The organism is Modestobacter sp. VKM Ac-2979 (assembly GCF_026967995.1).
Classification (GTDB): Bacteria; Actinomycetota; Actinomycetes; order Mycobacteriales; family Geodermatophilaceae; genus Modestobacter.
The window spans coordinates 1-55,680 of the sequence record NZ_JAPVBO010000010.1; the positions used below are offsets into that span (position 1 = coordinate 1).

A 55,680-nucleotide genomic window follows, 5' to 3' on the forward strand; every position below is an offset into this window, starting at 1 on the left:
CGGAAGATGTCGTACTCGGTGCCGTCGACGTCGAGCGTCGCCCGGGCTCCGAAGCTGTTCTTGCTGGCTGCCACTCTTGCGCCTCACCCTCGCTGGTCCTGCGCGCGTCCTGCGCCTCGATGTGCCACCCCCGATCATCCCAGCCCCCGGCCGGTTGTGTGGAGCAAGGCCACCCTTCCTCACCCTCGGTGAGCATCCTCACGACGGACGGCGCTCGGGCCCGGGTGCCGTTCCCGACCCCACGTGCCCGGCCAGTCACCGCAGTCACGGGGGACGCGCGCCCGCGGCGTGCCGTGCGCCGGCGGCCGCCACACGTGCGCTGGGTCACCTAGCGTGCCGCGCCATGAGCCTCGCGGAGACCACGGGAACGACGACGTCCCCGGTCGGGCAGCCGGACCTCCCGGCGGCCCGCCACCGCGGTGCGCGCGCGCTGGGGACCGGCGGGCTGCTGGCCGCCTTCGTCGCCACCTGTCTCGTCACCGGCCTGCCGACCGATCGCCTGGTGCTGCTGGGCTGGGTGCTGGCAGTGCTGGCGGTGCAGTCCCTGGGCCGGGGATGGCCGGTGCTGCTGCGGCTGTTCGCCGACTGGCTGCCGCTGGCCGGGGTCCTGCTGCTCTACGACCTCAGCCGCGGGTTCGCCGACGGGCTGGGCGTGCCGGTGGCCGTCGGTGAGCTCGCGGCCGCCGACCGCCGGCTCGCCGGTGGCGTGCTGCCCACCGTCTGGCTGCAGGAGCACTGGGGCGGCGAGGCGTGGGCGGTGTTCGCGTCGCTGGTCTACAGCAGCCACTTCGTGGTGACGCCGGTGGTGCTCGGGGTCCTCTGGCTGCGCGACCGGAGCCGCTGGACGGCGTACGCCCGGTTGGTCGTGGGGCTGTCGGCGGCCGGGCTGGTCACCTACGTGCTGTACCCCGCCGCCCCGCCGTGGCTGGCCGCGAAGGACGGCGTCATCGAGCACGTGGACCGGCTGAGCAACTCCGGCTGGGCCGTGCTGGGGCTGCAGAAGGCCGGTGCACTGCTGTCGGCCGGGCAGGGGCAGGTGAACCAGGTGGCGGCGGTGCCCTCGCTGCACACCGCCTTCGCCGTCCTGACCGCGCTGGTGCTGCTGCCGGTCGCGCACCGGGTCTGGCAGCGGGTGGCGCTGGTCGGCTACGCGGTGGCGATGCCGGTCGTGCTGGTGTGGTCCGGGGAGCACTACGTGGTGGACACGCTGCTCGGGGCGGTCTACGCCGGGGCGGTGTGGCTGCTGGTGCCGCGGCTGGTCGCGGCGGCGACCCGCGCGGTGCGGCGCCCGGCGCTGCCGCCCGTGGTCGCCGGGCCGCTGCGGTCGGAGGTCGGGGAGCCGCTGCCGGAGGCGGTGGCTGCCTAGCCTGGGGAGGTGACCCCTCCCGCCTGGCTTGCCGAGGCACGCCGGATCTGCGTGCTCACCGGGGCCGGCATCTCCACCGACAGCGGCATCCCCGACTACCGCGGCCCCAACGGCGTCTGGACCCGCGACCCGGACGCGGAGAAGCTGGTGACCCTCTCGTACTACGTCGCCGACCCGGAGATCCGCCGCCGGGCCTGGTTGATGCGCCGGGACACCGCCCCCGATGCGCGCCCCAACGCCGGCCACGCCGCGCTGGTCGAGCTGGAGCGGCAGGGCCGGCTGCGGGCGCTGCTCACCCAGAACGTCGACGGGCTGCACACCGCCGCCGGCAGCAGCGCGGTGCTGGAGCTGCACGGCACGGTCCGCGAGGTCGAGTGCCTGGCCTGTGGTGCGCGCACCCCGATGGCAGCGGCGCTGGCCCGGGTGGACGCCGGCGAGGCCGACCCTGCCTGCGTCGACTGCGGCGGCGTCCTCAAGTCGGCGACGATCAGCTTCGGCCAGGCGCTGGACGCCGACGTGCTCGACGCCGCCGCGCAGGCCGCCGCCGACTGCGACGTCCTCCTGGCCGTCGGCACCTCCCTGGGTGTGCACCCGGCGGCCGGGCTGGTCGAGGTGGCCGCCGCCGGTGCCCGGGTGGTCATCGTCAACGCCGAGCCGACCCCCTACGACGGGCTCGCCGACCTGGTCGTGCGGGAGCCGATCAGCGAGGCGCTGCCCCGGTTGCTGGCCGCCGCGGACTGAGCGGCTCGTGGTCGCGCGCCGTGGCCGTTAGCGTGACGGCGACCACGTTCGGACTCGGCCGGCACCGCAGCCGGCCTCGGCCCCGGGGAGCCCGGCATGCGCGTGCCCTTGACCACCCGTGACTTCCTCGACCGGGCGGAGCTGGTCTACGGCGACCGGATCGGCGTCGTCGACGAGCCGACCCAGCCGGCGGCCTCCCTCGGGGAGCTGAGCTACCGGGACGTGGCCCGACGGGCCCGCGCGGTCGCCGCCGGGCTGGACGCGCTGGGCATCGGCGAGGGGGAGCGGGTGGCGGTGGTCAGCCACAACTCGGCCCGGCTGCTCGAGCTGCTCTACGCCGTCCCCGCGTTCGGCCGGGTGCTCGTGCCGGTCAACTTCCGGCTGGCGCCGGCGGACTTCGCCTACATCGTCGAGCACTGCGGCGCGCGCGTGCTGCTGGCCGACCCGGAGGTGGAGTCGCAGCTGTCCGGCATCGACGTCCCGCACCGCTTCCTGTTGGGCGAGGAGTACGAGTCCGGGCTGCTCCGGCACGACGCGGAGCCGCGGCCGTGGTCCGCGCCGGACGAGGACGCCACCGCCACGATCAACTACACCAGCGGGACGACGGCGCGGCCCAAGGGCGTGCAGATGACCCACCGCAACCTCTGGGTCAACGCCACCACGTTCGGCCTGCACATGCAGGTCAGCGACCGTGACGTCTACCTGCACACGCTGCCGATGTTCCACTGCAACGGCTGGGGGCTGCCCTACACGGCGGCCGGCGTGGGGGCCACGCAGATCGCGTTGCGCAAGGTCGACGGCGCCGAGATCCTCCGCCGGGTCGAGCAGCACGGCGTCACGCTGATGGCCGGTGCACCCGCCGTCTGGAACGCCGTGCTCGATGCGGCCGCCGACTGGGACGGCGAGGTGCCCGGGCGGGACCGGGTGCGGATCATCGTCGCCGGGGCGCCGCCGCCCTCGCGCACGATCGCCCGGGTGGAGGAGGAGCTGGGCTGGGAGTTCAACCAGATCTACGGGCTCACCGAGACCGCGCCGCTGCTGACGATCAACCGGCCCCGGGCCGAGTACGACGAGATGGACGTGCAGACCCGGGCGAAGGCGCTGTCCCGGGCCGGGTCGCCGGCGCTGGGCACCCGGATCAGCACCAGCGAGTCCGGTGAGGTGCTGGCGCAGGGCAACACCGTGCTGGCCGGCTACTGGGAGAACCCGGAGGCCTCCGCCGACGCCCTCGACGGCGGCTGGTTCCACACCGGGGACGGCGGCACCGTCGACGACGCCGGCTTCCTCGCCATCTCCGACCGGAAGAAGGACGTGATCATCTCCGGCGGGGAGAACGTCTCCTCCATCGAGGTGGAGGACGCCGTCTTCAGCCACCCCGCCGTCGCCGAGGTCGCGGTGATCGGCGTGCCCGACGACCGGTGGGGGGAGATGGTGACCGCGCTGGTCGTGCTGGCCGAGGGCGCCACCGCCTCTGAGGCGGACATCATCGCGCACTGCCGGACGACGCTGGCCGGCTACAAGGCCCCCAAGCGGGTGGAGTTCCGCGACGGCATCCCGCGCACCGCCACCGGCAAGATCCAGAAGTTCAAGCTGCGCGAGTCCTTCTGGGCCGACTCCGAGCGCCAGGTCAACTGAGGAAGGAGCCCCTCCCAGGGCCCCACCCTTCGCGAGCTCAGGGCGGGGCCCTGGGAGGGGGCCTGACCCGGCTCCTATGAGTGGCCGGGCCGGTGCTCACCGTGCGTGCTGATCCACCTCACCCCGACGGGGGAGGTCCCTCCGACGGCGCTCAGCCGTTCACCCGATCCGGTCGATGACCCCGCGAGAGCACACCCCGAGGGGTGTGCCGGGACTGGTCGAGACCGGCGTCGTCGAACACCCTGGCGCCGGGCAACGGAGGAGTCGGGTTCGTGCACGCACAGTTCGGTACGCAGGTCAGCACAGGACGACGAGCAGGTGCCCGCTGGGTGCAGCGTGCGCTCGCCGCCGGCACCGTCGTCGCCGCGTGTCTGGTGGTCGCCCCCGGGACGGCCGCGGCGGCACCGAGCGACAGCGAGATCTCCGCCGCCCAGCAGGCCCGCGAGGAGGCCGCCGCCCGGGTCGGGGCGATCACCGGTCAGCTCGCCGGGGCGCAGGCCGCGGTCGACGAGGCCCGCATCGGGTCGCAGATCGCGCTGCAGGACTACGAGGAGCGCCAGGGCGCCTACGACGAGGCGCGCGCCGCCGCCGACGCGGCGCAGGCCGCTGCCGGCCAGGCCGCCGCCGACGTCGCGGTGGGCAAGGGCGAGGTCGCCGCCTTCGCCCGGGACAGCTACAAGCAGGGCAGCACCAACCCCGGTGCCCGGGCGCTGATGACCGCCGGTGGACCGGGGGAGCTGATCGAGCGCGCTGCGCTGCTCGGCGCCGTGGGGGAGCACCGGGTCGACGTCGTCGCCGAGCTCACCGTGCTGCAGGAGCAGGCGACCGTCGCCGAGCAGGCCGCCCAGCAGGCGGTCGGCGAGGCCGAGACGCTGAAGACCGAGGCCGCCGGGCTGCTGGCCGCCGCGCAGGTGCAGGAGGTCGCCGCCCGCGACCAGGCTGCTGCCCTGGCCACCCAGCAGGTCGAGGTGGAGCAGGAGCTCGTGCAGGCGCAGCAGACGCTGTTCGGCCTGGAGGGTGCGCGGCAGGCGGCCGAGGAGCGCGCGGCCGCCCAGCGGGCCGCGGCCCCGGCTCCGGCTCCCTCGCCGTCCCCGTCCGCCCCGTCGTCCTCCTCGGGGAGCGGCCGCTCGGCGCCCGCGCCGGCTCCGGCTCCGGCTCCGGCGCCCGCGCCCGCGCCGGCTCCGGCTCCGGCTCCGGCTCCGGTCCCGGTGGCACCCAGGCCCGCCCCGGCGCCGGCCCCGGTGCCGAACAACGCCGGTGCCCCGTCCGGGTCGGCCGTGCAGACCGCCATCGCGGCGGCGAAGACCCAGCAGGGCCTGCCCTATTCGTGGGGTGGTGGCGGCAGCCGCGGTCCCAGCTACGGCATCCCGCCGGACACCCACATCTGGGGCTTCGACTGCTCGGGGCTGACCGAGTACGCCTACGCCCAGGCCGGCATCGCCATCGGTGGCACCAGCCGGGCGCAGTGGGCCCGCTTCAGCGACCGGACGGTGGGCCGCAACGACCTGCAGGCCGGCGACCTGGTGTTCTGGGGGAGCGGCAGCAACTACAGCTCGATCTACCACGTGGCCCTGTACATCGGCGGCAACAAGGTCATCCAGGCTCCGCAGAGCGGGGATGTGGTGCGGATCAGCACCATGTGGTTCGGCAGCGACTACTTCGGTGCGGTGCGCCCCACTGCCTGAGGCCGGCCCGGCACGCGTGTGAGGCGTCGGGCAGCCACGGGGGGAGCTGCCCGACGCGAGCGTCAGGCTAGCAGTCCAGCCGGTCTCCGGGCAGGGGACGACGACGCCCCGAACGGGTGTCGTCGTCCCCCGCACGACGCAGCCGCGGTCGCCCGCACAGGCAGGTGTAGGACACTCGACGCGTGACCGCCGCAGGCAGCTCGCCCGCCCCCGAACAGCCCACGCCGCCCTCGGTCGACGCCGCCCGCCTGGAGCGTGCGCTGTTCGAGATCAAGCGGGTCATCGTCGGCCAGGACCGGCTGGTCGAGCGGATGCTCGTGGGGCTGCTGGCCCGGGGGCACGTGCTCCTCGAGGGCGTCCCCGGCGTCGCGAAGACCCTCGCCGTGGAGACCCTGGCGACCGTCGTCGGCGGCAAGTTCTCCCGGCTGCAGTTCACCCCGGACCTGGTGCCGGCCGACATCATCGGCACCCGGATCTACAAGTCCGGCCAGGACACCTTCGCCACCGAGCTCGGGCCGGTGTTCGCCAACTTCCTGCTCGCCGACGAGATCAACCGTGCGCCGGCCAAGGTGCAGTCGGCGCTGCTGGAGGTCATGGCCGAGCGGCAGGTGTCCATCGGCGGGGTCACCCACCCGCTGCCCGACCCCTTCCTGGTGCTCGCCACCCAGAACCCGATCGAGAACGAGGGCGTCTACCCGCTCCCGGAGGCCCAGCGCGACCGCTTCCTGCTCAAGGTGCTCGTCGACTACCCGAGCCCGGAGGAGGAGCGCGAGATCATCTACCGGATGGGGTCGACCCCGCCGCAGGCCCAGCCGGTGCTGGGGCCCGAGGACGTGCGCCGGCTGCAGCGCACCGCCTCGGAGGTGTTCGTGCACCACGCGCTGGTCGACTACGTCGTCCGGCTGGTGGTGGCGACCCGGGCGCCGCACGAGCACGGGATGCCCGACGTCGCCAGCTGGGTCTCCTACGGCGCCAGCCCGCGCGCCTCGCTGGGCCTGATCGCCTCCAGCCGGGCGCTGGCGCTGATCCGCGGCCGCGACTACGTGCTGCCCCAGGACGTGCTCGACGTGACGGGTGACGTGCTGCGGCACCGCCTGGTGCTCTCCTACGACGCGCTGGCCGACGGCGTGCCGGCCGACCACATCGTCAAGCGGGTGGTGCAGAGCGTGCCGCTGCCGCAGGTCACCCCGCGGCAGCGCGCCGCCGGCTACGGGCCCGGTAACCCCGGTGGCCCGTCGGTGCCCGGCTTCGGCGGTCCGTCGTTCGGCCCGCCGCAGGGCAGCCCGAACGGTGCCCCGCAGGGCAGCTCGAACGGTGCCCCGCAGGGTGGCGGTCGTCCCGACGGCGGCTTCGGGCCGCAGTCGGTGTGACCGGTCCGGACGACACCGGCCGGGCGGTGGGGAACGGCGCGCCGCCGCACTTCGGCCCCGGCAGCAACTCGGCGGTGTTGCTGCGCCGCCTGGAGCTGACCGTCCGCCATCGGCTGGACGGGCTGCTGCAGGGCGACCACCTCGGGCTGGTGCCCGGCTCGGGCAGCGAGGCCGGTGACTCGCGGACCTACCACCCCGGGGACGACGTCCGGCGGATGGACTGGCCGGTGACCGCGCGCACCCAGGTGCCGCACGTCCGGGAGACCATCGCCGACCGCGAGCTGGAGACGTGGGTCGTCCTCGACCTGTCGGCGAGCCTGGACTTCGGCACCGCCGAGTGCGAGAAGCGGGACCTGGCGATCGCCGGGCTCGCGGCGGTGAGCCACCTGACCGTGCACGGCGGCAACCGGCTGGGCGCCGTCGTAACCACCGGTGAGCGGGTTGACCGGTACCCGGCCAGCCCCGGGCGGCTGGCCGCCGACCGGCTGCTGCGGTCCGTCGTCGCCACCCCGCGGGCCGGCGCCGGCCGGCGCGGCGACCTGGCCGAGGCGCTGGAGTCGTTGCGCCGCCCGCCGCGGCGCCGCGGACTGGTGGTGGTGATCTCGGACTTCCTCGGATCGGATGCGCAGGGCACCGCCGACTGGGAGCGCCCGCTGCGGGGGCTGTCGGCCCGGCACGACCTGCTGGCCATCGAGGTGGTCGACCCGCGGGAGCTGGAGCTGGCCGACGTGGGGCTGCTGACCGTCGTCGACCCGGAGACCGGCCAGACGCTCGAGGTGCCCACCGGCAACGCAGAGGTCCGCCGCCGCTTCGCCGAGGGCGCCGCCGCGCAGCGCCGTGAGATCGCCGCCGCCCTGCGCCGGGCCGGTGCCGGGCACCTGAGACTGCAGACCGACCGCGACTGGCTGGCCGACGTCGTCCGCTACGTCGCCGACCGCCGGCGCGCCGGCAGCGGAGGGGCCTCCCGATGACCTTCCAGTCCCCGTCGTGGCTGACCGCGCTGCTGGCGGTGGTGGCCCTCGTCGGCCTCTACGTGGTGCTGCAGCGCCGCCGGGCCAAGTACGCCGCCCGGTTCACGAACGTGGCGCTGCTCGGTTCGCTGGTGCCCAAGCGGGCGGGCTGGCGCCGGCACGTCGCGTTCGGGCTCGTCGCCCTGGGGCTCGCGGTGCTGGTCACCTCGCTGGCACAGCCGAGCACCGAGGTGCGGGTGCCCCGGGAACGCGCCACGGTGATCATGGCCGTCGACGTCTCGCTGTCGATGCGCGCGACCGACGTCGAACCCGACCGCTTCCAGGCCATGCAGCTGGCGGCCGAGGAGTTCGTCGAGGTGCTGCCGGAGCGGATCAACCTGGGCCTGGTCGCCTTCGCTGGGACGGCGGCCACCCTCGTCACGCCGACCACGGACCGGGACGAGGTGCTCACCGCGATCGACAACCTCGAGCTGGCCGAGGCGACCGCGATCGGGGACGCGATCTTCACCTCGCTCACCGCCATCACCAACTACCAGGCGACGCTGGCCTCGGAGGGCATGGAGGCGCCGCCGGCCCGGATCGTGCTGCTGTCCGACGGGTACAGCACCGTGGGCCGGGAAGCGACCCAGGCGATCGACGCGGCCAACGCCGCCTCGGTGCCGGTCTCCACGATCGCGTTCGGCACCGACTACGGCACGCTGGACATCAACGGGGAGCGGGTGCCGGTGCCGGTCGACCGGGCCACGCTGGAGCAGATCGCCGAGGAGACCGACGGCAGCTACAGCGAGGCGGCCAGCGCCGAGGAGCTGTCGGAGGTGTTCGAGGACCTGGGCAGCCAGATCGGCTACACCACCGAGCCGCAGGACATCAGCCCGTGGTTCGTCCGCGGCGGCCTCTTGTTCGCGTTCCTCGGCGTCGTCGCGTCCCTGCTCTGGACCAACCGGCTGCTGTAGCCCCTCCCCGGGTGCGCCGGGGAGGGGCAGGTGCTCAGCGGGTCGGGTCGAGGACGAGCTTGCCGGTGGTGCGGCGGGCGAGCAGGTCCTGGTGGGCCTCGCGGACGGCGGTCAGCGGGTAGCGACCGCCGGCGACCGGCTTCAGGCTGCCGTCGGCGACCATCGACAGCAGGTCGGTCATCGCGGCGTCCATCATCTCCGGCCGGGTCATGCAGTGCGCCAGCCAGAAGCCGATGACCGCCCGGCTGGTGCCCATCAGCGCGGGCACGGCGACCGTGGCGGGGGCCTCGCGCCCGGCCATGCCGTAGGCGACCAGCCGGCCGAACGGGGCCAGCGCCGACAGCGACCCGTCGAAGACGTTGCCGCCGGTCATCTCCAGGACGATGTCGACCCGCTTGCCGCCGTTGGCCTCGCGGAGCGCGGCGGTGAAGGCCTTCGGGTCGTCGTTCGCCAGCGCCGGGTCGACCGTGGCGTCGGCACCGAGCGACTCGGCGAGCTCCCGCTTCTCCGGGCTGGAGGCGGTGGCGATGACCCGGCCGGCGCCCCAGCGCTTGGCCAGCTGGATCGCCAGCGTGCCGACCCCGCCGGCGCCGGCGATGACGACGACGGACTCGCCCTCGGCCAGGTGGGCGGAGGTGCGCAGCAGGTGCCAGGCGGTCGCGCCCTGCAGGACGACGGCGAGCGCCTGCTCGTCGGTCACCCCGTCGGGCACCGGCCAGGTCAGCCGCGGGTGCGCGGCGACCTGCTGCGCGTAGCCACCGCCGGGCAGCAGCCCCACCACGCGCTGGCCGCCACCGGCCGGGGTGCCGACGAACTCGGCGCCCGGGATCAGCGGTAGCTCCTGCTTGGCGAGGTAGCTGTCCTCCGTCTGGTGGGTGTCGGCGAAGTTGACGCCGGCGGCGGAGACGTCGTAGAGCTTCTGGCCGGGGACGGCCTCCGGCTCCGGGATGTCGACGATGTCCAGGACCTCGGGCCCACCGAAGCGGGTAATCTGCACGGCTCGCATGCAGTGAGGCTAGGGCAGCCGTGCGGGTCCACCGTCAACAGCTGAGGCGGCCGCGCCGACGACCGCGTTGTGTCGGTCTGATCGCTGGGCGGCTGCGGCCAAGCGTCTGGTTCAGACGCCCACGGCGCCCAGCTTCCTGGACCGGCAGCGGGCGGCCGACCGGCAGCGTGGCAGAGATGGCTTCGAGCGCTGACCAGCTCGGCCTCGCCGTGACACTCGCGGAGGTGGCTGGGTCCAGCTGACGTCCCTCGATCCCGAGCGCGCCCCCGTATCTTGACGTCAACCGACCCGCATCCCGACAGGAGCTCCGCCGATGAAGCCGCCTCTACCCGCCGCTGAGATCCGCGCGCTTGCGAAGGAAATGGGCCTCCCAGTCGGTTCACGCGGCGCCATCCCGGCCAAAGTGGTACAGGTCGTCTACCAGGCGCAGAAAAACATCGCACTACGCCGGCGCGCACGCGCCGCCGGTCGTGTGGTGCTGTTCCTTGCGCCTGACATCGTCCGAGCCGCGGCCAATCGCGGGGCTCGCCCGAGGCAGTAATCACGGGGGCCTGGCTAGGGGACCGCCGGCGAACGGCACCAGGCTGACGGCGCCCTTCACGCCCGCTCCCGATAGCTCGCGGCCCGTCGACTTTCCTAGAGGCGCATCCATGTGAGGACCGTAGGCCGAGCGGCTAGGTTCGCTCCAGGGCGCACTCGTCGAGTGCCGGGCCGTCCAGGGACTCCCGGCGCGGGGCGACCAGGTCCGCCAGCCCGCAGGAAGTCGTGGCAGCGCGATGATGCTACTCATGACCACTCCGATCGATCTTCGCCAACTGGCGGCCACCTACGGTGCCGTCGACCGGGTTACCTGGCGTCAAATTCAGGAGTACTCGTAGGAGTTCTGGGACGTGCTAGCGGCACTTACGCCAGATCAGCGACGTGAGTTTCGTACCAAGCTCCTGGACGGCCGATTCCCTCCAACGCTGCTGGCTTCAGCTGCTTATGAGGGCCAGGACGACACCGACGTAGCGGCCCTGTCTTTATGGACCCGCTACCAGCCGACGTCGTCATCCGAACTCGCTGCCTGGGTAGCAATCATGGTCGCGGTGCTGACGCACCTCGACAACGAAGCAAATCCTGCTCCGGCTCCGCCGCCGCTGACCGTCATCGTGATCGAGCTACCCGTGGAGAACCGGCCTACGGAGGAGCTGCCACCGGCTGGACCGCCGACGTCGTCGGCTGAGTGAGGCCGCAGCCTTCGCGGTGCACCTCTGCGGCGGGCGCTCGTGCTGACCTGAGTCTCCGACCTCGAGCCCGCGCTGTGGTGCGGGGGGCTACCTCAGGAAGTCCGTCCTTCGTGCTCTGCGAGCGCCCGTTCGAGCACGTCGAAGAACGGATGACTCCTCCATGCGCTTCGATCCCCGATGATGTAGAGCCGGTGTCGTGCACGGCTGACGGCGACGTTCACCAGGTTGGGAGCGGAACTGGCCCACCGTTTGGCGCCGGGGCGCAGGGGATCGCCACCGAGGACGAAGAAGACGACGTCGGCCTCCTTGCCCTGCGCGGTATGGACCGTGCCGGCGACCAGGCCGCGGTGATCCTCTTGTAGGCCTTCTAGCGCGGTGGCGACCGCGCGGAAGGGCGAGACCGCGATGACGTCCGCCATCTGGACACCCTTGTGCGCGAGGTGGGCCAGAGCGGTTCTCAGCCGCCGGATCTCCGCGCGCTGGAGGTGGTTGCCCTCATCGGCGGCGCGGACGTCGAGCCATTGACTGCGGGGAAGCGTGGGCCTCGGGTCCGGCCGGTTCCGGACCCCGTCGATCATCAGGCCCTCGTAGGCGATGCTGTTGCAGATGCCGAACATCGGCGCATCGCAGCGTCGGTGCACCCGCAGTGGCGCACTGACCCAGAGCGGGTCAGCGCCGTTCTTCAACGTCGTCCCGTAGCGGCCCACCCGGTCGGCGAGCCGCTGCACCGACGTCATGGAAGGAATCCACTCGTCGTCGACGGAGAAGGCGGCCGCGATGTCCTGCTGGGCGCGGCGCGGCACCGTGACAACCGGGGTCAGCTGCATGGGATCACCGACGGCGAGAACCCTCTTCGCGCGCCATATCGCTCCGACTGCCGCCTGCGGGGTCGCCTGCCCCGCCTCGTCGATGAGCAGCCAGCCCAGCGCACCCGGTCCGAGCCCGTGCAGCATGCGGCCCACCGAGGCGAAGGTCGTCGAGACGAGAGGCACGACTAGGAAGAGCAGCTGCCACGCTGCGCGCCGGGCCTCCGGTGCGAGAGTCCTTGGTGCGGCTCCGCTCACGACGTCCAGCGACGCCTGCAGGTCCCTGCGGATGTTCGGCACGTTGGCCCAAAAGGCCTCGTGCAATCGCAGGGCGGCGAGGAAAGCCTTGGACCGGGCCTCGTCGAGGCTGCGGTCGAGCCAGGCGGTGTGCAGCTCGCGCCACTCGTCGTCCTGGAGCCACTCGGCCGTGGGGTATGCCGACCCCACGGTTGCTGCGTCCTCCCGGACCGCGCGATCGAGCGCGTCGAGGTCCGACCGCAGCCGGCTCCGCGTGCGGAGACCCGTGTCCCGCTCGCCGGTGATCCTGGCGGCGGAGGCGGCGAGATCGTCGAGAATGCGACGTGCTGGCGCCGCGGCTGACTCGGCCTCGGCCAGGTCCGCCTCAAGGCTGACCAGCATCCGCCGCCATTCTCGCGTCGTCCCACGGCTGAACAGCTTCTCCAGCCATCCCGGCTCGTTCTCTTTGTGCCGCACGTAGCGCACCGAGCGCTCCCCGACGACCGACTCGAGGCGTCGAAGGGTCTCCCCGGCAAAGTCCACTTGGTCCGCGGTCGAACGCAGTTCCGCATCCAGCTGGGAGATGCGGTCATCGGTCGCAGCCAGGTCGAGGCGAGTCTGCCTCGAGCGGTCGAACCGGTCCTGCGCCTCGCTCCGCTGCTTGAGCAGCACACCGACGTCTCGGCGTGCCTTGGCGAAGGCCTCCCTCCGCTCGCGCCAGGAGGGCCGGTCAGCCGGCGTGGACTCCCAGTTCTTGAGCCGCTGCTGAAAGCCGAGGACCACGTCCCCTGGGGGCTGGGAGGACGAAGTCTGGGGGCCCTTGCCGAACCAGAACGCGGAGAAAAAGCTGCCTCTGTTCGCGCTTTTGCCCAGGCGTGCGGCCAGCAGCCCCCACGCGGCGACGGGAGGCAGCTTCTTCTGCTCCTTGGTGCGTTGCCGGTCGGCGATCTCCGACGCTAAATCGGCGAAGTAGTCGGCGACGCCGTCCGGATCGTGGATTTCCTGCCGCCGCGGCAGCTCGTCGGAGACGTTCTGCACCGCCGCGTTGTTTGAGGAGGCGAGGAGCATTTCGAACCCTGTCACCTCGTCTCTCAGCGCGCGGATCCGTCTGCTGTGGTCGCCGACCTTCCACTCGTGGGTCGTGGCGGTGAAGGCCTCGGCGGGTGCGCCGAAGGCGGCGAGGGCCTCCGCGCGCCGTACCACGTTGCCCGCGAGGACGTCGCGGAGCATCGTCGTCTTCCCGGTGCCGGGCGGTCCGTTGACGCCCATCACGGTGGCAGTGCTGCCCAGGGAGGCGAACGCCTCGTTGACCGCAAACTGCTGGCTGGTGGCGAGGTGCATGTCGGGGCGTGACAGCCACCGGCCGACGGGCAGCCGTTCGACGCGGGTACCCGCGATGACCTCCTCGGGTCGCTGGCGGATGTCCACCCGGTCAGACTCCGGCACGCCGCCGGCGGGGGTCAGGTACTGGCGGAGGGCGGGGGCCCACTCGGAGGTGGCGACCGTGTAGAGATCGTCGAGCAGGAAGCTGTTGAGGAAGTCCGGCAGCTGCTCCGGAGCGGCCGCATCGCGGAGCACCGCCCTGCTCGCGATCCGCACCCGGGCGGTGGCGACCCCCTCGAGACCGGCGACCCCCGCCACCTTCGTGGCGAGCTCGACCAGGTCGGTCAGCAGGCCGGCGTCGATGCGCGGCCGGTCGGGCGCTTCCGTGGCCGGATCCGTGGCCGGCTGCGAGCCGGTGGCGCCCTCCACCCTCTGGCGCGTCGGTGCGAGTCGCTCGGTGAACTCCGCGGCCAGCCGATCCTGGGCCTCGTCGAAGCCTGTGGACCAGCGCGGGTCCGCGACGCCCGGGTCGACGGTGCGGCCGAGCCCCCACAACGCCGAGGACAGGACGGCGCTGTCCTCGACCATCCGGCCGTCGGCGTCCACCAGGAGCATGGCGCAGGCGCTCGTCCCGCCGGGGCGCTCGTCGTGGGCGTCCTCGTCGTGTGGGAAGACCCGGTGCAGGTGCTCGTAGACGGCCTCGAGGTCGTACACCCCGAGATAGATGACGTGCTGCCAGTCCCTGGCCTTGTCCTTGGCCTTGTCTCCGGTCTTGTCCCTGATGGGCTGCGGTGGGGCCATCACGTCCCACGGCAGCGGACGGCCGGGGCTCCAGTCGACCACGGGGCGATCGGCATGCCCGGGATCCGGATTCTTCACCTGTTGCGGACTGAAAAGCTCGAGCAACCGCCAGAACTCGACGACGTCGACCTGCCGGGCTTCCGGTCGTCGAGTTCCATTTCCCCCCGATGCGGTCATGCGGCCACGCTATGGACGTCGTGGGCTTTCCGCCCCGTGAAGCTCGGTGGCTGGACCCGGCGCCACTTTCCACGGGGCGAAGGACGCCACGTCGGGAGTGGCCCCGCGTGCCCTCATCCCCTCATTTTTTCGGCGACGGAGTCTGCATCCGGCTCGCTGCAACCGCTGTCAGGCGTTTTGATGCGGATCCACACTGTCCCGGTTGTGACCACACCGCTGCGCGGCGCCTCCGCCGGCGGTTGGCGGAGGCGCCTGGTTCAGGGACGGTGTAAGCAGTTGTGCGACAGCCGGTGGTGGGTGTCGGCGAAGTTCACGCCGGCGGCGGAGACGTCGTAGAGCTTCTGCCCCGGACCGGCTTCCGGCTCGGGGATGTCGACGACGTCGAGGACCTCGGGACCGCCGAAGCGGGTGATCTGCACAGCACGCATGGGGGTGAGGCAATGACCTGCTCACGCCCGAACGTCATTCCGGCCAGTCCCGCCGGTCGCCGGCGACGCCGGCCGCCGGGTGCTCGGCCGCGGCGTGGTGGTGAGCCGCCGGCCCCAGAAGTGGAAGTGGTCGTGCCACGGCGTGTCTCCGGACCGCTCGAGCCAGAGGGTGACCGCGCGCAGGGATGTTGCGGCCCGGTGGACGACGGCGAGCTCGTCGTAGCGGGCGGACAGGGGGTGCCCGCAGCCCCACCGCTGGTGGTGGGCTTCCCATCGCTCGCGCGGGCGGCTGCCGGGCCGCCAGTCAGTCGCCCGCGAGCCGCTGCAGCCGGGTGGTCAGCGCGGTCCGCCGGTCGGCGTTCCCGTGCAGTTCCACGTACCGCTGCCCGAAGCCGGCCAGCAGTGTGTCGTCCAGCCGACGCACGGCACCCGGGGGATAGCGGTAGTCCATCCGGGCCGGGATGCCGCTGTCGTCGGTGCTGCGCAGCACCTCGCCCAGCTCCACCAGGCTGGTCACGCCCAGTTCCAGCAGCAGGCCGGAGATCCAGGTGTAGTGGTCCGGGCGCGACCAGCCGGCGTCGGCGTACTGCCCGGCCAGGAACGCAGCCAGCTCGCGGGGCGCGATCCGAGGGTCGTCGGGGTCGGTGTCGTCGGCCTCGTCGGCGGGAACTGGTGCCCGAAGGCGCTCGCGGATCGCGGTGAACTCCTGGTCGGCCAGCTCCAGCAACCCGGCGGCCAGGGTGAACCGGCGGTCGAACTCGGAGGCGTGCTCGGCCGGCACCGTGCCCTTGTAGCGGATGTCGTGCTCGAACTCAGCCCAAGCGTGCTGCAGCACCGTGCGCACCTGCACCTGCACCACGCGCCCGACCAGTTCCGGCAGCTCGGGCGCCCGGCCCGGGTCCACGCCGATCAGCAGGTGCCGGCTGGAGTAACCGAACCGGCCCTCCTGCGCGGTCCGCCGACCCATGTCGCGGTCGTCGATCACCCGCACCTGCGCGGCCAGCAGCTCGGCGACCGCCTCCACGTCGCTCTGCACGTAGGTGATCACCCGCACGCCGATCTGGTCGGTGATCTCCCGCGCCGGATCCGGGTAGGCGAGCACGCCGTCGACCGTGCGGGCCGCCTTCTCCGCGAACGAGGCGATGGTCTTGGTCCGCCCGGTCACCGACAGGTAGTTGATCCCCGCGTCGTCGAGCACCCCGGTGACGAGTGCGAGCGCCTGCGCCCCGGCGACCAGGGTCTCGGGCCGGCCGTCGGCGTACGCCTGGATGGCCTGCTGCACCGGGTCGGCCGCGGGTGCGGCGACCCGGGGGCCGGGCTGCAGGTCCGGCGGCAGGGTCGGGGTCACGATGGCGCCGCCGGCCGCGTCGCCGTAGGTGGTCACCTCGTCCGGGCGCCGGACGGCGATCCATCCCACGTAGGCGCACACCACGGCGTCGACCTGGTCCTCCGCCACCCGCAGCTCGCTCTTGCGGGTGGCGGCCTGCACCTGCTGGCGCAGCCCGGCGAACGGTGCGCCGAGGTCGAGCTCGACCACCGCGCCCAGCAGGTCGATGAGCAACAGCAGTTCCGCGCGCATCTGCTCGAGCACCCGGCCCGGCTTGTTCTTGTACTTCAGCGTACGGCCCAGTCGGAACAGCGCCACCGTCGCCGCGTGCGGGTAGACCTCGATCCCACGGCGGTCGCGGCCCGAGCGGGGATCGAGGTCCAGCCGCAGGCGCCGGCCGATCCGCCCGGCCCGGGTGTCACCATCGGTGAACTCGGGTTTCCCGGTGTTCGTCGGGTGCGTCCCGGCCTGGAACCTCGCGAAGTCGGCGTTCAGCGCCCGCTCGGCGGCCCGGTTGCCGGTGGCGTTGGTGACCACCAACGGGGCGTCGATCGCCACGATGCACGGGCCGACGGTGAACGGTGCCAGCGCGGTCTCGATCTGCTCGTCGGTGCGCACCGCGCAGACGTGCACCAGCCGGCCGGCGTCGTCGAGCACGGCGAGGCCGGTGGGCTGCTTGAGCCCCCAGGCGAGGTCGATCCCGATGTGCTGCACGGCGTCAGCTTGCCCTGTAGCGCGCCTCGTCGGGGCTCGTCCCGCGGGATCTGCCTGGCGTGTGCGTGTGACGATCTGCCCGAGGTCGCTCGGATGAGCGCCGTTCCACTGGCCGAACTGTTTGCCGGGTGGACGATCGCGAGGACACGGAGCAGCTGCGCGGAACCCGTCGCTCCCGCCGGAGGCCCGCCTGCTGGCCGCCACCTGCTTGGTCGACGAGCGCTCGCGGGGCGTGATCAGGCCGATGATCGCGAGGGAGCCGATGACCGCATCGCCGACCTGCACGTCGTCGCAGCGTCGCGGATGCGCACCTGCCCCGTACCGGCCCCGGGTGCTCGGAACAGCGGGCCATGCGGTCGCCGCCCGATGCCCCGTGGCGCCGGATCATGTCTCGGTAAGCGGGCAGGGGCCGCCAGGGCCCGGAACGCAGAGCTGCAGGTCGCCGGCTCACCAAGTGCCCACCCGGTTGCCCACCTGCACTCGAGGGCTGGCATCCCGTCCCCGGCAAGCGCTACGCGGAAGCCGCCGTCCTTGAGATGGTCCTCGATCTTCCACGCGCACCCTCGCCCGCGTCCCGCGCGACGATCGCTCAACGACATGCTCCCGGCCGGTCAGCCCATGGGGACTCGTTGCACGAGCAAGACGAGGATCGGGCCGCCCAGCGCATCCGCCGCTGGGCGAGCGGGTTAACCGACGCGAAACACCAGAGGCTGAACGGCGAAACGACCCGCTCCTAGCTTCAGCCCGACCCCATGCCGGGACGGCACCCCCACCCCGCCGAGGGTGTGGCTGAGATACGGAGCACCTCATGACCTTCCGCCACCGCACCGTGCGCACCGGAGCACTGCTGACCGCCGCCGCGCTCGTTCTCACCGCATGCGGGTCCGACGACGGCGAGTCCGCAGCCGCCAGCGGCGGGGAGGGTGACCTCGGCGACCTCACGCTCCAGTTGTCGTGGATCAAGAACGCCGAGTTCGCCGGTGAGTTCTTCGCCGACAGCCAGGGCTACTACCAGGACGCCGGGTTCGGCTCGGTGACGATGGACCCCGGTCCGGGCGCCATCGAGACGCTCGTCGCCACCGAGGACGCCGACTTCGGCCTCAGCAACGCCGTCTCCGCCGCCCAGGTCATCGCCGAGGAGGACGCGCCGCTCAAGATCGTGGGCACCAAGTTCCAGAAGAACCCGTTCACGATCCTCTCGCGCGCGGACGGTGGGAACATCGCGACACCGCAGGACCTGGTCGGCAAGACGATCGGCGTGCAGGCCGGCGGCAACGAGACCCTCTTCGACGCACTGCTCGAGGTGAACGGCATCGACCCGGCCGACGTGCAGAAGGTCCCCGTCGAGTACGACCCGGCACCGCTCGTCGACGGCGAGGTCGACGGCTTCCTGGCCTACCTGACCAACGAGTCCATCACCGTCCAGTCGCTCGGCATCGAGGTGACCAACCTGCCCTTCGCCGACAACGGGCTGCCCTTCGTCGCCGAGTCGGTCATCACCACCGACCGCATGATCGCGGAGGAGCCGGAGAAGGTGAAGGCGTTCCTCGAGGCGGAGATCCTCGGCTGGCAGGACGCGCTCGCCGACCCCGCCGAGGGCGCGCGGATGGCGGTCGAGGAGTACGGCAGTGACCTGCAGCTGGACATGGAGAAGGAGCTCGAGCAGTCGGCGGTGCAGGCCGGCCTGATCGTCACACCCGACGTCGAGGCGAACGGCCTGTTCACCATCTCCGACGAGCTGATCGAGCAGAACATGACCACGCTCGAGGCGGCCGGCATCGACCTCGAGGCCGCCGACCTCTTCGACCTGTCGCTGCTCGAGGAGCTGCTCGAGGAGAAGCCCGAGCTCACCGAGCTGCCCTCCTGACCCGGCCGGACGCGACGGAGAGGTTCGACATGGCCCAGGTCGCAGAGGCGTCGACGAGTGCCGGTGCCGGGGGAACAGCTCCCTCGATCGGCACCGGCGTGCGGATCGACCACCTGAGCAAGACCTTCCGGGTCGGTCGCCGGACGGTGGCCGCCCTGGAGGACGCCACCTTGTGGACGGACAAGGGCAGCTTCCTGTCGCTGCTCGGCCCGTCCGGCTGCGGCAAGTCCACGATCCTGCGGATCCTCGCGGGGTTGGAGGAGCCGACGTCCGGCTCGGCGCTCGTGGAGGGCCGGACGCCGCTGCAGCTCCGCCGCGGGAACGAGCTGGGGATCGCCTTCCAGAACTCCGCCCTGCTGCCGTGGCGGTCGGTGCTGTCCAACATCCGGCTGCCCTTCGAGGTCTCGGGGCAGAAGCCGGACGACGCGCTGGTGGCCGAGCTGATCGAGCTGGTCGGCCTCGGGGGCTTCGAGAAAGCGAAGCCGGCCCAGCTGTCGGGCGGCATGCGCCAGCGCGTGTCGATCGCCCGGGCCCTCGTCGTCACCCCGTCGGTCCTGCTGCTCGACGAGCCGTTCGGCGCGCTGGACGACATGACACGCCAGCGGCTCAACGTGGAGCTGCTGCGGATCTGGACGGAGAAGCCGGCGACCACGCTGATGGTCACCCACAGCATCTCGGAGGCGGTCTTCCTCTCCGACCAGGTCGCCGTGATGAGCGCGCGCCCCGGGCGGGTGCAGGAGGTCCTGCAGGTCGACCTGCCCCGACCGCGGACCCCCGACCTGATGCGGACACCGGAGTTCCACGCCCTGCACGACCGGGCCTCGGAGCTGCTGTTCGGCGGGGCGTCCGCCGTGCCGGGTGAGGTCTGAGCGTGCACCTCTCGCGAGAGTCCATCCGCTCCCTGCGCACGGGCGCGGTCGGCATCCTCGCGTTGGTCGCCGTGTGGTGGCTGGCCGCGCTCACCGTGCTGTCCGGCGCCCGGGTGCCGACCCCGGACGGCGTGCTCACCACCGCGGTCGAGGCCGGCTGGGGCTTCTGGTCGCTGCACTTCGGGATGACGCTCCAGGAGGCCTCGGTCGGCTTCCTCTACGGCACCCTGGCCGGCCTCGTCGTCGCCTCCCTGGTGCTGCTGTTCCCCGTCGCCGAGCCGGTCCTGATGCAGGTGGCGGTGATGAGCTACTGCGTGCCCCTGGTCGCCATCGCACCGGTGCTGTTCATCGTCATCGGCAACCCGGACGAGGGGGAGCGCTCCGGCACCGCCACCGCCCTCGCCGCCCTGGCGGTCTTCTTCACCACCGTCGTCGGCACCGTGCTCGGGCTCCGCTCCGCCGATCGGGCCAGCCTCGACGTGGTGCGGGTCTTCGGTGGCGGCCGGGTCCGGCAGCTGCAGAAGGTGCAGCTGATCTCGGCCCTGCCCTCGATCCTCGCCGCCATGCGGATCGGCGCGCCGGCTGCGTTCCTCGGCGCGATCCTCGGCGAGTACGTCGGGGGAGTGCAGCGCGGCGTCGCGCTCATCCTCAAGATCGCCCAGCAGAACGTCGACGTCGAGCAGGCGTGGGCGGTGGGGATCGGCTGCGCGCTGATGGCCGGGACGGTCTACGCCGTCCTGGGTCTGGTCGGCCGGGTGGTCACGCCGTGGTCGAAGGGAGCGGCGTCGTGAGCACGATGCTGCCCGGTACCGACCGGGTCACCGGCGGGACCGGGTCGCTGCTGCGCTCCGTGTTCCGCCAGGTGGCCACCACCGTGCTCGTGCTGGGTGTGGTGGTGCTCCTCTGGATCGCCGCGCTGCGGGTCTGGGACGTCTCGACGTACGTCGGCAAGACCCCGGCGGAGGTGTGGACCAGTCTCTTCGGGGACGCGGACTCGGCGGAGCTGCGCGCGGAGATCTGGACGCTGTTGCAGCAGACGTTGATCGACGCCGCCGTCGGGTTCGCCGCCGGCATGCTGACCGCGATCGTGCTGGCGGCGGTCGTCGTCCGGTACAAGCTGCTCGAGGGGGCGGTGATGCCGGCCGCGGTGGTGCTGCAGACCGTCCCGCTCATCGCGCTGGCGCCCATCCTGATCCTGCTCGTCGGCCGCGGCTACGCCGTCGTCGCACTGATGAGCGCGATCGTCGTCCTCTTCCCAGCCCTGGTGAACATCGTGGCGGGGCTGCGCTCGGTCACCCCGCAGATGCGGGACCTGGTGCTCGTCTACGGCGGGTCGCCGTCGACCGTGCTGCTCAAGGTGGGGTTCCCGTCCGCGCTGCCCGCGCTCTTCGCCTCCGTGCGGATCGCGGTGCCCGGTGCCCTGACCGGCGCGCTCCTCGCCGAGTGGCTGGCGACCGGGAAGGGCATCGGTTACGCCGTCGTGTCCGCCGCCAACCGTTCGCAGAACACCCGCGTCTGGGCGCTGGTCGTGGCCATCACCCTGACCGCGCTGCTGCTCTACCTCCTCGCCCAACTGCTGGAGACGGCGGTGCTCAGCCGGTTCGGGCGCGCGGTGGGTCAGCGGTGAGCCTCGCGACCAGGGTGCACTCCACGCCCGTACCGGCCGACCCGGCCATCGACGCGATGGTCGCCGCCCTGCCGAAGATCAGCCTGCACTGCCATCTCATCGGCAGCGTGGCCCCGCAGACGGTGATCGACCTCGCCCGGAAGCACGGCGTCGCCCTCGGCCGGTCCGCAGAGGAGCTGTACGACCACCACAGCTACGCCGACCTCGGTGAGTTCCTCCGCGTGCTGGACGTGGTCGGCTCGCTGATCCGCGACGTCGACGACTTCCGCAGGGTCACCTACGAGTCCCTGACCGCCGGTGGCGCAGACCACGGAGTGCTCTACCGGGAGGTGCACCTGAGCCCGCCGGGCCACCCCGGGGTGCCGTACCGCCGGATCCTGGAGGGCGTCCTCGCCGGAGCCCGGGACGCGGAGACCGACACCGGCGTCCGGGCCGCCTTCCTGGTCGGCCTCTGCCGGGAGCGCAGCGGCGCCGCCGCCGTCGAGCTGGTCGAGCAGGTGGTGGAGCACCGCGCCGACGAGGTGCTCGGCATCGGGCTCGACTACGCAGAGGTCAACGGGCCGCCGGGCCGTTTCGTCGACGCCTACCGGCTGGCGGCGCGGCACGGCCTGCAGCGGACGGCGCACTCGGAGTCCGGCCCGCCGCAGCACGTCGAGGTCCTGCTCGACCAGCTCGGCTGCAGCCGGGTCGACCACGGCTACCACGTGGTGGACGACCCGGTCCTCACCGCGCGGTGCGTGGCGGAGCGGGTGCCGTTCACCTGCACCCCGGTCAGCTCCGACATCGGTCGCTACTCCGGCAGCGGGGACGGCAGCCACCGCCGGATCGCGGAGATGGTCGACGCCGGGCTCTGCGTGACCATCGACAGCGACGACCCACCGATGTTCGGCACCGACCCGACCCACGACTACCGCGTGCTCGCGCACGCTCTCGGCTACCGCCGCGACCAGCTCGCCGCGTTCACCCGCAACGCCGTCGAGGCCTGCTGGCTCGACGAGACGGACAAGGCCGGCCTGCTCGCGCGGGTCGAGGCCGTCGTGTCCACCACCCCCGATGCACCCCCACCCGTCCCGAAGGGCCGAGCATGACCACCGCGTTCCACGTCCCGACCGTCGACATCTCGCCGTACGTCGGCGCCGGCACCCCGGAGGAGCGCGCAGCCACGGCGGCGGCCTTCGACGAGGCGGCCCGCACCGTGGGCTTCGTCCAGGTGCTCGGTCACGGCATCCCGACCGCCGTCACCGACGCCTTCGCGGCCGCCCTCGACGAGTTCTTCCTCCTCCCGCTGGAGGTCAAGGAGCAGTACCGGACGCCGCCGGAGATCAACCGGGGCTACGCCCCTCCCAAGACGGAGTCGCTCAGCCTCAGCCTCGGGCTCGCGCCGTCCAACCGCATGCACGACTTCTTCGAGGCGTTCAACGTCGGGGCTGCGGTGTCGGACTTCCCGGGACTCGACCTGCCCGAGGCCGACTACCCGGAGAACGTCTGGCCGGCCGAGGCCTCGTCGTTCCGCGGTGCCGTCTCCGCCTACTCCGACGAGGCCTCCCGGGTGGCGCGGACCCTGACGACGATGTTCGCCGACGCGCTCGGCCTGCCGGACGGCTTCTTCGAGCGCTACACCGACCACAGCCTCGACGTGCTGAGGATGAACAACTACGCCCTGGAGCCCGGCGCGCTCGAACTCGACGGCGATCTGACCGGCATGGGGGAGCACACGGACTACGGCATCGTCACCGTGCTCTGGGCCGACCAGGTCGCGGGGCTGCAGGTGCTGGGGCGCGACGGGGCCTGGCACGACGTCCAGCCGGCCGACGGTGCGCTGCTGATCAACCTGGGTGACCTGATGGCGCGGTGGACGAACGAGCGCTGGATGTCGACCCTGCACCGGGTCAAGCCGCCGATCGTGGACGGCAGCATCCAGCGGCGGCGCAGCGCGGCGTTCTTCCACGACGGCAACATCGACGCCGTCATCGAGACGCTGCCGACCTGCGTGGGCGACGGGTCGCCGTACTCGCCGATCACCGTGGGGGAGCACATCCGCGCCAAGCTCGCCGGCTCCCGGGCGGGTGTGGCCAACACCGAGGCCGAACGCGAGGCCGCCCGGGTGTTGGCAGCGCAGGGCAGCGCCTGAGGGCCGGACCATCTCCCTCCCGCGACGCGTGGTCCACGCGGTGCGGTGGTTGCGCTCGTAGGCCCATGTGGTGGCGTCCCGCCATCGTGCGGCGGCCGGCCCCCGCTGGCGCCGGTGCTGAGGTGCCACCGGTGCCAGAACGATGAACGACCTCACCCGCTGCCGCGAGGAGTCGGAGTCCCTCAGGCTCGAGGCCTCGCGGCATAGGGTCCCGGCGAGATGGGGGTCGGGGTCAGGTCCATGGGCGTCGGCGCCACCCGAGCCTTCCGCACCGGCAAGGTCGTCACGATCGAGCGCATCACCGCTCTCGACCCTCCCCGGCGTTTCGCCTACGAGGGAGCGCGCAATGCCTTCATCTCCGACTACGCCGCGGTGATCGAACTGGACGAGACGTCCTCCGGGGGAACGGTCATCCGGTGGTCAGGCAGCTACACCGCTCGCTGGGGCACCCGGTGGCTGATGCGTCGCATCATGCGCGCGGTGATGCAGAAGATGGCGGACGGTCTGGCGTCCTACTCGTCCGCGCAGTGAACCCGGTCGGGCATGGGGTCGCCGGCCCGACAGCGGCAACCTCGCCCAGGGCCGTCCGGTCACGGACCGGTCGGCCCCGTTCTCGCTGCCGGAGTGCGGCGGCACTGGGGATCCAGCCTCCGGCGTTGGCCGCGAGTCCGCTCAGCTCGGTCGGGTCAGGGAGAAGGGGTCTTCATCCCGGCGGCGAGGACCTCGGCGTAGAGCGGCGCGAGGGCGGCGATCTGGCCCGTCTCGCGGGCGGAGAGCATCGCGCCGTACAGCATGGTCACGAACTGCTCGGTGCTGATCGCCGGCCTGAGCCAGCCGGACGCGTGAGCGGTGTCGACCAGGGTGTGCGTTGAGCGCTGGAACCGTTCCATGAAGCCTTGCCCATCGGCGCTCGGGCGTGTCCCCGAGATCAGCAGGCGAGTCAGGCCCGGGTCGCATCTCAGGTGCAGGATCTCGAGCAGGAAGCTTCGTACCGCCTGATCGGGATCGGCTGCGGCCGTGACCGCCGCACGCTCGGCGATGCCCACGATCTCCGCGAACTGGTCCATGGCCAGCGCCTCGAGAAGATCGTCGCGGGTGGGGAAGTGGCGGTACATGGTGCCCACACCCACTCCAGCCTGACGTGCGATCGCGTGCATGCGCAGGGTGCCGTCTCCCTTGTCGTACTCGTCCCGCGCTGCCCGGAGCAGCGCCTCGCGGTTGCGGGCGGCGTCGGCTCGTACCGCGGGTGTCGGGGCGGTCATGACGTCAGCTTAGCAATTTCGCGATCGAAGTGGACGCAGCGTCCGGTTGTGTCGTACCTTGACCCTGTAAGCGGACGCAGCGTCCGCTTCACCTCCGAAAGGGGAGAGAGATGAGAACTGACGCGAGGATCAGGACCGACTTCGATGCGGCGAGCACCGCGGACGACGTGGTTGCTGGTCGCGATCTGACCGGCACGGCGGCGATCGTGACGGGAGCATCCTCGGGACTCGGGATCGAGACGGCACGTTCGTTGGCCCGTGCCGGCAGTGCGGTGACTCTCGCTGTCCGCGACAGCGCCAGGGGACGAGTCGCAGCCGAGGACATCATCAGGACCACCGGCAACCGGGACGTCACCGTTGCCGTGGTCGAACTGACCGACGGCGCTTCCATCCAGCGGTTCGTCGACAACTGGAACCGGCCGCTGCACTACCTGATCAACAACGCCGCGGTGATGGGCTCTCCGCTGGCGCGGACAACGGAGGGGTGGGAGATGCACTTCGGCACCAACCACCTCGGACACTTCCGTCTCGCGCTACAACTCCGCGATGCACTGGCTCGCGGAGCCAGCGCGCACGGAGAGTCGCGGATCGTGGCGCTGACGTCCACCGCACACGTGATGTCGCCGGTCGTCTTCGACGACGTGCACTACGGAGCTCGGCCGTACGACCCGATGGCCGCATACGGCCAATCGAAGACTGCGAACGCGCTCTTCGCCGTCGAGGCGACCCGGCGTTGGCGAGATGACGGCATCGTCGCGAACTCGGTCAACCCTGGCGCCATCAACACCGGGCTCCAGCGACATCTGACCCACGAGCAGGCCGCGGAGTTCGACCGCCTCGAAGAGGCAGGCACCTTCTCGTACAAGACCGCCCAGCAGGGCGCCGCCTCCACGCTGGTAGCTGCACTGGCTCCCGAGTTCGGTGTGCACGGCGGCCACTACGTCGAGGACGGGCAGGAAGCGACCGATCTGCCGGATGACGACACGACCGCACCGCCTGGTCAGGGAGTTCGTCGTTGGGCAACCGACCCCGATGCCGCGGCGCGGCTGTGGGACCTCTCACTGAACCAGATTGCCGGGGTGTCCTGATCATGAACGACCACGATCTGCTCGAGGGCTTCGAGTCGAGCACACTGACCCACTTCCCTCACGAGTACCACGTCCGCGTGGTGTACCTGCTCATCCTCGAGTACGGACCCGAGGAGGCGAAGGACAGGATGCTCGCGGGCATCCGCGGCCTCGCGTCGAACTTCGGGCTGAGTGGGAGCTTCGTCCACATCACCCGGACGGTCGCCTGGACGAAGATCGTCGCCAGCCAGATCGAACAGCCGATGTCGTCCGAGGAGTTCGTCCGGGCTCATCCGGCGCTTCTGCGCAAGGACCTGCTCGATGACTACTACGGCTGGGGACGCCTGTTCACCCCGAGTTCCCGACGGAGGTTCGTCGAGCCGAGCCGCCCCTTCCCCACCGCGCCCGGCGAGTTGCCGTCAGCCGCATAGGTCGACTGGCACGGTCGTCGATCACGAAGTGCGGGGTGGCCAGTCAGGTGGCGACGACCGCATGGCGCGTTGGGAGAGCAGGAAGGACCGGGTGGCTGCAGAGATCGGCGCAGCCACCCGGTTCATCCAGTAGGACGGCGGCCGCAGACTCTCACGGGTCCGAGGGACGGCTGGCGGATCGAGTCGCTCATCTGCCGATCGGGATCCTCGCGTGTGCATCCTCGACTCGCTGGTGTCCCCGCTCGCCTTCGACGCGACTCGACCACCGCGGCAGCGAGGTGGATGCACTCTCGTCGACGGGGACGGCCCGGTGCGAGGTCGGGATCGGGGCCGGCTGTCCCTTCGACCTGGGCTGACGCATCTCCAGTCGGGCGCGTGGCACCTGCCGTGCCTGGGACGGCGACACGGTCTCGTGAGGGGCACGCGCCCTCACCCGGCCCGTAGCCCGGTGGCCCCACCGGAACGACGCCACGACCCGGTCTAGGGCTCTGGCGCGAAGGCCTGCGTGCCGAGGACGGCGAGGAGTGCGAGTCTGCTCGCGGCCTCGGTTCCCGGAGGCGCGGTGAGCACGAGCAGCACCTGGGACTCGTCCTCGGTGAACAGCGCCTGGCAGTCGACCTCGATGGGACCGACCTCGGGGTGCAGGAGGACCTTGTGGTCCTCGAACCGTCGGCCCACCTCGTGGGCGTCCCACAGTCGCGAGAACTCGGGGCTCGTGCGGGTGAGCACCTGGACCAGCTCGCCGGCTCGCGAAGCCGCTCCCATCGACCCGTACGCGGCACGCAGCGAGGCCACCTGGGCGCGGCTCTGCCGGTCGCGGTCGGCCTCCGGGTAGCGCCCCCGTTCCTGCTCGGGGTTCACGAACCAGCGGTAGATGCCGCTGCGTTCCAGGCCGGTCAGGTGGCTGACGTCCCCGAACAGGGCACGGGCCGGGTCGTTCTGCACCAGCGTCTCGCCCAGCGCGGACAGGATGAGCGCGGGGGTGTCGGTGAGCCGGTCGAGGACGCGCAGCAGCCCGGGAGCGATGTGGTCGCTCCCGCCGATCGGGTCGGGAGCATCGTGTCCGGCGACCCGGTAGAGGTAGGCGCGTTCGTCCGCGGTCAGCCGGAGCGCCCGGGCGAGCGAGGCGAGCATCTGCGTGCTCGGCTGCGGCCCGCGCCGCTGCTCCAGACGCGTGTAGTAGTCGGTCGACATCGCGGCGAGCTGCGCCACCTCCTCCCGCCGGAGCCCGGGGGTGCGCCGGCGCTGGCCTGCCCCCAGCCCCACGTCCGCGGGCTGGAGGCCACTGCGGCGCCGGACGAGGAAGTCGGCGAGGTCGTCCCGGTTCACCGGACCAGTGTCACCGCTCCGCGCCTGCCGCAGCCAGGGATCGGCGATCCCCCGATCACCGCGCTCTGCCACGCCACCCGGACTCGGCTGACGCTGAGGGCATGGACATCGCAGGGAACACCGTCTTCATCCCCGGCGCGACCAGCGGCATCGGCCTGGCCCTGGCGCTGCGTCTGCGCGAGGAGGGCGACACCGTCATCGTCGGCGGGCGACGCACCGCGCTGCTGGAGCAGATCACCGCCGAGCACCCCGGGCTGCACGCCGTCCAGATCGACACCACCGACCCGGTGAGCATCCAGCGCGCCGCCGCCCAGGTCCTGGCCGAGCACCCGGAGCTCAACGTGCTGGTCACGATGGCCGGGATCATGCGCGTCGAGGACTGGACCACCCCGAGCGGGTTCCTGGCCTCGGCCGAGGAGACGGTCACGACCAACCTGCTCGGTCCGATCCGCCTCATCGGCGCGTTCGTCGAGCACCTGCGCTCCCGGCCCGACGCGACGATCATGACGGTCTCCTCCGGGCTGGCGTTCGCTCCGCTCCGGGCCACGCCCAGCTACAACGCCACGAAGGCCGCGATCCACATGCTGAGCGAGTCCCTCCGGCTCCAGCTGTCGGGCACCAGCGTGGCGGTGGTCGAGCTCGAGCCGCCGTCGGTGCGCACCGCGTTGCTGCCGGGACAGGAGGAGAGCGAGTTCGCCATGCCCCTCGCCGACTTCATCGACGAGGTCACCGAGCTGATCCGGACCCAGCCGGACGCGCACGAGATCCAGGTGGAGAACGTCGAGTTCCTCCGTTTCGGCGAAGCGCGCGGCGACTACGACCACGTCGTCGCGACCCTCAACCACCTCGACCCGCACGGCGACTGACGCCCTCGGGCCCCGGCTCAGCTGAGCAGCTCACGTGACGGGCTGAGCAGCTCACGTGACGGGCAGCGCCGCCAGCCGGGCGGCCAGTTCTGCGTTGCGACGCAGGAAGGGCGCCCAGCCGTCGGGTGCCCGGGTGCCGGGCACCGCCTGGGAGCAGGTCTCCTGCTCCCAGGCGCGCAGCCGGCCGTCACGGATCCGCAGCCGCACCAGGACGTCGTCCCCCCAGGCGGTGACCACCTGGTCGCCTTCCTCGCCGGGCGCGGTGACCCGCTGCGGCGCGACCACCCACGCGACCGCCTCGATCTCCTGCTGGAGCCGGGCGGCGGCCTCGAACGCGTGCAGCCCGGCCGCGGCGTCGCGCCGGGCGGTCAGGGCCGCCAGCGCAGCGGCGACCGCCGTCGGCTCACGGTCCAGCACCGACGCCACGGCGCCCGCCAGCTGCGCGACGGGGAGGGCCTGCCCGCCGCGGACCCGGGCCAGCTCCCGCTCGCCGGCGGTGCGGGTCGGGCCGGCGTGACCGAGCGGGTACAGCCGTTCGAGCCCGGACACGGCCAACCGCACCTTGCCGGCCCCCAGGTACGGCCCGAAGAAGCGGACACCCGGTGCCGGTCGCTGCGTCGCAGCGAGGCCGAGGCGCGGCGCCTCCGGCGAGGGGTCCAGGCAGATGCTGACCGGCACCTCCAGTCCGCCGACGATCCGGTTCCACGGTGGCAGCGACCGCTCGAGCAGGTTGCGTTCGGCCCAGGCCGCCTCGTGCGCGGAGTCGCAGACCAGCGCCTCGATCCGGGCGACCCGGGGCACCATCCGCCGTAGGTGGCGGCGGTCGCGCAGGTCACCCCAGTAGGAGCTGACCCGGCGGCGCAGCTCGCCGGCCCGCCCGACGTACAGCACGCGGCCGCTGCCGTCCCGGAAGCGGTACACGCCCGGCGCGACCGGCAGCGCGGCGACGGCGTCCGGGCGGGTGGGCATGCCCCATCGTGCGCACGGCGGCGGCACCCGTGGTGGCGCCGCGCCCCACGACTCCCCGTTGTCCCACCGGTCACGTCCGGGTCCGGCGCGGGGGTGGTGGAGACGCGTCGAGGGGGACACCCCGGAAAGGACGTCCCCCTCGCCGTCGTCGCACCGGGCCCTCAGGTCATCGGGTGGCCTGCGCCTCGCGACGCGGGAGCACCCAGTCGGGGCGCACGTAGTGGCACGTGTAGCCGAAGGGGATCCTCTGCAGGTAGTCCTGGTGCTCTGCCTCGGCCTCCCAGAACGCGCCGGCTGGCTCGACCTCGGTGACGACCTTGCCCGGCCAGATGCCCGAGACGTCGACGTCGGCGATCGTGTCCAGGGCGACGCTCTTCTGCTCGTCGCTGGTGTAGTAGATCGCCGAGCGGTAGCTCCGGCCCACGTCGTTGCCCTGCCGGTCCTTCGTCGACGGGTCGTGGATCTGGAAGAAGAACTCCAGCAGCTCCCGGAACGAGATCACCTCGGGGTCGAAGACGATCTCGACCGCCTCGGCGTGATCGCCGTGGTTCCGGTACGTGGCGTTGGGGGTGTCGCCGCCGGAGTACCCGACCCGGCTGGAGAGCACCCCTGGGCGCTGGCGCAGCAGGTCCTGCGCGCCCCAGAAGCAGCCGCCGGCGAGGATCGTCGTCTCGGTGGTCACGGTGTGCCTTCTTCCCTCGGACGTCATCGACACCGGGTGAACACCACCACGGGTCCCGGTGTTTCCTCAGGCGCGGCGCCGCACCCGGTGGACGAGTGACCCCCTGATCGTCGTCAGCCGCCGGGAGAGGACGGCGACGTGCGTGCTCCTCGCTCGACGGCTCCGGGACCACGGGGAACCGGCGGTGCCATCCGGAAGACCGGCCAGCCGACCTCGGTGCGCCAGGCGCCCGGGTCGGGGGTGTCGCGTGGCCCGACGAGGTAGGTCTCCCGCACCGGGCCGGCCACGGCCAGCGCGTTGCTCACCACCCAGGTGCCGAGCTCGCCGTAGGTGACGTCGATGTCGTCGTGCTCCCCGGCGTGGGTGGTGACGGCGAGTTCGACGGCCGGCAGGGTGACCGGGTGCACCCGGCCGCTGCGCGGCGGTTCCGCCGTCGGCCGGTAGACGAGGAGGTGCCCGCGGCCGTCCTCGAACAGCGCGTTGTCGTAGAGCCCGCCCGGAGCGCCGGTCGGCTGGCGGACCACGGCGTCCAGCTCGGCCATGGCGCCGGCGTACCAGCCGAGCACCTCCTCGTGCGCCACGTCGTCCTCGACCGCGGCGACCGTCGTCGCCGGGACCGCGCGGAGCTCGACGTCCAACGGGGCCGGATCCGGCCGGAGCAGCCGGCGCAGCGATGCCACCGCGGCGCGGGTCCGATCGAGCTCCGCCTCGAGCCGCTGCAGGTGGTCGGCCACGAGGGTGGCCCGGGTGCTCGGGTCGGGGGAGCGCAGGATGCGCTGCACGTCGGGAAGCGGGACGTCGAGCTCCCGCAGCCGGTGGATGACCTGGGCGATCGGGATCTGGTCCGCGCTGTAGTAGCGGTACCCGGTCGTGGCGTCCACCGCAGCGGGCTCGAGCAGGCCCGCGTCGTGGTAGCGGCGCAGGGTGCGCACGCTGAGGTGGGTCAGCCGGGAGAACTCGCCGATCGCAAGCACGGGTGCACTCTGCCCCCTCTCCCCGGGGGAGAGTCCAGCGCTTGACCCTCCCGCATCGGGAGACCGCACCGTGGGGCCATGACCTCACCGACCAGCATCCGGCCCGACCAGCTCCCGGAGACGGTCCGCGGCTACCTCGCCGCGCACGACGCCGGCGACGCGGACACCGCGCTGCGCGCCTTCACGCCGACCGCCGTGGTCGTCGACGACGGCCTCACCTACCGCGGGACCGCGGAGATCCGGCGCTTCCTGGCCAAGGCCGGGGCCGAGTTCACGTACACCAGCGCCCTCGTCGCTGCAGAGCGATCCGACGGCGCGCACTGGATCGCCACCAAGCACCTGGTGGGCGACTTCCCCGGTGGCGTCGTCGACCTGCGCTACCGCTTCGCGATGGACGGCGACTCCATCGCGGAGCTCGTCATCGCACCGTGACGACCGGCTCCGGAGAAGTCACTCCACCTGGTGAACACCCAGACGGGCGAAGGGATCGCCCGCTGACAGAGAGGGAGAACCGATGACCAGCAACACGCTCGGGACCCGCACCGGGGCCAGCACCGGGGCAAGGCCCACCGTGGTCCTCGTCCACGGGGCCTTCGCTGACTCGTCGAGCTGGAACGGCGTGATCGCCCGACTCCGGGACGACGGCCATCCGGTGATCGCGGTGGCCAACCCGCTCCGCTCACTGCAGGGCGACGCCGACCACCTGCGCGACGTCCTCGACAGCGTGGACGGGCCGATCGTCCTCGCCGGCCACTCCTACGGCGGCAGCGTCATGAGCGAGGCTGCCGACGGGTACCTGCGGGTGAAGGCGCTGGTGTTCGTCGCCAGCTTCCTGCTGGACGAGGGGGAGAGCACCGGTGAGCTGGCCGGGAAGTTCCCGGGCAACGAGCTCGGGACGGCGCTGCGCCCGGTGCCGGTCCGCGGCCAGCAGGGGCAGACCGTCGAGGACCTCTACATCGAGCAGGAGGAGTTCCAGCCGGTCTTCGCCGCGGACGTGTCGGCGGACGTGGCCGACCTGATGGCCGTCACCCAGCGGCCCATCCTCGCCGAAGCCCTGGCGGACAAGGCGACGAAGGCGGCCTGGAAGACCATTCCGTCCTGGACTCTCGTGACGCTCCAGGACCTCGCCGTCCCGGCCGAGGCTCAGCGGTTCATGGCCGAGCGCGTCTCGTCGCACGTCGTCGAGGTGGACGCCTCGCACGCCGTGACCGTCTCCCGGCCCGACACCGTCGCCCGGCTGATCGATGAGGCCGCCCGCGCGACGACCGAGTGATCCGAGGCGCTCGGCGGGCCGCTCCGCCCTCCGCGCAGCTCAGGGGGCGGAGCGGTCCGGAACCGATGCGGTCGTCGAGGACGCGCGGGCGGCCGTCGAGCAGGCCCGGAGCGAGGTCGAGAAGGCGTCATGGGGGCGGGGGCCCGACGGTTGCTGCGGCAACGCCCCTCGGCCGGGCGCGGTGGACTCGCCGCCGCCCAGCCCCACGGATGGTCCGACGCTCGTCCGAGGACCCCTCGGCCGAGTGCACCACTGGCAACGACGACGAAGGAGCAGAGATGGGGAGTTCGGATCGCGGGCGCCTGGACGGGCGTCGAGCGCTCGTCACTGGCGGGTCGAAGGGATCGGGCAAGGCCGTGGCTGAACGGCTTCGCGAGCTCGGCGCCGATGTGCACGTCACGGCCCGGACGATGCCCGACGGGTACGAGTTCCCGGACCGCTTCATCGCGGCCGACACCTCGACCGCCGAGGGCACGGCGCTCGTCGCGTCTTGGATCGAGGAGGCCGGTGGTGTCGACGTCCTCGTGCACGTCGTAGGAGGTGCCTCCACGCCGTCCGGGGGGTTCGTGGCGATCACGGATGAGCAGTGGACGACCGAGCTGGAGCTCAACTTCCTCGGCGCCGTGCGGCTGGATCGAGCGCTGCTGCCCTCGATGATCCGGTCCGGGCACGGTGTCGTGCTCCACTTCACGTCCATCCAGCGGCAGCTGCCGCAGTACGACGCGTCTCTGGCGTACGCGGCTGCGAAAGCCGCGTTGCGCACGTACAGCAAGGGCCTGGCGAACGAGCTCGCGCCGCACGGTGTGCGGGTCAACGCGATCAGTCCCGGTGGGATCGAGACCGAGGCCTACGAGAGGTTCGTGGACCGGATCGCGGAAGGGAACGGCCTGAGCCGGGAGGGGGCGAAGGAGAAGATCCTCGACTCCCTCGGCGGAGTGCCTCTCGGCCGTTTCGCGAGGACGGAGGAGATCGCCGATCTCGTGGGCTTCCTGGTGTCCGACCAGGCGTCGGCGATCGTCGGTGCGGAGTACGTGATCGACGGCGGGACCGTCCCCACGGTCTAGACCGAGCAGCATCGGACGCAGAAGACGTGCTGCTGCGAGAGAGGAGTCGCCGTGGGTGCCATGGACGAACTGATCAGCCCAGTCGTCGTTGGACGGCTACGGGCTGCGTTGGAAGCGGTCGCGCCCACCAGCGACTTCCCCGCTCTGGTGCAGGCGGAAGGTGCCGTACGGGACGTCCGCCTCCGGGAGCGGGTGGACATCGTCCGCGATGCTCTCCGCAGCGACGTCCCGGCGGGCTTCGCCGCCGCCGAGCGAGTGGTGCTCGACGTCCTGGACGAGCCGCGTTTCGGCGGCTGGATGATCTGGCCCACCACGGAGTTCATCGCGTCGAGAGCACTCGAGACCGCGTCGACCCGGGACTTCGACGCCGCCATGGCGCTCTTGGCCCGGCTCACCGTCGGTCTGACGGGCGAGTTCGCCGTCCGCGAGCTCCTGAACGCGCGACCCGAGCGCGGCCTCCGCATCATGCAGACCTGGACGGAGCATGACAGCGAGCACGTGCGGCGACTCGCCACCGAGGGCTCTCGCGCCTACCTGCCCTGGGCGAAACGGGTGCCCTGGCTGCTCGCCCGTCCTCGTGCGACACGAGCCATCCTGGACGCCACCTATCGCGATCCGGCCGAGTACGTGCGGCGCTCGGTCGCCAACCACCTCAACGACCTCAGTCGCGTCGATCCCTCCGTCGTCACGGAAGTAGCCGCCGCGTGGGCCGGCGAGCCGGACGCCAACACCCCCTGGGTGCTCCGGCACGGCCTGAGGACGCTGATCAAGCGGGCCGATCCCACCGCGCTGGCACTCGTGGGGTTCACCGGGAGCAGCCTGCGCGTGGCCCGACCGCGCGTCTCCGGTGGTGTCGTCCCCTGGGGAGGGGACCTCACGTTCACGGCCGTCGTCACCAACGACGGGCAGACGGAGGCGATCGTGGCGATCGACTACTCCGTCGGGTTCCGACGCGCCAACGGGGCCGTGAGCGCGAAGACCTTCAAGCTCGGGTCACGACGCATCCCCGCCGGCGGCAGCACCGCCGTCACGAAGACCCACTCCTTCCGCCCGATCACCACCCGGACCTACCACCCGGGGCCGCACCACGTCACCGTGCAGGCGAACGGGGTCCTCTCGCCACCCGGGGGGTTCGTCCTGGGAGGGGCGGGCGGGGAGGAGAACGGGACACCCGATCGGCGGCAACAAGGGGCGACATCGTGAGCGACGTGGCGGCGCGGGTCCTGAGCACCGTGTCCTCGATCCCCAGCGGGCACGTGATGACCTGTGGCGATCTCGCCGAGGCGGCTGGCACGGGCGCGCGCGCCGTCGGCCAGGTCCTGCGCAACGGCGGTCACGACGTGCCGTGGTGGCGGGTCGTGGATGCCACGGGGCGGCTGGCGCATCCACGAAGTGGGCATGACCTGACGCCGCGGAGGCTCACGAGCGGGGCCGTTGACCTGACCGAGGACCCCGCCGTCGCGAGGTACCTGCGCTCACGCGTCCGTGGGTTCGATGCGTCGCGGGGCGCGAGTTGACTCCGAGAACCTCGGCGCGACGCTTGCGTCGACGTGGCAACGGTCGACAGGTCAGTTGGTCGACAGGACGTGGTGGGTGTCGGCGGAGTTCACGCCGGCACAGCACGCATGAGGTCGACCCTGGGGCGCCGTTCCTGAACCGTTGGGCACCGGTGCCGAGCTGTCCGGTGGGCAGTGGGCGATGATCGAGCCGTTGATGCCGTTGATGCCGTAGGTGACCGGCCGGTCGGGGCCGTACCGGGACCATCGGCAGCTGGGCGGAGGCAGCGTTCGCTCCCAGCCGTCGGCAGCCGTCGTCGCTCTCCTCGCAGGAGAGCTGTGCGTCATCCGCTCGGTGGTCGCCAGGCTCGTCCGGCGCCGGCTGCAGAGAGGATGCGCCGGGTGATGTCCTGGAGTTGGCGTTGCTGCGTTCTCGTCAGGGGCTCCAGGACCAGCCGCCTGACGGTCGCGATGTGTCCCGGCGCGGCTTCCTCGACCTTGTCCCGCCCGAGGTCGGTGAGGGTCGCCAGGGTGTAGCGCCCGTCCCGAGGGTCGACGGCGCGTTGGACCCATTGCCGTCGCTCCAACCGTGTCACTGCGCGGGAGAGCCGGGTCAACGTGCTGTTCGCGTAGCCCGCCAGGACGCTCATCCGCAGCGTGCGGTCCGGCGCGTGCAGGAGGGCGAACAAGACGCCGAACTCGAAGTGCGTGACGTCGGCGTCCCGCTGGAGCTGGGCGTCCAGCAGTGCTGGCAGCCACTCGAGGACGGTCGCAAAGCCGGACCACGTGAGCAGCTCATCGTCCTCGAACCCGGGCGGGTCGGGCGCCTCACCCATGTCGAAGGTCATCCAGGCAGCGCATGCGCGCAGCTTAGGTCAGTTGACGAGGCAAGTGAAGGCGGCCTAGTTTCGCTTGCTCAGGCAAGTGAAACTCGGAGGTCGGACATGGATCTACAGCTTGTGGGCAAGAGCGCGTTCATCAGCGGATCGACGCAGGGGATCGGCTACGCCACCGCTCGGGCCCTCGCTGCCGAAGGGGTTTCGGTCGTCCTGCACGGCCGTGGGTCCGAACGGGTCGAGGAGGCAGTCGCGCGCCTGCGCGCGGAGGAGTACGGCGTCGAGGTGTCCGGCGTCGCAGGCGACTTCGCGGACGACACGCAGGTCCGGGAGGTGCTGGATGCGCTGGGTGCCGTCGACATCCTGGTCAACAACGTCGGCCTCTTCGAGGTGAAGCCCTTCGCGGCGGTCACGGACGAGGACTGGCAGTTGTTCTACGACGTCAACGTCATGAGTGCCGTCCGCCTGTCCCGGCAGCTCCTGCCCGGCATGCTCGCCCGGGGCTGGGGCCGCGTCGTCTTCATCAGCAGCGAGTCCGGCGTCAACGTCCCGGCTGACATGATCCACTACGGGGTCACGAAAGCGGCTCTGCTCGCGCTCAGCAACGGCCTCGCCAAGTTGACCCGCGGCAGCGAGGTCACGGTGAACGCCATCGTCGGAGGCCCGACCTACTCCGACGGCGTCGCGACAGCGGTCCGATCCATCGCCGAGGCCCGGGGCCTCCCCGAGGCGGACATGAAGGCCGTCATCGCGCAGGGGAACGCCACCTCACTCGTCCAGCGGTTCCTCGACCCTGCCGAGCTGGCATCGCTCGCGACCTACCTCGCCAGCCCGCTCTCCGCAGCCACGAACGGCAGCGCCCTGCGTGCTGACGGCGGCACGCTCGTGCAAGTCCTCTGAGTCCTGTTGACGACCGAACGAGCAGGCATCGATGGAGTTCGGACCAGAGCAGGGCCAGGTCACGCAGTTGAGCGGTGGGATCAGCGTTCTGCCACCGGGACGGTCGATGAGCTGGGACCCCGGGACTCCGTTCAGCTACGACGAGAACGGTGCTGCGCTCCTGACACGAGGGTGACCCTCACGTGTCGGGGATGCCTCGGAGGCTGGAGCCGCTCGTCCACACGTTGTCGTTGACCGAGATGCGGCACCACGAGGCGGCAGCGCCCGGCACCTGGGACCGGTTCGAGACCCTCCGTGGTGTCGTCGGGTTCTGGTCGGCGTCGTGGTCAGCTGTGCCGTGCGACGTCGTGCTCGGTGTCCGACGTGGGCTGAGCGGCGGAGGCCAGGAGCGACAGCTTCTCCGCGGCCTCGGAACCGGCGTCCGGGTGGTACACGACCAGCATCAGGTGGTCGGTGCCGTTGACGGCCAGGCGCTCCCGGTTGAGGGTCATCTCCCCGACCTGGGGGTGGTCGAGCCGGATCGGCGTCCCCCACTGTCGGCGTACCTCGTGCCGGGCCCACAGCTGCCGGAACCGCGGGCTCGCCAGGGTCAGCTCACCGGTGAGCTCGATGAACCGTGGGTCGTCGACGTCGGTGCCGACGGCCTGCCGGAGGTTCGCGATGAAGCACTCCGTGACCTGCTCCCACTCGGGGTGCAGCGCCTGCTGGGCGGGGTCCAGGAACAGGTCCCGCAGTTGGTTGCCCCCGATGGCGAGACCGGGGGAGAGCGCGACGGCCAGGCGGTTCGAGGCGAGGACGTCGAAGTAGCGGTCCTCGATGAAGGCCGGTTGCACCAGGGAGTCCAGGAGCTTGAGCACTCCTGCCGGTGGGGTCTCCTTGCGCGGCCGGCGCTGCCGTTGCCGGGGGACCTCCGCGACCAGCGTCAGCAGGTGGGCGAAGTGGTCGTCGTCGAGCTGCAGGACTCGCGCGATGGACTCCAGCACCTGCAGGGACGGGTGCCGGTCACGGCCGCGCTCCAGCCGTAGGTAGTAGTCGGCGCTGATGCCGGCGAGCAGGGCGACCTCCTCCCGCCGCAGGCCCGGCGTCCGCCGGACCCCGCCGTCGGGGATGCCCGCCTGCTGGGGCGTCACCAGTTCGCGCCGGGCCCGCAGGAAGGACCCGAGCGGGTTCGCCGACTCGTCCACGCTCGCGACCTTAGGCCGCTGGCAGCGATCAGCGGGGGCTCTGTCGGACCCCAGGCTGTAGAGGGCTCTGGGTGACTCCCGTTCCGGCCCATAACGTCCCCGACGGCCCCTTCGGGCGGAGCACGTCGAGAGGACACCATGACCGTCACCCTGATCACCGGCGCCAACAAGGGCATCGGGTTCGAGACCGCCAGACAGCTCACGGAGCTGGGGCACACCGTCTACATCGGCGCGCGGGACGTCGAGCGCGGTGAGAAGGCCGCCGCTGAGATCGGCGCGCGGTCCGTCCAGCTCGACGTCACCGACGACGCTTCGGTGGCCGGCGCACTGGCGGCGATCGACGCGGCCGAGGGCCGCCTCGACGTCCTGGTCCACAACGCGGGCGTCCTGGAGACCGGGCTCGACGGCCCGGCGGCGCTGCGTTCCTTCGACACGAACGCGGTGGGGATCGTGCGCGTCACGGAGGCGGCACTGCCGCTGCTGCGCAGGTCGTCGACCCCGAACGTCGTCGTCATCTCCAGCAGCGCAGGGTCGTTCTGGGCGGTCACCAACCCCGAGCGGCCGGAGTCCGGTATGCCGCTCGCGCTGTACTCGGCGTCCAAGGCGGCGGCGACCATGCTGACGGTGCAGTACGCCAAGGCGCACCCGGGCATCAGGTTCAACGCCCTCGAGCCGGGCACCACCGCGACCGACATGACCGCGGCGTTCGGCATCGGGCGACCGGTCGAGGAGAGCGCCCGAGTCGTCGTGCGGCTGGCCACCCTCGGACCGGACGGCCCGACGGGGACCCTCCAGGACGAGGCAGGGGAACTGCCCTGGTGAGCAGCCGCGAAGGCCGCTCCAGCGACGCCTGAGGCCGAACAGCGCCTCGCGAGGCGGGAACGCCGAGGCGCGCCCCCTCCCATGAAGCAAGGAGCTCCGACCATGACGACCATCGGCATCCTCGGCGCCGGTCAGGCAGGGAGCACCCTCGCCCGGGCGTCGATCGCGGCCGGCTACGACATCGTGATCGCGAACTCGCGAGGACCCGAGTCGCTCGCTGGTCTGATCAGCGAGCTGGGTCCACGGGCGCGCGCTGCGCACGCAGCAGAGGCCGCTGCGGCGGCCGACTTCGCGGTCACCGCGTTCCCGTACACACCCACCGCCCGGCTGCCGGTCGAGGAGCTCCGGGGGAAGGTCGTGATCGACAACAACAACTACATGGTCTGGCGCGACGGGCACATCCCGGAGGTCGACCTCGGCCGCACGACGATCCACCAGCTGCGTCAGGAGCAGCTGCCCGCGTCGAAGGTCGTGAAGGCCTTCTCGCACGTCCAGTTCCACGCACGCCACCCGATCCGCGTCCCGGGCGACAGGCTGCCCGCCCTGGTGCGGCTGGCCAGGCCGGCCGGCGCACCCGACCGGACGGCGCTGGTCGTCTCGAGCGACTTCCCGGACGCCGTCGAGCTCGTCACCCGCCTGTACGACGACCTCGGGTTCGACGCGGTCGACAACAGCCCACTCAGCGAGTCATGGCGCAGCGCGCCGGGGACGCCGATGTGGCGCCATCACGTCGACGGACAGAGTCGCGAGGAGCTCATCCGCAACCTGGGGCGCGCCGACCGGGTCATCAGCTGATCGCCGACCGTCCCTCGTCCCGCTCGCACGGGCCGGCGCGCGTAGTACACGAGAGCCGGAGGGAGATTGCGCCACACGGTCCGGCCGATGAGCACCTCGTCGAACCGCGCCTCCAGTGCCCGGCGGAACCGTCGGGCGGCGGGGGTCCACCGGCTGTGGACGTACGCGAACGTGGTGAACACGCCATCGGACGACAGACCGGTGACCACCGTGTCGAGGAGGTGCTCCTGCTGTTGCGGCCCGAATGCGGCCCACGGCAGGCCGCTGACGACGACGTCGGCGTGCGCGATGCCGCGGTCGGTGAGCACCGTGCCGAGCTCGGCGGCGTCGGCCTGGACCACAGCGACGGCTGGGTGCCGGGTGGACAGGGCCCTGGCCAGCCGTGCGTTGACCTCGATCGCGAGCTGTCGGCCCCGACCGGCGAGCCGCTGCTCGATGGCTGTCGTCATCGCCCCGGTGCCCGGACCCAGCTCGACGATGACCACGTCTGCACCGACGGGCACCGGTGCGATCGCGGCGCGGGTCAGCTCCCTCCCGCTGGCTGCGACAGCTCCGATCGTCATCGGCGCACGGATGAACTCGCTCAGGATCGACACGTCGGGACACCTCGTCTCGGGGGCGCTGTGAGGTCGGGCGTGTTCGTCATCGCCCGTCGACCCCGTCGCTGCTGGACGGGGGATCGGAGGGGAACTGGGGCTCATACCGGGAACTCCACGCCTGTGAGGTCCGCGGAGACGGCCCACAGCCGCTGCTGGACCGCGAGGTCGTACGACTCCGGGCTGGACGTGACGACCCGGGGGTGCCCGCGGACCTCGCCGCGGCCGCTGGGGCCGTAGTACTGCCCGCCCAGGACGGCGGTGTCGGTCGAGGCCCGGAGCGTCGGCAGGGCGCCCATCGCGGCCGGCTGGGTGATGAGGTGAGCCAGCCGGTCCATCGGTGCGCGGACCACGGCGGGGGAGTTGCGCACGAGCTCGGTGTTCGACACCCCCGGGTGCGCGGCCGCCGCGACGGTGGTCGTGCCGTGCACGGCGAGCCGGCGCTGCAGCTCGTAGGTGAACATCAGATTGGCGAGCTTGGACTGCCCGTAGGCGCCGGCCCGGGAGTACGAGCGCTCCCACTGCAGGTCGTCGAAGTGGATCGCCGCGCGGATGCGGTGGCCGTTGCTGCTGACCGTCACCACGCGTGAACCGGGGACGGGCAGCAGCAGGTCGAGCAGCAGGCCGGTGAGGGCGAAATGGCCCAGGTGGTTGGTGCCGAACTGCCGCTCGAAACCGTCCTGCGTCGTCTGCTTCGGGGTGTACATCACCCCGGCGTTGTTGACGAGCAGGTCGATCCGCGGGTGTGCGGCGCGCAGCTCGGCCGCGGCGGCGCGGACCGAGTCCAGCGACGTCAGGTCGAGCCGCTGCACGGTGACGTCGCCGGTCATGCGGGCTGCGGCCTGTGCGCCCTTGTCGACGTCCCGCACGGCGAGCACCACCGCGGCGCCGCGTTCGGCGAGGACCTTGGCGGTCTCGAAGCCCAGCCCGGTGTTGGCGCCGGTGACGACCGCCACCCGGCCGTGCTGGTCGGGAACGTGCTGTGCCGTCCATGTGGTGCTCATGCGTCCTCCTGAAGAGACCGGCGGTCTGCTGTCTCTCCGGACGTTAAGAGACCACCGGTCTGCTGTCAAGAGACCGGTGGTCTGCAAATGTTATGGTCGGGTCATGACCTTCCATCGAGCCCGCAGTGAGGAGCAGCGCGAGATCCGGCGTCGGGCGATCCTGGGCACGGCGGCGGCCATGCTCGACGAGATGCCGGTGGCCGACGTCAGCCTCAACGAGCTGAGTCGCCGCGTCGGCATGGCGAAGTCGAACGTGCTGCGCTACTTCGACTCCCGCGAGGGCGTGCTCCTCGAGCTGATGAACTCCGTCCTGGAGGACTGGCTCACCGGACTGGCCGACGACCTCGCGACGGGGGTCGACACGGGCCTGCTGCTGGTGCCGCGCGCCGAGCAGCTGTCCGCGGTGTTCGCCCGGTCCCTGGCTGGCAACCGGGTGCTCTGCGACCTGCTGGGGGCGCAGGGCGGCGTCCTGGAGCGGAACGTCACCGCCGAGGTGGTGACGCGTCACAAGCACGCGGCCCTGGTGCGGCTCGCGGCCATGGCCGACCTCATGCGCCGGTACGTGCCGGAACTCGGCGCCGCGGCCGAGACGTTCTGCTTCCAGACCCTGGTCCTGGCCGGCGCCCTGGCGCCCTACAGCTCGCCGCCGCCCGGCGTGCGCGCCGCCTACGCGGCCGAACCGGCGCTCGCCGTCCTGCACCTCGAACTGCAGGACTCCCTCACGCTGGCGACCCGGACCATGCTGTTGGGGGCCGTGCCGCGCGGCTGACGTGGTGGACCGTGCCGGCTCGGTGTCGGCGGGGACGTGAGGTGCAGAGCCGCATCGTGGCCGTCCCGGCTGCGCGCCGTCCCTGAGTGGCAGCGCGGCACGGTGACATGTGAGCGACGCTCTGGACCAAGAGCGCCGCTCGCTCTACGGTGATCGCGGTGGGAGCGCCGCTCTCGGTCGAGAGGAATGCTCATGCCCCCGGTAGCCACCTCGCCTTCCTCCATCCGGCGAACGCCGGGCGTGCGACGTGGCAGGCCGGTCGGCCCGAGCGCGCTGGCCGTCGCGGCGGCGCTGTTCCTGGTGTTCCCGGCGACCCGGCCGTGGGGGGACGCCACGGCCTCCCGGACCGCCGAGGCGTTCGCCTCGCCGGCCTGGTTGATCTCGCACCTGTCCGGCGCGCTCGCCTTCGCGCTGCTCCTGCCCGGCATCCTGGCACTGCGGCAGGCCATCCCCGCCGGGCCGGGTGCGGGCCTGGCCCGGGCAGCGTCCGGCGCCACCGGGTTCGGCGTCAGTCTGGTCCTGCTCTACTTCGGCGCGGAGACCTTCGCCCTCCACGAGATCGGTCGGCACGCGCTCCGGACCGGGGAGCCGGTGCTGGAGGACCTGGTCGGTGACATCCGAATGGGGCCGGTGCAAGTGGCGGTCTTCGGCGGCGGGCTCCTCGTCCTCGCGGTGGGTGCCGTGCTGGCTGCCGTGTCGGTCTGGCGGAGCCGCCGGCTGCCACGGTGGTCCGCGGTCCCGCTCGCCGTCGGTCTGGTGCTGTACCTGCCCCAGTTCTTCGCCGCACCTCCCGTGCGCGTCCTGCACGGAGGTCTCGTCGCCGTCGGTTGCCTCCTCCTGGCGGTGGTCCTGTGGCGAGCCGCGGGGTCCTCGAGCTGGTCCACGGGCACATCGACGGGCCAGGGCTCCGCCGAAGGCGCCGTGGGCGGTGGCACCGTGGAGAGGGTGTCGCGGCCGACGGTGTAGGGCGTCCACGACCTCGGGGGCACGCGTGTTCAGTGGCGCGGTCCCGGGATGCGGAGGCGCGCGACCATCGTCCGGACGGCCTCCTCGACCGCGCGGCTGACCCCGTCCTGGTCGATCGACCAGGTGGCGTGGACCAGCCGGGGCCAGAAGACCGCGCTCGCGATCATGCCGAGGAACTGCGTGGCGGCGGTGTCGGGGGAGTCCACCGTGACCAGTCCCGCCGTGTGCTCGGCCCGGAGGTAGCGGCCGAGGGCGACGAGAGCGGGGAGCGTGCCGAAGTCGAAGGTCCGCTCGCTCAGCTCGGGGAAGCGTGGCGCCTCGGCGATCAGGAGCCGGAGCAGGTCGGCGGTCCGGGGCTGCACCAGCACCTCGGCGTACGCCCGCCCCAGCGCCAGGAGACCGGCGTGCAGGTCGCCCGTCGGGGGGACGGGGACGCTCCCTCCCGGGGTCTGGCCCACGGCCAGCACGGTCGCCTCGAACAGCAGGGCCTTGGTCGGGAACTGCTTGAACAGGGTCGCCTTCGAGACCCCCGCGCGCTCGGCCACCCGGGCGAGCGACGTCCGGTCGTAACCGCTCTCCAGGAACAGGGCCTCGGCGGCGGCGAGGACGGCCGCACGGTTCTCCTCGGCCACGCGCTGGTGGTACTCGGGCAGCTCGCGGGTCATGGCATCAGTCTGACACGAGAGGTGAGCCAGTTGACTCACCTCCCGTGCACCCCTACCGTCATAGAGGTGAGTCGACCGACTCACGTCGGCGCGAAGGAGTGGTCCCGATGCACGACACATCTCCCCAGACAGCTGCAGGCAAGGTGCTGTGGCACTTCTCCATGTCGCTCGACGGGTACGTCGCCGGTCCGGGTCACCGGATGGACTGGATGCCCGAGGCGACCAACCGGCCGGGCCTGATCGAGGAGTACGTCCAGACGACCGGAGCGGTCCTCGGCGGACGCGACGGCTGGGACGCCTTCCCGGACGCGGGCGCCGTGTACGGCGGTGACTGGAGCGGGCCGGTCTTCGTGCTGACCCACCACCCCGAGGACGCCGAACCCGCCGACGGGGTGACCTTCCTCAGCTGCGACGTCGCCGAGGCGGTGCAGATCGCCCGGCAGGCTGCAGGCGGCAAGAACGTCGAGGTGCTGTCCCCGACCATCGGCCGGCAGCTGCTGGAGCGCGGCCTGCTCGACGAGATGGACCTGCACGTCCTGCCCGTGCTCCTTGGCGACGGGGTGCGGCTCTACGACGACCCGGGCGGGGCCCCGGTGCCGCTCGAGTTCTGCAACGGCGACCCGGTCGAGGAGGTCAACCTCCGCTATCGACCGCTCGGCCGGGTCGGCGGCTGACCCGCGCCCACCGGACCGCAGCCTCAGCTGCCCTCGGGGACGCCGGGAACCGCCGCGCGACGGGACGGTCCGGGTGCGCTCCCGGTACCGGCGATGACGCTGTCCGAGCTGCAGGAGGTGACTGCGAGGGCTGCGCACTCCTGACCCGGCGTCGCCGCGGCGGAACGGGCCGCCGCGGCAGCGCGTGAGCGTGCCCTGGCCTGAGGAGCAGCCGTCGCCCGGGCGCGCGGATCACCCGAGCAGGCGGGACCGCCGGATGCGGCCGCCCGGGTCGACGGTGTCGGCGACCGCCGCGGCTCGCGCGCGGACGTCGGCCGGCAGTGCATCCGGCACGCTCGCCGCCCCCTCCACCCACGAGCCCGGTGTCGAGCCGGCATCAGCGGTCGACCACACGGCTCGCCCCCGGGCGAAGCCGGCCTCGATCCGGTCCCGGGGGAACAGGGTGAGCGGCGCGACGGCGTGGTAGAGGAAGTCGCCCGGCGGGGCGACGACGGCCCCCGGACGGCGGGCCGGTGCCCCGGCCACGTGGCGGATCTCCATCATCACGATCGCGGCGTCGTCCGCTGCCGCGGTCGCGAGCAGCGCTCCGGCGATGTCCGGGGTCGACGCGTCGAGCCACCGCGCGTCCCCGATCGCCGCGGTCGCCACCGGCGGGTCGAGGTGGATCCGGGACAGGCCCGCCGCGTCGGTCGGGCCCCAGCTGTCGGAGACGGGCTCCGCAGCTGCGCGCATCGCGTCGAGCAGCGGGGCCGCCGCGCCCGGCCCATCAGGATCGGCGATCGCGAGGTGGACGGCGACCTCCCCGTGCAGCTCCTCCGGGAACGGGGGCATCGGAGGCACGTGGAGCACCCCGATGCTCGAGGAGACGGTGCCGCCCAGTGTCCCGATGGTGCGCGCCCAGGCGTCGATGAGCTCCGGGAGCGCGTCGGCGTGCCACAGCAGCGCCCCGGCATGGAGGTCCGGCGCGGGGGCGAGGTCGAACTCCAGCGTGTGCGCGATCCCGACCCCGCCGGCCCCGCGGAAGGCCCACATCGCCGCGCGGTCCACCTCGTCGGGAGCGTCGTCCGCGGCGGTGCGCGAGCCGCCGCTGCCGTCGACGTAGTGGACGGCGCGGAGCGCTCCGCTGGCCAGTCCGTCCCGGCGGACCAGCCACCCGATGCCGCCGCCGAAGGTGTACCCGGACACCGAGACGCTGGGGGCCGAGCCGGCGAGCCCGAGCAGTCCGTGCTGCTCGGCGGCGGCGTTCACGGCCGCCCAGGTCGTGCCGGCCCCGACCACGGCGACGCGGGAGGTCGGGTCGATGGACACGTCGGTGAGCCCCGACGTGTCGAGCAGCACCGCTCCGTCGTCCACCGGCGCGCCCGCGCCGTGGCCGGTCGCCTGCGGCACCACCTCGAGCGGCGTGCCCGACGACCGCGCGAGCGCGGCCACCTCGTCCAGCGCGGGCGCGATGTCCTCGGGGCGGGCGACGACCGCGACCCGGGTGGGTCGCTGCTCGCGGGAGGAGTTGTGCGGTCGGGTCGCCGCGGCGTAGCGGTCGGAGGTCGCGTCAACGAGCACGGCTGGTGACCTCCTCGAGCGTGGGGTAGTCGGTGTACCCGCGGTGGTCCCCGCCGTAGAAGGTGGTGGGGTCGGCGTCGTTGAGCGGCGCGCCGGCTCGGACGCGGGCCGGGAGGTCGGGGTTCGCCAGCGCCAGGGCACCGACCGTGATGACGTCGGCGAGGCCGGCGTCGAGGTCGGCCACGCGGGTGTCGATGTCGGTGCCCGCCCGGTTGAGCAGGAGCGCCGTCGGCCAGGCCCGGCGCAGGTCCCGCAGCAGGTCCTCGTCGCCGAAGTGCAGCAGGTGCAGGTAGGCGAGGTCCATCGGCGCCAGGGCGCTCAGCAGGGCCGAGTACAGGGTGTGCGGGTCGGCCTCGACGATGTCGTTGTAGGGGTTGCTCGGCGAGATGCGCAGGCCGGTGCGGTCGGCGCCGACCTCGTCGGCCACCGCCGAGACGACGTCGACGGCGAACCGGATGCGGTTGGCGATCGAGCCGCCATGGGCGTCGGTGCGCTGGTTGGCGTTGTCGGAGAGGAACTGGTGGACGAGGTAGCCGTTGGCGCCGTGGACCTCCACGGCGTCGAAGCCGGCCGCGACGGCCGCCGATGCCGCGTGCCGGAACTCCTCGACCACACCGGCGACCTCGTCGGTGCCCAGGGCCCGCGGGGTGGGCATCTCCTGCGGACCCGAGGCCGTGAACATGACGCCCATGGGGCGGACGGCCGACGGGGCGACCGGCTGGCGGCCGTGCGGGGTGTTGTCCGGGTGCGCGACGCGGCCGGTGTGCATGAGCTGGGCGACGATGCGCCCACCCTCGGCGTGCACCGCGTCGGTGACCTCGCGCCAGCCGGTGACGTGGGCGGCGGTGTGGATGCCGGGGGTCAGCAGGTAGCCCTGCCCGTCCGCGGAGGGCTGGGTGCCCTCGGTGACGATCAGCGCCATCGACGCACGCTGGCGGTAGTACTCGACGTTGAGCTCGGTGGGGACGCCGTCCGGCCGGGACCGGTCGCGGGTCATCGGGGCCATGGCGAGGCGGTGCGGCAGCTGCATGCGGCCGACGGTGATGGGGTCCCAGAGGGTCATCTGACTGCTCGATTCTCGGAGTGCGTGCCGGAGCACGGGGGAGGGGAGGGCGGACGCGGAGGGCGTCCGCCGGGTGGGCTGCGGTGCCCGGACGGGGGCTGGCTGGTCCGGCGACGTCACGGGAGCAGGGCCGAGGCCTCCGCGTCCGGGCGGGCACGCTCGTCGCGGTGGATCCGCTCGGCGGCGCGTGCGGACCCGACCACACCGGCGGTCATGTAGTTGCGCCAGAGCGGGCCGACGATCCGCCGCATGACGAGCGAGCGGCCGGGGAGCGGCTTGAACTCATAGGTCCACCGGATGAGGGTGCCGGGCCCGTCCGGGGCGAAGGTCCACTCGCCGCGGACCCCCGCGACGAGGCGACGCAGGACGTTGGTGAACCCGGTGACCTCGTAGGCGAAGGACGAGGGCTCGTCGTACTCCGTCAGCATCTCCCGTGCGGTGGTCCCGTCGGTGAACTGCGGGTTCCGGGACGATCCGGTGTGGTCCCACGCCGCCGTCTGGTCCTCGACCCCGCGGATGCCGGGGAAGGGGCCCCAGCCGGTGAAGACCAGGGACAGGTCGATCGGGACGATGAGGCGGAACGCATCTGCGGGCGAGAGCGTGGTGCGGGTCTGCACGGTGATCGGGACGGTGCGATCGCCGGCACTGATGAGCGGCATGGCTGCTTCTTCCTGTGAGTGGGTGAGATCTGTCGGCGCAGGTCGAGGCGCCGGCGGCGCCTGTGCGCAGCCGACGGGAGTGGCGTGTGGTCCGGGTCAGATCGACCGGAGCACCCGGACCCGATCGGCGATGGCCCGCCGGGCGACGTCGGACTCGAAGGCGATGGCGTCGAACTCGTGCGGGGCGCCGGGGTGCAGGTGGAACTCGACCTGCACCCCGGCCCGGCTGAGCGTGGTCGCGTAGGCGGTGTCCTCGTCGCGGAAGAGGTCGAGCTGTCCGACCTCGATGTAGGCCGGCGGCAGACCCGACGCGTCCTCGAGCCGGGCCGGCGCCGCGGTGGCCGGCACGTCGGGTCCGCCGGCAGCCGCCCCGAGCAGGGCCGGCCACGCGGTGAGGTTGTCCTCGTAGGACCAGAGCAGGTACGGCCCGATGTGCGGGTCGCGCGTGGTGGTGCGGTCGTCGAGCATCGGCATGACCAGGATCTGGCGGGCGATCTGCGGGCCACCGCGCTCGCGGGTCAGGATCGACAGCGCCGCTGCCAGGCCGCCGCCGGCGCTGTCGCCCATCACGCCGATGCGGTCGGGGTCGACGCCGAGGTCGGCGGCGTGCTCGTGGAGCCACCGCAGCGCGGCGTAGGCGTCCTCGAGCGGCGTGGGGTGGGGGTGCTCGGGTGCGCGGCGGTACTCGACGGACAGCATCGGCACCCCGCTGGCGGACACGTAGCGGGAGACCGGCCCGTCGAAGTGGTCGATGCGGCCGAAGAGGTAGCCGCCGCCGTGGAAGAACAGCACGGCCGAGCCCGGGGTCACCCCGTCCTTCGCGTACCAGCGCATCGTGATCTGCGCGCCGTCCTCCGCGATCGCGACGTGCTCGCTGGTCGTCACGTCGGCGGGGGTCGGCTGGGCGGTGCCCGCGGCAGCGAGGATCGGCTCCCACATGGCGCGCCGCCCGTCGACGTCGCCCACCGCCGGCGGCGTGGCCTCCGCCATCGCTGTGGCCATGGGGGCCAGTGCGGCGGCGATCTCGAGATCGAGGTGCAAGGACATGGCTGTCTCCTTCGTGAGCTCTGTGGGTGGGGGAGGGGTGGGGTGGTCAGGTGCCGGCCGGGAGGACGACGACCTTGCCGGGGAGCCGGCCGCAGGCGGCCCGGGCGTGGAGGGCGGGCAGGTCGGCCAGCGCGACCCGCTGGGCGACGTCGATGACCAGCTCACCGGTGCACACCCGAGCGACCAGGTCGGCGAGCTGGTCGGAGTCGCTGCGGACGACCAGGTCGATGCCGCGCACCCCGCGCCCCTCGTCGGAGGGAGCAGGCAGCCCGCCGGTGGTGGTGACGAGTGCACCGCCTGCGCGGATCAGCGGGACCAGCGCGGCCAACTCCTCCTCGGTGACCGGCACGAGGTCGAGCACGAGGTCGACCGGCTCGCGCACCGCCGCCGTCAGATCGGTGAGCGTGTGGTCGATGACCTCGTCGGCGCCCGCCGCCTCGACGCGCCGAGCGCTGCGCGGGCCGGCCGTGGCGACCACCTGGGCACCGACCTCCTTGGCCAGCTGCACGGCGTACCCGCCGACCGCGCCGCCGGCCCCGATGATCAGGACCCGCTGCCCGGCGGTCAGGTCGCCGTGGTCGAACAGGGCCTGCCACGCGGTCAGGCCGACCAGCGGCAAGGCCGCCAGGTCGGCCAACGGGAGCCTCCTGGGCGCCCCCGTCAGGAGCTCCGCCGGCGCGATCACGTGTTCTGCTGCCGCCCCGGCCGCCGTCATCGGCAGGAGTCCGACGACCCGGTCGCCGACCGCGACGACGTCCACGCCGGGACCGAGGGCGTCGACCGTGCCGGCGACGTCGATCCCGGGGGTGTGCGGCAGCCGAACCGGTACCTGCCCCCGCATCTGACCCGCGCGGATGGTGGTGTCCACGCCGTTGAACGAGGTGGCGGTGACGCGGATCCGCACCTGGCCTGCGCCGGGGACGGGCTGCTCGACGTCCTCGTGGCGCAGGACCTCGGGGCCGCCGAACTCGTGGAAACGGACCGCCTTCACCACTGGACCTGCTTCCGCTGGATGTGCCGCTGGAGTGCGGTGCGAACCCAACGTCGCAGGTCCTGGCGCGGGCAGCCTGGGCCGGACTGGCCCACCCTGATGACCGCCGGCCCGACGGCCGCGCTGACCTCCTCCGCCGGTGAGGCGGCCGACCGCCATCGTGTGTTTTCAGGTCCTGAGAGCACACGCCGGCTGTGGCGCGTCAGGAGTTCCGTCACGCTCGACGGGAACCTGATCGCGACCCCCGGTGGCCTGGCGGCCCTCCTGCTGACCGCAGCGCCGCGATCAGCCGACGCTGCGCGGCTGGTGGAGGTGGTCGGCGCAACCGATGGGCGGGCGGTCATCAAGGTGGGCCAATCCGGCCCAGGCTGATCGCGCCGGGACCTGCGACGTTGGGTTGGCAAGGCACCCAACGGCACATCCAGCGAAGGCAGGTCCAGACATGAAGGCAGTGCGTTTCCACGAGGTAGGCGGTCCCGAGGTCCTGCGTTACGAGGACGTCGAGCAGCCCGTCCCCGGCGCAGGTGAGGTGCGGGTGCGGGTGGCGGCCTCGGCGTTCAGCGCCGCCGACGCCGGCATGCGCGGCGGTTTCCTTCCCATCCCGATCCAGCTGCCGCACGTGCCCGGTTACGACGTCTCCGGCACGGTCGACGCCCTCGGGGACGGCGTCGGCGGCACCACCGGCGAGGGTGGTCTGCAGGTGGGGGATGCGGTGATCGGGTTCCTGCCGATGGAGCGGGACGGCGGCGCGGCGGAGTACGTCATCGCCCCGGCGGAGGCGCTGGTCCCCGCGCCGGTGAAGGTCCCGCTGCCCGACGCGGCAGGTCTGCCGTCGGTGGCGCTGACGGCCTGGCAGGCGCTGTTCGACCTCGGTGAGCTGACCGCCGGGCAGCGGGTCCTGGTCAACGGCGCCGGGGGAGTGGTCGGCAAGTACGCCGTCGCGCTGGCCAAGCGGGCCGGGGTGCACGTCGTGGCGACCGCCAGCCCGCGCAGCAGCGCCGCCGTCCACGCAGCCGGCGCCGACCAGGTCATCGACCACACCACCACCGACCTGCTGGACGCGGTCGAGGAGCAGGTGGACGTGCTGGTCAACCTCGCCCCCATCGACCCCGACCGGTTCACCGCGCTCGTGGCCCTGGTCCGCGACGGCGGCAAGGTCGTCAGCACCACCGCGTTCATGGCCACCCCCGGCGACGAGAGCCGCGGCGTCAGCGCAGCGACCGTGTTCGTGCTGCCCAACCGGGACCGCCTCACCGAGCTGGTGTCCCTGGTCGACAGCGGGGACCTGCAGGTCGAGGTCACCCGCCACATCCCGCTGGCAGAACTGCCCGCGCTGCACGCCGAGGCCGCTGCCGGTCCCATCGAGGGCAAGGTCGTCGTCGAGCCGGCCTGAGCCCGACCCGAACACGCGCACCACCGGCTCCACGTGCTGGAGCCGCTGACCGACAGGAGCTTGCCGTGCCACTACCCGTGCTCTTCGGAGCCAACGTCGACCCGCTGTCGCAACCGGTCGGCCGCTCACTGCACCAGGCGACGCTCGTCGACCGGCTGGGGTTCGACCTGCTGACGATCCAGGACCACCCGTACCAGCACGCCTTCGACGACACCTGGACGCTGCTCACCTTCCTGGCGGCGCGGACGACCTCGGTCACCCTGGTGCCGACCGTCATCTCGCTGCCGCTGCGACCCCCGGCGGTGCTCGCCAAGGCCGCCGCGACCCTGGACCGCCTCAGCGGGTCGCGCGTGCAGCTGGGCCTGGGTGCCGGGGCGCTGTGGGACCCGATCGCGGCGATGGGCGGCCCGCGTCGGCAGCCGGCCGAGGCCGTTGCCGCCCTGGAGGAGGCGATCGACGTCGTCCGGGCGATGTGGAGCGGGGAGCGCAGCGTGCGGGTGAAGGGCGAGCACTACGGGCTGGCCGGCGTCCACCCCGGGCCGGCGCCGAGCCCCTCGCTGGGGTTGTGGCTCGGCTCCTACGGTCCGCGGATGCTCGCCCTCACCGGCGCCCGGGCCGACGGCTGGCTGCCCAGCTACACCTACATGGACCTGGCCGCGCTGCCGGCCGCCTCCGCGCGCATCGACGCCGCGGCCACCGAGGCCGGCCGGGACCCGGCCGCCCTGCGCAAGGTCTACAACATCGCCGGCCGCGTCTCCACGACGTCCGCCGGGACCTTCGACGAGCCGGTCGGCGCATGGGTCGACCGTCTCGTCGAGCTCGTCACGGAGGTGGGCATGAACGGGTTCGTCCTGTGGCCGCTCGACGACCACGAGCGGCAGTACCAGGTCTTCGCCGAGGAGGTCGCGCCAGCGGTCCGCGCCGCCCTCACGGAGTAGCTCCGCACTGACGGCCGCTCCACGACCTCGGGTCCGCCGACGCGGTGAACGGCTGCCGACCTCGCCCGGTCAGCTCCGGGCGCGCCGCCGACGCCGGGACACCCGTTCCTCCGGACTCGCTGATCTGCACTGCGCGTGTGTCGGCGGGCCAGTGGCTGGCCCGGATACGTTGACCGCTCGATCAGTCACCGGAGGCGGGGTCCCACGTGAAGGTCAACGACTACGACGGTTTCGGTGCGGCGTACTCGGCGGAGAACGAGGTCAACCTCATCAACGCCCACTACGAGCGACCCGCGATGCTGGACCTCGCCGGCGACGTACGCGGTCGCCGCATCCTCGATGCCGGGTGCGGCTCCGGGCCGCTCGCCGCGGAGCTGCGCGCCCGGGGTGCCGTCGTGACCGGCTTCGACTCCAGCGCGGTCATGGTCGACTTGGCACGGGAGCGGCTCGGTGGGGACGCCGACGTGCAGGTCGCCGACCTGGCGGCGCCACTTCCCTTCGCCGACGGCGGCTTCGACGACGTGACCGCGTCGCTCGTCCTGCACTACCTGCGCGACTGGACCGCACCGCTGTCCGAGCTGCGTCGGGTGCTGAGGCCAGGTGGCCGACTCGTGCTGTCGGTCAACCACCCGCTGCTCTACAAGATGCTGAACCCCGGCGCCGACTACTTCGCCGTCACCGAGTGGACGGACGAGTACACCTTCGATGGCCAGCCGGCCGTGCTGACGTACTGGCACCGGCCGCTGCACGCCATGACGGATGCCTTCTCGGACGCCGGCTTCCAGGTCGCCGTCGTCAGTGAACCGCCGTGGTCGCCGGACACCCCAGCGGAGCTGCTGCCACCAGGGTTCGAAGGCCGCACGTCGTTCGTGAGCTTCATCTTCTTCGTGCTGATCGCGAGCTGAGCCAGCGACTGGCCCCACGCTGACCAGGGCGGTTCAGCGGGCACGACAGCCGGTGACGGGTGCCGCCGAAGCGGGTGATCCGCAGGGCTGACCAGCCGCTGGAGTGGACCAGCGACGGACACCCTGCCGGTAGCCGGCGGACGACGCGGGCGCGGCGCCGGTCAGATGTCGAGGCGGCGCTCGGCGCCGGTGCGCCACTCCAACAGCACGATGCTGGCATCGTCCTGCAGGTGGTCGGCCTGGTGGTCGAGCACGCGACGCACCAGCCGCCGGAGCGTCTCCGGCGCGGAGTCGCCCTCGGCGGCGCCGCGGTGGACGAAGTCGGCCAGCCGTTCCTCGCCGAAGAACTCACCCTCGGGTGAACGCGGTTGTCGGCCTCACCGTCGAGCCCGGCCTGGAGCGCCTGGCCCGGATCCGCATCCTCGCCGCGCACTCGGCCGGCAACCAGGCCGAGGAGGAGAAGGCGATCGCCCAACTGCTCGCCGTAGCCGACGATCTGGGTGGCGACCTCGAGGAGCAGACCGAGAAGCTCCTGGCGGACCTGGCCGATCCTGACCGCGCCAACGACCTGACCACGCGCGCGCTGTGACGAACATGGCGCTGAGCGACCCACGAAGCAGCCACCTGATACCAGAGGACTCCCGATGACCACCCGCCCCGCACGCCGACTCACCGCTGCGGCCGGCATCGCAGCCCTCACCCTGCTCATCAGCAGCTGTAGCGGCCAGGACGACCCGGTGGCCGAGCCCACGCCGAGCTCTGCGGCGCCCACGCCGAGCTCTGCGGCGCCCACGACGAGCGCGCCGACGTCCTCGAGCGTCGTCCCCGTCAGCGCAGAAGATCAGGCAGTCGCTGAAGCTACCGACTTGGTGAGGGCGTACTACGCGGAAATCGACCGTGTGAATCTAGATCCCAACGCGGACGCAAACACCCTGCGTGACGTGGCGGCCAACGAGGCCTTCGACCTGCAGTTGCGGACGGCGCTCCAGACGAAGGCCAGGGGATTGACCCAGATCGGGGACGTACGTGTTCTCGAAGTAACACCCTTCAGCATCGACCTCTCATCCGACTCAACGACCACCCCCCCGAAATACCCGACCATCGTCATGGACACGTGCATCGACGTGAGTGGCGTCAATGTGGTAGACGCGGAAGGCAAGTCGGTGGTTGCGAGCACCCGCCCCCCTCAGTCAGCGGCGCGCATAGACGTCGTCCAGTTCGATTTTGGATGGCGCGTGAACGCCATCCAGTCAGCGGGACAGCCATGCGAAGATTAATTCGAGCAGTCCTAATTGCCCTCACCGCGGGCCTGATTGCCGTCTTTCTGACTCCCCAGACTGCCCTGGCTGATCCTGAGTGCAGCGTGCTCAACCCGACCACGGGTGAGTGCATCATCGCTATCGAGATGCCGGGGACTCCAGTAGCGCCCGAGACCCCCCCGCCTGGACAGGGCGGCGGAGGCGGCGGCGGACAAGCGCCAGCACCGGCGGCATGTGTCGATGACGCGTTCTTCCCCGTCCCCACGCCAGTGGACTGTGTCCGTGACGGTGGCTACTGGTCTAACGACCGAGACTGCTACGTGGCGGTGGCCGATCCTCAGCCGCCGGCCGGCGATCCGATCTATGGCGGCAACACCGGTGGTCTCGTGTATCGGTGCTCCTACTCCGTCACCATCGGCGGGACGGGCGCAACTTACTTCTGGTCCGACGTCCCGCCAGCGGGGTCGGCAGCGCCCCCGGACCCGGCTGTGCTCGCTCAGCAGGCGGTGGACGCTATGCAACTGCGGGCCATCGAGATCGGCATCGTCCCCGAGGCGGCGCCGGACAGGATGGGTCTGGTCGGCCTTCCGACGTGGATGTGGGTCGATCAGCCCGCCGAGAACACCTACGGGCCGATCAGCCGGACGGTGGCAGCGGGCGGTGTCAGCGTCACGGCCACCGCGGAGGTGAGGAACGTCGTCTGGTCCATGGGCGACGGGCGCAGCGTCACCTGCACAACGGCAGGCACCCCGTACGCGGATTCCTACGAACGCCAGAGCTCCCCGGACTGCGGGCACACCTACACCCGCACCAGCGCAGGACAGCCGAGCGGCGCGTACACCGTCGCGGCGACGTCGAGTTGGACCATCACCTGGGCCGGCGGGGGACGAACCGGAACGATCGACGACATCTCTTTCACCCAGGAAGCCCAGGTTCAGATCGGTGAACTGCAGGTAATCCAGACCCGGTAATCAGACTCGCCGACCGCTCCTCGGAAACGATCCCTTACGCTTCATCTAAAGTGATCGACCGTAATCCGGAGAGGGAGTGACCATGGCACGCAAGACCCAGATCGTTCTGGAGGACGACCTCAGCGGCGAGGTGCTGGAAGACGGTGCCGGCGAGACCGTCAGTTTCAGCCTCGACGGACAGGCCTTTGAGATCGACTTGTCCTCCGAGAACGCCAGCAAGATGCGTGACGACTTCTCTCGTTATGTCGGCCACGGACGGAAGGTCGCCTCGAGCGGCTCGGTTGGCCGGCGGTCGGCGAGCCGAGGCCGGCCCAGCGCAGAAGGCAAGCGGGACCTTGGACCCGTGCGGGAGTGGGCCCGTCAGAACGGCCACGACGTGTCCGAGCGTGGCCGGGTCAGGGCCAGCGTGACCGAGGCCTACGACGCCGCACACTGATCCCGGCAAGCCGCGGGCGAAGTGCCTTCTTATGAAAGCCACCTCGGCCGCGGCTGATTGGCGGCCGAGCAGGAGGGTGACGGTGCCCCGGCTGCGGGCGAAGTCGGCGTTGGCTGGTGGGCGGGAGTCTCCGGTCCGACGGCAGGAGGCGATGGTCGGCTTGTTATCGATCCCGTGGTTACTGACCGAAGCTGAAATCTTGCTGCTGGCCGCCTTCAGGCACTGCCTCCCCCCACTCCAGGCCGCCGACCTCATCAGCGTCGAGGACGACCCCGCCACCGGGGACCGCTGTGCCCAGATCCAGTGGGAGCACCTGCAGCCGGCGCTGGCCGCCGGGAACATCTTCGGCAGCAGCGGCGAGCTGCGGGTGCTGCGCGCCGCCGCCTCCCTCGTCGACGGCCAGCCGATCAACCTCGGCGACGTCGCCTCCAGCTGGACCGCCGGGGCCTCACCCCGCTGCTGGCCGCGATCGCCCACGCCGGGGGCAGCCACCGGCACCCCGAAGCGACCACCGACCCCGCCAGCGGCATGACCTTTCGCGGGGACAAGGTCCCTCCGCTCATGGCCTGGC

At 72.1% G+C, this 55,680-nt stretch carries 57 protein-coding genes; 37 read left to right on the plus strand and 20 right to left on the minus strand.

What is annotated here, in order from left to right; translation table 11 throughout:
* The first annotated feature begins 343 nt into the window (after nt 1-343).
* The 7 genes from O2W15_RS23540 to O2W15_RS23570 all read left to right on the plus strand — a co-directional run bounded on the left by O2W15_RS23540 (nt 344) and on the right by O2W15_RS23570 (nt 8,721).
* Nucleotides 344-1,366, plus strand: coding sequence for a phosphatase PAP2 family protein (locus O2W15_RS23540; RefSeq protein WP_269181218.1), 1,023 nt, complete (start codon nt 344-346; stop codon nt 1,364-1,366).
* A gap of 9 nt (nt 1,367-1,375) precedes the next feature.
* Nucleotides 1,376-2,107 carry an SIR2 family NAD-dependent protein deacylase gene (locus O2W15_RS23545; RefSeq protein ID WP_269181219.1) on the plus strand — a complete coding sequence of 244 codons (732 nt, stop codon included), beginning with the start codon at nt 1,376-1,378 and terminating at the stop codon, nt 2,105-2,107.
* 96 nt (nt 2,108-2,203) lie between these two features.
* Nucleotides 2,204-3,742 (plus strand): AMP-binding protein, encoded by a 1,539-nt coding sequence (locus tag O2W15_RS23550; RefSeq protein ID WP_269181220.1) that lies wholly within the window; start codon nt 2,204-2,206, stop codon nt 3,740-3,742.
* A gap of 329 nt (nt 3,743-4,071) precedes the next feature.
* Nucleotides 4,072-5,427 carry a C40 family peptidase gene (locus tag O2W15_RS23555; protein ID WP_269181221.1) on the plus strand — a complete coding sequence of 452 codons (1,356 nt, stop codon included), beginning with the start codon at nt 4,072-4,074 and terminating at the stop codon, nt 5,425-5,427.
* Nucleotides 5,428-5,609: 182 nt separating this feature from the next.
* Nucleotides 5,610-6,797, plus strand: coding sequence for an AAA family ATPase (locus tag O2W15_RS23560; RefSeq protein ID WP_269181222.1), 1,188 nt, complete (start codon nt 5,610-5,612; stop codon nt 6,795-6,797).
* The gene (locus tag O2W15_RS23565; RefSeq protein ID WP_269181223.1) at nt 6,794-7,768 is read left to right on the plus strand and encodes a DUF58 domain-containing protein; all 975 of its coding nucleotides are present in this window, start codon (nt 6,794-6,796) and stop codon (nt 7,766-7,768) included. The genes O2W15_RS23560 and O2W15_RS23565 overlap by 4 nt, the downstream gene beginning before the upstream one ends.
* A complete protein-coding gene (locus tag O2W15_RS23570; RefSeq protein WP_269181224.1) occupies nt 7,765-8,721 on the plus strand; it encodes a VWA domain-containing protein in 957 nt (318 codons plus the stop codon). Before O2W15_RS23565 ends, O2W15_RS23570 begins: the two co-directional genes overlap by 4 nt.
* Nucleotides 8,722-8,755: 34 nt before the next feature.
* Here the strand turns inward: O2W15_RS23570 and O2W15_RS23575 are convergent, their stop codons facing one another.
* The 4 genes from O2W15_RS23575 to O2W15_RS23590 all read right to left on the minus strand — a co-directional run bounded on the left by O2W15_RS23575 (nt 8,756) and on the right by O2W15_RS23590 (nt 16,769).
* Nucleotides 8,756-9,727, minus strand: a complete 972-nt coding sequence (locus O2W15_RS23575) for a quinone oxidoreductase family protein (protein ID WP_269181225.1) — start codon at nt 9,725-9,727, stop codon at nt 8,756-8,758.
* Between the two features lie 1,321 nt (nt 9,728-11,048).
* On the minus strand, nt 11,049-14,300 hold the full coding sequence (locus O2W15_RS23580) for a DEAD/DEAH box helicase (RefSeq protein WP_269181226.1): 3,252 nt from the start codon (nt 14,298-14,300) through the stop codon (nt 11,049-11,051).
* A gap of 257 nt (nt 14,301-14,557) precedes the next feature.
* Complete coding sequence (locus tag O2W15_RS23585) at nt 14,558-14,728, minus strand: Zn-dependent oxidoreductase (protein ID WP_269181227.1); 171 nt, start codon at nt 14,726-14,728, stop codon at nt 14,558-14,560.
* Between the two features lie 304 nt (nt 14,729-15,032).
* Entirely contained in the window at nt 15,033-16,769 is a 1,737-nt protein-coding gene (locus tag O2W15_RS23590) for a DUF429 domain-containing protein (protein ID WP_269181228.1), read from the minus strand.
* A gap of 808 nt (nt 16,770-17,577) precedes the next feature.
* Here O2W15_RS23590 and O2W15_RS23595 point away from each other — a divergent pair.
* The 7 genes from O2W15_RS23595 (at nt 17,578) to O2W15_RS23625 (ending at nt 23,794) form a co-directional block, all read left to right on the plus strand.
* On the plus strand, nt 17,578-18,636 hold the full coding sequence (locus O2W15_RS23595; RefSeq protein WP_269181229.1) for an ABC transporter substrate-binding protein: 1,059 nt from the start codon (nt 17,578-17,580) through the stop codon (nt 18,634-18,636).
* A 29-nt stretch (nt 18,637-18,665) separates the two neighbouring features.
* Nucleotides 18,666-19,505 (plus strand): ABC transporter ATP-binding protein, encoded by an 840-nt coding sequence (locus O2W15_RS23600; RefSeq protein WP_269181230.1) that lies wholly within the window; start codon nt 18,666-18,668, stop codon nt 19,503-19,505.
* Nucleotides 19,506-19,507: 2 nt separating this feature from the next.
* Nucleotides 19,508-20,296, plus strand: coding sequence for an ABC transporter permease (locus tag O2W15_RS23605; protein ID WP_269165093.1), 789 nt, complete (start codon nt 19,508-19,510; stop codon nt 20,294-20,296).
* Nucleotides 20,297-20,301: 5 nt separating this feature from the next.
* A complete protein-coding gene (locus tag O2W15_RS23610) occupies nt 20,302-21,132 on the plus strand; it encodes an ABC transporter permease (RefSeq protein WP_269181279.1) in 831 nt (276 codons plus the stop codon).
* Nucleotides 21,129-22,220: an adenosine deaminase gene (gene add / locus O2W15_RS23615; protein WP_269181231.1), complete on the plus strand. Its 1,092-nt coding sequence runs from the start codon at nt 21,129-21,131 to the stop codon at nt 22,218-22,220. Before O2W15_RS23610 ends, add begins: the two co-directional genes overlap by 4 nt.
* Nucleotides 22,217-23,263 carry an isopenicillin N synthase family dioxygenase gene (locus O2W15_RS23620; protein WP_269181232.1) on the plus strand — a complete coding sequence of 349 codons (1,047 nt, stop codon included), beginning with the start codon at nt 22,217-22,219 and terminating at the stop codon, nt 23,261-23,263. The genes add and O2W15_RS23620 overlap by 4 nt, the downstream gene beginning before the upstream one ends.
* 240 nt (nt 23,264-23,503) lie before the next feature.
* The gene (locus O2W15_RS23625; RefSeq protein ID WP_269165090.1) at nt 23,504-23,794 is read left to right on the plus strand and encodes an SRPBCC family protein; all 291 of its coding nucleotides are present in this window, start codon (nt 23,504-23,506) and stop codon (nt 23,792-23,794) included.
* 155 nt (nt 23,795-23,949) lie between these two features.
* Here O2W15_RS23625 and O2W15_RS23630 read toward each other — a convergent pair whose 3' ends face one another.
* Complete coding sequence (locus tag O2W15_RS23630; RefSeq protein ID WP_269181233.1) at nt 23,950-24,525, minus strand: TetR/AcrR family transcriptional regulator; 576 nt, start codon at nt 24,523-24,525, stop codon at nt 23,950-23,952.
* Nucleotides 24,526-24,635: 110 nt separating this feature from the next.
* On the opposite strand from O2W15_RS23630, the gene O2W15_RS23635 reads away from it, so the two are divergent.
* Nucleotides 24,636-25,613: an SDR family NAD(P)-dependent oxidoreductase gene (locus tag O2W15_RS23635; RefSeq protein WP_269181234.1), complete on the plus strand. Its 978-nt coding sequence runs from the start codon at nt 24,636-24,638 to the stop codon at nt 25,611-25,613.
* Nucleotides 25,614-25,615: 2 nt separating this feature from the next.
* On the plus strand, nt 25,616-26,023 hold the full coding sequence (locus tag O2W15_RS23640) for a hypothetical protein (RefSeq protein ID WP_269181235.1): 408 nt from the start codon (nt 25,616-25,618) through the stop codon (nt 26,021-26,023).
* 480 nt (nt 26,024-26,503) lie between these two features.
* On the opposite strand, the gene O2W15_RS23645 is transcribed toward O2W15_RS23640, so the two are convergent.
* Nucleotides 26,504-27,352 (minus strand): helix-turn-helix transcriptional regulator, encoded by an 849-nt coding sequence (locus O2W15_RS23645; protein ID WP_269181236.1) that lies wholly within the window; start codon nt 27,350-27,352, stop codon nt 26,504-26,506.
* 101 nt (nt 27,353-27,453) lie between these two features.
* Between O2W15_RS23645 and O2W15_RS23650 the strand changes: the two genes are divergently transcribed.
* The gene (locus O2W15_RS23650; protein ID WP_269181237.1) at nt 27,454-28,218 is read left to right on the plus strand and encodes an SDR family oxidoreductase; all 765 of its coding nucleotides are present in this window, start codon (nt 27,454-27,456) and stop codon (nt 28,216-28,218) included.
* Nucleotides 28,219-28,269: 51 nt separating this feature from the next.
* Here O2W15_RS23650 and O2W15_RS23655 read toward each other — a convergent pair whose 3' ends face one another.
* The 3 genes from O2W15_RS23655 to O2W15_RS23665 form a co-directional block, all read right to left on the minus strand.
* The gene (locus tag O2W15_RS23655; RefSeq protein WP_269165084.1) at nt 28,270-29,187 is read right to left on the minus strand and encodes a hypothetical protein; all 918 of its coding nucleotides are present in this window, start codon (nt 29,185-29,187) and stop codon (nt 28,270-28,272) included.
* A 166-nt stretch (nt 29,188-29,353) separates the two neighbouring features.
* Nucleotides 29,354-29,869 carry a peptide-methionine (S)-S-oxide reductase MsrA gene (msrA, locus tag O2W15_RS23660; RefSeq protein WP_269165083.1) on the minus strand — a complete coding sequence of 172 codons (516 nt, stop codon included), beginning with the start codon at nt 29,867-29,869 and terminating at the stop codon, nt 29,354-29,356.
* Nucleotides 29,870-29,982: 113 nt separating this feature from the next.
* Nucleotides 29,983-30,843, minus strand: coding sequence for a MerR family transcriptional regulator (locus O2W15_RS23665; protein WP_269181238.1), 861 nt, complete (start codon nt 30,841-30,843; stop codon nt 29,983-29,985).
* 78 nt (nt 30,844-30,921) lie between these two features.
* Between O2W15_RS23665 and O2W15_RS23670 the strand changes: the two genes are divergently transcribed.
* The 5 genes from O2W15_RS23670 (at nt 30,922) to O2W15_RS23690 (ending at nt 34,697) form a co-directional block, all read left to right on the plus strand.
* Nucleotides 30,922-31,275 (plus strand): nuclear transport factor 2 family protein, encoded by a 354-nt coding sequence (locus O2W15_RS23670; RefSeq protein WP_269181239.1) that lies wholly within the window; start codon nt 30,922-30,924, stop codon nt 31,273-31,275.
* Between the two features lie 82 nt (nt 31,276-31,357).
* Nucleotides 31,358-32,116: an alpha/beta fold hydrolase gene (locus O2W15_RS23675; RefSeq protein WP_269181240.1), complete on the plus strand. Its 759-nt coding sequence runs from the start codon at nt 31,358-31,360 to the stop codon at nt 32,114-32,116.
* 278 nt (nt 32,117-32,394) lie between these two features.
* Nucleotides 32,395-33,180 carry an SDR family oxidoreductase gene (locus O2W15_RS23680; protein WP_269181241.1) on the plus strand — a complete coding sequence of 262 codons (786 nt, stop codon included), beginning with the start codon at nt 32,395-32,397 and terminating at the stop codon, nt 33,178-33,180.
* Between the two features lie 60 nt (nt 33,181-33,240).
* A complete protein-coding gene (locus O2W15_RS23685; protein ID WP_269189519.1) occupies nt 33,241-34,383 on the plus strand; it encodes a DNA alkylation repair protein in 1,143 nt (380 codons plus the stop codon).
* Complete coding sequence (locus O2W15_RS23690) at nt 34,380-34,697, plus strand: MGMT family protein (RefSeq protein WP_269181243.1); 318 nt, start codon at nt 34,380-34,382, stop codon at nt 34,695-34,697. The genes O2W15_RS23685 and O2W15_RS23690 overlap by 4 nt, the downstream gene beginning before the upstream one ends.
* A 323-nt stretch (nt 34,698-35,020) precedes the next feature.
* Here the strand turns inward: O2W15_RS23690 and O2W15_RS23695 are convergent, their stop codons facing one another.
* Nucleotides 35,021-35,524: a MarR family winged helix-turn-helix transcriptional regulator gene (locus O2W15_RS23695; RefSeq protein ID WP_269181244.1), complete on the minus strand. Its 504-nt coding sequence runs from the start codon at nt 35,522-35,524 to the stop codon at nt 35,021-35,023.
* Between the two features lie 96 nt (nt 35,525-35,620).
* Between O2W15_RS23695 and O2W15_RS23700 the strand changes: the two genes are divergently transcribed.
* Nucleotides 35,621-36,412 (plus strand): SDR family NAD(P)-dependent oxidoreductase, encoded by a 792-nt coding sequence (locus O2W15_RS23700; RefSeq protein ID WP_269181245.1) that lies wholly within the window; start codon nt 35,621-35,623, stop codon nt 36,410-36,412.
* Nucleotides 36,413-36,738: 326 nt separating this feature from the next.
* On the opposite strand, the gene O2W15_RS23705 is transcribed toward O2W15_RS23700, so the two are convergent.
* Nucleotides 36,739-37,596 (minus strand): helix-turn-helix domain-containing protein, encoded by an 858-nt coding sequence (locus tag O2W15_RS23705; RefSeq protein WP_269165075.1) that lies wholly within the window; start codon nt 37,594-37,596, stop codon nt 36,739-36,741.
* 138 nt (nt 37,597-37,734) lie between these two features.
* On the opposite strand from O2W15_RS23705, the gene O2W15_RS23710 reads away from it, so the two are divergent.
* Nucleotides 37,735-38,418, plus strand: a complete 684-nt coding sequence (locus tag O2W15_RS23710; protein WP_269165074.1) for an SDR family NAD(P)-dependent oxidoreductase — start codon at nt 37,735-37,737, stop codon at nt 38,416-38,418.
* 102 nt (nt 38,419-38,520) lie between these two features.
* A complete protein-coding gene (locus tag O2W15_RS23715; RefSeq protein ID WP_269181246.1) occupies nt 38,521-39,213 on the plus strand; it encodes an NADPH-dependent F420 reductase in 693 nt (230 codons plus the stop codon).
* Here O2W15_RS23715 and O2W15_RS23720 read toward each other — a convergent pair.
* Nucleotides 39,144-39,809: a class I SAM-dependent methyltransferase gene (locus O2W15_RS23720; RefSeq protein ID WP_269181247.1), complete on the minus strand. Its 666-nt coding sequence runs from the start codon at nt 39,807-39,809 to the stop codon at nt 39,144-39,146. The genes O2W15_RS23715 and O2W15_RS23720 overlap by 70 nt on opposite strands.
* Nucleotides 39,810-39,910: 101 nt before the next feature.
* Nucleotides 39,911-40,813: an SDR family NAD(P)-dependent oxidoreductase gene (locus tag O2W15_RS23725; RefSeq protein ID WP_269181248.1), complete on the minus strand. Its 903-nt coding sequence runs from the start codon at nt 40,811-40,813 to the stop codon at nt 39,911-39,913.
* 103 nt (nt 40,814-40,916) lie between these two features.
* Between O2W15_RS23725 and O2W15_RS23730 the strand changes: the two genes are divergently transcribed.
* Both O2W15_RS23730 and O2W15_RS23735 read left to right on the plus strand, forming a co-directional pair.
* On the plus strand, nt 40,917-41,582 hold the full coding sequence (locus tag O2W15_RS23730) for a TetR family transcriptional regulator (protein WP_269181249.1): 666 nt from the start codon (nt 40,917-40,919) through the stop codon (nt 41,580-41,582).
* A 240-nt stretch (nt 41,583-41,822) separates the two neighbouring features.
* Complete coding sequence (locus O2W15_RS23735; RefSeq protein ID WP_269181250.1) at nt 41,823-42,548, plus strand: hypothetical protein; 726 nt, start codon at nt 41,823-41,825, stop codon at nt 42,546-42,548.
* A 29-nt stretch (nt 42,549-42,577) separates the two neighbouring features.
* On the opposite strand, the gene O2W15_RS23740 is transcribed toward O2W15_RS23735, so the two are convergent.
* Nucleotides 42,578-43,213 (minus strand): TetR/AcrR family transcriptional regulator, encoded by a 636-nt coding sequence (locus tag O2W15_RS23740; RefSeq protein ID WP_269181251.1) that lies wholly within the window; start codon nt 43,211-43,213, stop codon nt 42,578-42,580.
* A 107-nt stretch (nt 43,214-43,320) separates the two neighbouring features.
* Between O2W15_RS23740 and O2W15_RS23745 the strand changes: the two genes are divergently transcribed.
* Nucleotides 43,321-43,887, plus strand: coding sequence for a dihydrofolate reductase family protein (locus O2W15_RS23745; protein ID WP_269181252.1), 567 nt, complete (start codon nt 43,321-43,323; stop codon nt 43,885-43,887).
* 231 nt (nt 43,888-44,118) lie between these two features.
* Here the strand turns inward: O2W15_RS23745 and O2W15_RS23750 are convergent, their stop codons facing one another.
* From O2W15_RS23750 to O2W15_RS23770, 5 genes are all read right to left on the minus strand, one after another.
* A complete protein-coding gene (locus O2W15_RS23750) occupies nt 44,119-45,447 on the minus strand; it encodes an FAD-binding oxidoreductase (protein WP_269181253.1) in 1,329 nt (442 codons plus the stop codon).
* A complete protein-coding gene (locus O2W15_RS23755; protein WP_269181254.1) occupies nt 45,437-46,510 on the minus strand; it encodes an alkene reductase in 1,074 nt (357 codons plus the stop codon). Before O2W15_RS23755 ends, O2W15_RS23750 begins: the two co-directional genes overlap by 11 nt.
* A gap of 116 nt (nt 46,511-46,626) precedes the next feature.
* On the minus strand, nt 46,627-47,169 hold the full coding sequence (locus O2W15_RS23760; RefSeq protein ID WP_269181255.1) for an SRPBCC family protein: 543 nt from the start codon (nt 47,167-47,169) through the stop codon (nt 46,627-46,629).
* Nucleotides 47,170-47,265: 96 nt separating this feature from the next.
* Nucleotides 47,266-48,216, minus strand: coding sequence for an alpha/beta hydrolase (locus O2W15_RS23765; protein WP_269181256.1), 951 nt, complete (start codon nt 48,214-48,216; stop codon nt 47,266-47,268).
* A gap of 46 nt (nt 48,217-48,262) precedes the next feature.
* Entirely contained in the window at nt 48,263-49,207 is a 945-nt protein-coding gene (locus tag O2W15_RS23770) for an NADP-dependent oxidoreductase (protein WP_269181257.1), read from the minus strand.
* A 99-nt stretch (nt 49,208-49,306) separates the two neighbouring features.
* On the opposite strand from O2W15_RS23770, the gene O2W15_RS23775 reads away from it, so the two are divergent.
* From O2W15_RS23775 to O2W15_RS23790, 4 genes are all read left to right on the plus strand, one after another.
* On the plus strand, nt 49,307-49,579 hold the full coding sequence (locus O2W15_RS23775; protein WP_269181258.1) for a hypothetical protein: 273 nt from the start codon (nt 49,307-49,309) through the stop codon (nt 49,577-49,579).
* A 70-nt stretch (nt 49,580-49,649) separates the two neighbouring features.
* On the plus strand, nt 49,650-50,600 hold the full coding sequence (locus O2W15_RS23780) for an NADP-dependent oxidoreductase (protein WP_269181259.1): 951 nt from the start codon (nt 49,650-49,652) through the stop codon (nt 50,598-50,600).
* 65 nt (nt 50,601-50,665) lie between these two features.
* Nucleotides 50,666-51,538, plus strand: a complete 873-nt coding sequence (locus tag O2W15_RS23785; RefSeq protein WP_269181260.1) for an LLM class flavin-dependent oxidoreductase — start codon at nt 50,666-50,668, stop codon at nt 51,536-51,538.
* A 206-nt stretch (nt 51,539-51,744) separates the two neighbouring features.
* Nucleotides 51,745-52,443 (plus strand): class I SAM-dependent methyltransferase, encoded by a 699-nt coding sequence (locus O2W15_RS23790; protein ID WP_269181261.1) that lies wholly within the window; start codon nt 51,745-51,747, stop codon nt 52,441-52,443.
* A 161-nt stretch (nt 52,444-52,604) separates the two neighbouring features.
* Here O2W15_RS23790 and O2W15_RS23930 read toward each other — a convergent pair whose 3' ends face one another.
* On the minus strand, nt 52,605-52,772 hold the full coding sequence (locus tag O2W15_RS23930) for a hypothetical protein (protein WP_331253891.1): 168 nt from the start codon (nt 52,770-52,772) through the stop codon (nt 52,605-52,607).
* 29 nt (nt 52,773-52,801) lie between these two features.
* On the opposite strand from O2W15_RS23930, the gene O2W15_RS23800 reads away from it, so the two are divergent.
* From O2W15_RS23800 to O2W15_RS23820, 5 genes are all read left to right on the plus strand, one after another.
* A complete protein-coding gene (locus O2W15_RS23800; RefSeq protein WP_269181262.1) occupies nt 52,802-53,032 on the plus strand; it encodes a hypothetical protein in 231 nt (76 codons plus the stop codon).
* Between the two features lie 55 nt (nt 53,033-53,087).
* Nucleotides 53,088-53,720: a hypothetical protein gene (locus O2W15_RS23805; RefSeq protein WP_269181263.1), complete on the plus strand. Its 633-nt coding sequence runs from the start codon at nt 53,088-53,090 to the stop codon at nt 53,718-53,720.
* A gap of 302 nt (nt 53,721-54,022) precedes the next feature.
* Entirely contained in the window at nt 54,023-54,673 is a 651-nt protein-coding gene (locus tag O2W15_RS23810) for a hypothetical protein (RefSeq protein WP_269181264.1), read from the plus strand.
* An 82-nt stretch (nt 54,674-54,755) separates the two neighbouring features.
* Complete coding sequence (locus O2W15_RS23815; protein WP_269181265.1) at nt 54,756-55,109, plus strand: histone-like nucleoid-structuring protein Lsr2; 354 nt, start codon at nt 54,756-54,758, stop codon at nt 55,107-55,109.
* Nucleotides 55,110-55,308: 199 nt separating this feature from the next.
* Nucleotides 55,309-55,641, plus strand: coding sequence for a hypothetical protein (locus O2W15_RS23820; RefSeq protein WP_269181266.1), 333 nt, complete (start codon nt 55,309-55,311; stop codon nt 55,639-55,641).
* The last annotated feature ends 39 nt before the right edge of the window (nt 55,642-55,680 follow it).

What these genes read in the sequence shown, in the direction of transcription:
- O2W15_RS23540 (WP_269181218.1), top strand. Translation starts at nt 344, where the DNA reads ATGAGCCTCGCGGAGACCACGGGAACGACGACGTCCCCGGTCGGGCAG.
- O2W15_RS23550 (WP_269181220.1), top strand. Translation starts at nt 2,204, where the DNA reads ATGCGCGTGCCCTTGACCACCCGTGACTTCCTCGACCGGGCGGAGCTG.
- O2W15_RS23570 (WP_269181224.1), top strand. Translation starts at nt 7,765, where the DNA reads ATGACCTTCCAGTCCCCGTCGTGGCTGACCGCGCTGCTGGCGGTGGTG.
- O2W15_RS23575 (WP_269181225.1), bottom strand. Translation starts at nt 9,727, where the DNA reads ATGCGAGCCGTGCAGATTACCCGCTTCGGTGGGCCCGAGGTCCTGGAC.
- O2W15_RS23580 (WP_269181226.1), bottom strand. Translation starts at nt 14,300, where the DNA reads ATGACCGCATCGGGGGGAAATGGAACTCGACGACCGGAAGCCCGGCAG.
- O2W15_RS23585 (WP_269181227.1), bottom strand. Translation starts at nt 14,728, where the DNA reads ATGCGTGCTGTGCAGATCACCCGCTTCGGCGGTCCCGAGGTCCTCGAC.
- O2W15_RS23595 (WP_269181229.1), top strand. Translation starts at nt 17,578, where the DNA reads ATGACCTTCCGCCACCGCACCGTGCGCACCGGAGCACTGCTGACCGCC.
- O2W15_RS23600 (WP_269181230.1), top strand. Translation starts at nt 18,666, where the DNA reads ATGGCCCAGGTCGCAGAGGCGTCGACGAGTGCCGGTGCCGGGGGAACA.
- O2W15_RS23610 (WP_269181279.1), top strand. Translation starts at nt 20,302, where the DNA reads ATGCTGCCCGGTACCGACCGGGTCACCGGCGGGACCGGGTCGCTGCTG.
- O2W15_RS23620 (WP_269181232.1), top strand. Translation starts at nt 22,217, where the DNA reads ATGACCACCGCGTTCCACGTCCCGACCGTCGACATCTCGCCGTACGTC.
- O2W15_RS23625 (WP_269165090.1), top strand. Translation starts at nt 23,504, where the DNA reads ATGGGCGTCGGCGCCACCCGAGCCTTCCGCACCGGCAAGGTCGTCACG.
- O2W15_RS23630 (WP_269181233.1), bottom strand. Translation starts at nt 24,525, where the DNA reads ATGACCGCCCCGACACCCGCGGTACGAGCCGACGCCGCCCGCAACCGC.
- O2W15_RS23635 (WP_269181234.1), top strand. Translation starts at nt 24,636, where the DNA reads ATGAGAACTGACGCGAGGATCAGGACCGACTTCGATGCGGCGAGCACC.
- O2W15_RS23640 (WP_269181235.1), top strand. Translation starts at nt 25,616, where the DNA reads ATGAACGACCACGATCTGCTCGAGGGCTTCGAGTCGAGCACACTGACC.
- O2W15_RS23650 (WP_269181237.1), top strand. Translation starts at nt 27,454, where the DNA reads ATGGACATCGCAGGGAACACCGTCTTCATCCCCGGCGCGACCAGCGGC.
- O2W15_RS23655 (WP_269165084.1), bottom strand. Translation starts at nt 29,187, where the DNA reads ATGCCCACCCGCCCGGACGCCGTCGCCGCGCTGCCGGTCGCGCCGGGC.
- O2W15_RS23670 (WP_269181239.1), top strand. Translation starts at nt 30,922, where the DNA reads ATGACCTCACCGACCAGCATCCGGCCCGACCAGCTCCCGGAGACGGTC.
- O2W15_RS23675 (WP_269181240.1), top strand. Translation starts at nt 31,358, where the DNA reads ATGACCAGCAACACGCTCGGGACCCGCACCGGGGCCAGCACCGGGGCA.
- O2W15_RS23680 (WP_269181241.1), top strand. Translation starts at nt 32,395, where the DNA reads ATGGGGAGTTCGGATCGCGGGCGCCTGGACGGGCGTCGAGCGCTCGTC.
- O2W15_RS23685 (WP_269189519.1), top strand. Translation starts at nt 33,241, where the DNA reads ATGGACGAACTGATCAGCCCAGTCGTCGTTGGACGGCTACGGGCTGCG.
- O2W15_RS23695 (WP_269181244.1), bottom strand. Translation starts at nt 35,524, where the DNA reads ATGACCTTCGACATGGGTGAGGCGCCCGACCCGCCCGGGTTCGAGGAC.
- O2W15_RS23700 (WP_269181245.1), top strand. Translation starts at nt 35,621, where the DNA reads ATGGATCTACAGCTTGTGGGCAAGAGCGCGTTCATCAGCGGATCGACG.
- O2W15_RS23710 (WP_269165074.1), top strand. Translation starts at nt 37,735, where the DNA reads ATGACCGTCACCCTGATCACCGGCGCCAACAAGGGCATCGGGTTCGAG.
- O2W15_RS23715 (WP_269181246.1), top strand. Translation starts at nt 38,521, where the DNA reads ATGACGACCATCGGCATCCTCGGCGCCGGTCAGGCAGGGAGCACCCTC.
- O2W15_RS23725 (WP_269181248.1), bottom strand. Translation starts at nt 40,813, where the DNA reads ATGAGCACCACATGGACGGCACAGCACGTTCCCGACCAGCACGGCCGG.
- O2W15_RS23730 (WP_269181249.1), top strand. Translation starts at nt 40,917, where the DNA reads ATGACCTTCCATCGAGCCCGCAGTGAGGAGCAGCGCGAGATCCGGCGT.
- O2W15_RS23740 (WP_269181251.1), bottom strand. Translation starts at nt 43,213, where the DNA reads ATGACCCGCGAGCTGCCCGAGTACCACCAGCGCGTGGCCGAGGAGAAC.
- O2W15_RS23745 (WP_269181252.1), top strand. Translation starts at nt 43,321, where the DNA reads ATGCACGACACATCTCCCCAGACAGCTGCAGGCAAGGTGCTGTGGCAC.
- O2W15_RS23755 (WP_269181254.1), bottom strand. Translation starts at nt 46,510, where the DNA reads ATGACCCTCTGGGACCCCATCACCGTCGGCCGCATGCAGCTGCCGCAC.
- O2W15_RS23760 (WP_269181255.1), bottom strand. Translation starts at nt 47,169, where the DNA reads ATGCCGCTCATCAGTGCCGGCGATCGCACCGTCCCGATCACCGTGCAG.
- O2W15_RS23765 (WP_269181256.1), bottom strand. Translation starts at nt 48,216, where the DNA reads ATGTCCTTGCACCTCGATCTCGAGATCGCCGCCGCACTGGCCCCCATG.
- O2W15_RS23775 (WP_269181258.1), top strand. Translation starts at nt 49,307, where the DNA reads ATGACCGCCGGCCCGACGGCCGCGCTGACCTCCTCCGCCGGTGAGGCG.
- O2W15_RS23780 (WP_269181259.1), top strand. Translation starts at nt 49,650, where the DNA reads ATGAAGGCAGTGCGTTTCCACGAGGTAGGCGGTCCCGAGGTCCTGCGT.
- O2W15_RS23805 (WP_269181263.1), top strand. Translation starts at nt 53,088, where the DNA reads ATGACCACCCGCCCCGCACGCCGACTCACCGCTGCGGCCGGCATCGCA.
- O2W15_RS23815 (WP_269181265.1), top strand. Translation starts at nt 54,756, where the DNA reads ATGGCACGCAAGACCCAGATCGTTCTGGAGGACGACCTCAGCGGCGAG.